At 55.8% G+C, this 56,918-nt stretch carries 58 protein-coding genes and 2 pseudogenes (1 of these 60 running past the window's edge); 12 read left to right on the forward strand and 48 right to left on the reverse strand.

Going from position 1 to position 56,918, the window contains the following annotated elements; all coding sequences use genetic code 11:
• The 3 genes and pseudogenes from GSQ82_RS00005 to GSQ82_RS00015 form a co-directional block, all read right to left on the reverse strand.
• Positions 1-557 (reverse strand): annotated as a pseudogene (locus tag GSQ82_RS00005) (group II intron reverse transcriptase/maturase); the annotation flags it as partial.
• A 1,091-nt stretch (positions 558-1,648) separates the two neighbouring features.
• On the reverse strand, positions 1,649-2,485 hold the full coding sequence (locus GSQ82_RS00010) for an SDR family NAD(P)-dependent oxidoreductase (protein ID WP_254061308.1): 837 nt from the start codon (positions 2,483-2,485) through the stop codon (positions 1,649-1,651).
• A 289-nt stretch (positions 2,486-2,774) separates the two neighbouring features.
• On the reverse strand, positions 2,775-3,668 hold the full coding sequence (locus tag GSQ82_RS00015; RefSeq protein WP_158789987.1) for a helix-turn-helix transcriptional regulator: 894 nt from the start codon (positions 3,666-3,668) through the stop codon (positions 2,775-2,777).
• 157 nt (positions 3,669-3,825) lie between these two features.
• On the opposite strand from GSQ82_RS00015, the gene GSQ82_RS00020 reads away from it, so the two are divergent.
• From GSQ82_RS00020 to GSQ82_RS00035, 4 genes are all read left to right on the forward strand, one after another.
• Complete coding sequence (locus tag GSQ82_RS00020; RefSeq protein WP_158789988.1) at positions 3,826-4,770, forward strand: cupin; 945 nt, start codon at positions 3,826-3,828, stop codon at positions 4,768-4,770.
• A 296-nt stretch (positions 4,771-5,066) separates the two neighbouring features.
• Complete coding sequence (locus GSQ82_RS00025; protein WP_254061309.1) at positions 5,067-7,835, forward strand: carboxypeptidase regulatory-like domain-containing protein; 2,769 nt, start codon at positions 5,067-5,069, stop codon at positions 7,833-7,835.
• A gap of 114 nt (positions 7,836-7,949) precedes the next feature.
• Positions 7,950-9,074 (forward strand): sensor histidine kinase, encoded by a 1,125-nt coding sequence (locus GSQ82_RS00030; RefSeq protein ID WP_158789990.1) that lies wholly within the window; start codon positions 7,950-7,952, stop codon positions 9,072-9,074.
• Entirely contained in the window at positions 9,071-9,844 is a 774-nt protein-coding gene (locus tag GSQ82_RS00035; RefSeq protein WP_158789991.1) for a LytTR family DNA-binding domain-containing protein, read from the forward strand. The genes GSQ82_RS00030 and GSQ82_RS00035 overlap by 4 nt, the downstream gene beginning before the upstream one ends.
• Here the strand turns inward: GSQ82_RS00035 and GSQ82_RS24620 are convergent.
• The 3 genes from GSQ82_RS24620 to GSQ82_RS00050 form a co-directional block, all read right to left on the reverse strand.
• Positions 9,841-10,089, reverse strand: coding sequence for a hypothetical protein (locus GSQ82_RS24620; protein ID WP_216846973.1), 249 nt, complete (start codon positions 10,087-10,089; stop codon positions 9,841-9,843). The two genes, GSQ82_RS00035 and GSQ82_RS24620, sit on opposite strands and share 4 nt — an antisense overlap.
• Positions 10,090-10,447: 358 nt before the next feature.
• Entirely contained in the window at positions 10,448-10,648 is a 201-nt protein-coding gene (locus tag GSQ82_RS00045; protein WP_158789992.1) for a cold-shock protein, read from the reverse strand.
• Positions 10,649-10,924: 276 nt separating this feature from the next.
• Complete coding sequence (locus GSQ82_RS00050) at positions 10,925-11,533, reverse strand: TetR/AcrR family transcriptional regulator (RefSeq protein WP_158789993.1); 609 nt, start codon at positions 11,531-11,533, stop codon at positions 10,925-10,927.
• 97 nt (positions 11,534-11,630) lie between these two features.
• Here GSQ82_RS00050 and GSQ82_RS00055 point away from each other — a divergent pair, with 97 nt between their 5' ends.
• The gene (locus GSQ82_RS00055; RefSeq protein ID WP_158789994.1) at positions 11,631-12,113 is read left to right on the forward strand and encodes an SDR family NAD(P)-dependent oxidoreductase; all 483 of its coding nucleotides are present in this window, start codon (positions 11,631-11,633) and stop codon (positions 12,111-12,113) included.
• Between the two features lie 132 nt (positions 12,114-12,245).
• Here GSQ82_RS00055 and GSQ82_RS00060 read toward each other — a convergent pair whose 3' ends face one another.
• From GSQ82_RS00060 to GSQ82_RS00075, 4 genes are all read right to left on the reverse strand, one after another.
• Complete coding sequence (locus tag GSQ82_RS00060; protein WP_158789995.1) at positions 12,246-13,325, reverse strand: alkene reductase; 1,080 nt, start codon at positions 13,323-13,325, stop codon at positions 12,246-12,248.
• Between the two features lie 141 nt (positions 13,326-13,466).
• A complete protein-coding gene (locus tag GSQ82_RS00065) occupies positions 13,467-14,213 on the reverse strand; it encodes an alpha/beta hydrolase (RefSeq protein WP_158789996.1) in 747 nt (248 codons plus the stop codon).
• Positions 14,214-14,344: 131 nt separating this feature from the next.
• Positions 14,345-14,644 (reverse strand): putative quinol monooxygenase, encoded by a 300-nt coding sequence (locus GSQ82_RS00070; RefSeq protein ID WP_158789997.1) that lies wholly within the window; start codon positions 14,642-14,644, stop codon positions 14,345-14,347.
• 56 nt (positions 14,645-14,700) lie between these two features.
• Positions 14,701-15,255, reverse strand: coding sequence for a carboxymuconolactone decarboxylase family protein (locus tag GSQ82_RS00075; protein WP_158789998.1), 555 nt, complete (start codon positions 15,253-15,255; stop codon positions 14,701-14,703).
• Between the two features lie 102 nt (positions 15,256-15,357).
• Here GSQ82_RS00075 and GSQ82_RS00080 point away from each other — a divergent pair, with 102 nt between their 5' ends.
• Positions 15,358-15,930, forward strand: coding sequence for a TetR/AcrR family transcriptional regulator (locus GSQ82_RS00080; protein WP_254061310.1), 573 nt, complete (start codon positions 15,358-15,360; stop codon positions 15,928-15,930).
• A gap of 312 nt (positions 15,931-16,242) precedes the next feature.
• Here the strand turns inward: GSQ82_RS00080 and GSQ82_RS00085 are convergent, their stop codons facing one another.
• A complete protein-coding gene (locus GSQ82_RS00085) occupies positions 16,243-16,473 on the reverse strand; it encodes a helix-turn-helix transcriptional regulator (protein ID WP_254061311.1) in 231 nt (76 codons plus the stop codon).
• Positions 16,474-16,582: 109 nt separating this feature from the next.
• Between GSQ82_RS00085 and GSQ82_RS00090 the strand changes: the two genes are divergently transcribed.
• On the forward strand, positions 16,583-19,012 hold the full coding sequence (locus GSQ82_RS00090) for a P-loop NTPase fold protein (protein ID WP_158789999.1): 2,430 nt from the start codon (positions 16,583-16,585) through the stop codon (positions 19,010-19,012).
• 424 nt (positions 19,013-19,436) lie between these two features.
• Here GSQ82_RS00090 and GSQ82_RS00095 read toward each other — a convergent pair whose 3' ends face one another.
• Both GSQ82_RS00095 and GSQ82_RS00100 read right to left on the reverse strand, forming a co-directional pair.
• Positions 19,437-20,597, reverse strand: coding sequence for an IS481 family transposase (locus GSQ82_RS00095; protein WP_158790000.1), 1,161 nt, complete (start codon positions 20,595-20,597; stop codon positions 19,437-19,439).
• A gap of 157 nt (positions 20,598-20,754) precedes the next feature.
• Positions 20,755-21,735, reverse strand: coding sequence for an SDR family NAD(P)-dependent oxidoreductase (locus GSQ82_RS00100; RefSeq protein ID WP_158790001.1), 981 nt, complete (start codon positions 21,733-21,735; stop codon positions 20,755-20,757).
• 117 nt (positions 21,736-21,852) lie between these two features.
• On the opposite strand from GSQ82_RS00100, the gene GSQ82_RS00105 reads away from it, so the two are divergent.
• The gene (locus tag GSQ82_RS00105) at positions 21,853-22,434 is read left to right on the forward strand and encodes a TetR/AcrR family transcriptional regulator (RefSeq protein WP_158790002.1); all 582 of its coding nucleotides are present in this window, start codon (positions 21,853-21,855) and stop codon (positions 22,432-22,434) included.
• Positions 22,435-22,814: 380 nt separating this feature from the next.
• Here GSQ82_RS00105 and GSQ82_RS00110 read toward each other — a convergent pair whose 3' ends face one another.
• Entirely contained in the window at positions 22,815-23,939 is a 1,125-nt protein-coding gene (locus tag GSQ82_RS00110) for a hypothetical protein (protein ID WP_158790003.1), read from the reverse strand.
• A 206-nt stretch (positions 23,940-24,145) separates the two neighbouring features.
• On the opposite strand from GSQ82_RS00110, the gene GSQ82_RS00115 reads away from it, so the two are divergent.
• Together GSQ82_RS00115 and GSQ82_RS00120 are read left to right on the forward strand one after the other, a co-directional pair.
• Entirely contained in the window at positions 24,146-24,790 is a 645-nt protein-coding gene (locus tag GSQ82_RS00115) for an SOS response-associated peptidase (RefSeq protein ID WP_158790004.1), read from the forward strand.
• A gap of 156 nt (positions 24,791-24,946) precedes the next feature.
• Complete coding sequence (locus GSQ82_RS00120; RefSeq protein WP_158790005.1) at positions 24,947-25,963, forward strand: hypothetical protein; 1,017 nt, start codon at positions 24,947-24,949, stop codon at positions 25,961-25,963.
• Positions 25,964-26,871: 908 nt separating this feature from the next.
• Here GSQ82_RS00120 and GSQ82_RS00125 read toward each other — a convergent pair.
• Together GSQ82_RS00125 and GSQ82_RS00130 are read right to left on the reverse strand one after the other, a co-directional pair.
• Complete coding sequence (locus tag GSQ82_RS00125) at positions 26,872-27,093, reverse strand: hypothetical protein (protein ID WP_158790006.1); 222 nt, start codon at positions 27,091-27,093, stop codon at positions 26,872-26,874.
• A 182-nt stretch (positions 27,094-27,275) separates the two neighbouring features.
• Complete coding sequence (locus GSQ82_RS00130; RefSeq protein ID WP_158790007.1) at positions 27,276-27,839, reverse strand: hypothetical protein; 564 nt, start codon at positions 27,837-27,839, stop codon at positions 27,276-27,278.
• 108 nt (positions 27,840-27,947) lie between these two features.
• Here GSQ82_RS00130 and GSQ82_RS00135 point away from each other — a divergent pair, with 108 nt between their 5' ends.
• Together GSQ82_RS00135 and GSQ82_RS00140 are read left to right on the forward strand one after the other, a co-directional pair.
• Positions 27,948-28,211 carry a hypothetical protein gene (locus tag GSQ82_RS00135; protein ID WP_158790008.1) on the forward strand — a complete coding sequence of 88 codons (264 nt, stop codon included), beginning with the start codon at positions 27,948-27,950 and terminating at the stop codon, positions 28,209-28,211.
• Between the two features lie 515 nt (positions 28,212-28,726).
• The gene (locus GSQ82_RS00140) at positions 28,727-32,557 is read left to right on the forward strand and encodes a hypothetical protein (protein ID WP_158790009.1); all 3,831 of its coding nucleotides are present in this window, start codon (positions 28,727-28,729) and stop codon (positions 32,555-32,557) included.
• Between the two features lie 203 nt (positions 32,558-32,760).
• On the opposite strand, the gene GSQ82_RS00145 is transcribed toward GSQ82_RS00140, so the two are convergent.
• The 32 genes and pseudogenes from GSQ82_RS00145 to GSQ82_RS00295 all read right to left on the reverse strand — a co-directional run.
• A complete protein-coding gene (locus GSQ82_RS00145) occupies positions 32,761-33,174 on the reverse strand; it encodes a putative toxin-antitoxin system toxin component, PIN family (RefSeq protein WP_158790010.1) in 414 nt (137 codons plus the stop codon).
• Positions 33,174-33,443, reverse strand: coding sequence for a type II toxin-antitoxin system Phd/YefM family antitoxin (locus GSQ82_RS00150; RefSeq protein WP_158790011.1), 270 nt, complete (start codon positions 33,441-33,443; stop codon positions 33,174-33,176). The genes GSQ82_RS00145 and GSQ82_RS00150 overlap by 1 nt, the downstream gene beginning before the upstream one ends.
• A 113-nt stretch (positions 33,444-33,556) precedes the next feature.
• Complete coding sequence (locus GSQ82_RS00155) at positions 33,557-34,036, reverse strand: energy transducer TonB (protein ID WP_158790012.1); 480 nt, start codon at positions 34,034-34,036, stop codon at positions 33,557-33,559.
• A gap of 162 nt (positions 34,037-34,198) precedes the next feature.
• Positions 34,199-34,606 carry a hypothetical protein gene (locus tag GSQ82_RS00160; RefSeq protein WP_158790013.1) on the reverse strand — a complete coding sequence of 136 codons (408 nt, stop codon included), beginning with the start codon at positions 34,604-34,606 and terminating at the stop codon, positions 34,199-34,201.
• A gap of 17 nt (positions 34,607-34,623) precedes the next feature.
• Positions 34,624-34,902, reverse strand: coding sequence for a hypothetical protein (locus GSQ82_RS00165; RefSeq protein WP_158790014.1), 279 nt, complete (start codon positions 34,900-34,902; stop codon positions 34,624-34,626).
• A 90-nt stretch (positions 34,903-34,992) separates the two neighbouring features.
• Complete coding sequence (locus tag GSQ82_RS00170) at positions 34,993-35,520, reverse strand: PRTRC system protein E (protein WP_158790015.1); 528 nt, start codon at positions 35,518-35,520, stop codon at positions 34,993-34,995.
• A gap of 18 nt (positions 35,521-35,538) precedes the next feature.
• Positions 35,539-35,859, reverse strand: a complete 321-nt coding sequence (locus tag GSQ82_RS00175) for a hypothetical protein (protein WP_158790016.1) — start codon at positions 35,857-35,859, stop codon at positions 35,539-35,541.
• A 66-nt stretch (positions 35,860-35,925) separates the two neighbouring features.
• On the reverse strand, positions 35,926-36,732 hold the full coding sequence (locus GSQ82_RS00180; RefSeq protein ID WP_158790017.1) for a PRTRC system ThiF family protein: 807 nt from the start codon (positions 36,730-36,732) through the stop codon (positions 35,926-35,928).
• 1 nt (position 36,733) lies between these two features.
• Positions 36,734-37,441, reverse strand: a complete 708-nt coding sequence (locus GSQ82_RS00185; RefSeq protein WP_158790018.1) for a PRTRC system protein B — start codon at positions 37,439-37,441, stop codon at positions 36,734-36,736.
• On the reverse strand, positions 37,416-38,549 hold the full coding sequence (locus GSQ82_RS00190) for a hypothetical protein (protein WP_158790019.1): 1,134 nt from the start codon (positions 38,547-38,549) through the stop codon (positions 37,416-37,418). Before GSQ82_RS00190 ends, GSQ82_RS00185 begins: the two co-directional genes overlap by 26 nt.
• Positions 38,550-38,656: 107 nt before the next feature.
• Positions 38,657-38,869, reverse strand: coding sequence for a PRTRC system protein C (locus GSQ82_RS00195; protein ID WP_158790020.1), 213 nt, complete (start codon positions 38,867-38,869; stop codon positions 38,657-38,659).
• 59 nt (positions 38,870-38,928) lie between these two features.
• Positions 38,929-39,273: a hypothetical protein gene (locus GSQ82_RS00200; RefSeq protein WP_158790021.1), complete on the reverse strand. Its 345-nt coding sequence runs from the start codon at positions 39,271-39,273 to the stop codon at positions 38,929-38,931.
• Positions 39,273-39,452, reverse strand: a complete 180-nt coding sequence (locus tag GSQ82_RS00205) for a hypothetical protein (RefSeq protein ID WP_158790022.1) — start codon at positions 39,450-39,452, stop codon at positions 39,273-39,275. Before GSQ82_RS00205 ends, GSQ82_RS00200 begins: the two co-directional genes overlap by 1 nt.
• Before the next feature lie 53 nt (positions 39,453-39,505).
• Positions 39,506-40,114: pseudogene (locus tag GSQ82_RS25475) on the reverse strand (DUF6094 domain-containing protein); the annotation flags it as partial.
• 1,042 nt (positions 40,115-41,156) lie between these two features.
• Entirely contained in the window at positions 41,157-42,035 is an 879-nt protein-coding gene (locus GSQ82_RS00210) for a Rad52/Rad22 family DNA repair protein (RefSeq protein ID WP_158790023.1), read from the reverse strand.
• Positions 42,036-42,081: 46 nt separating this feature from the next.
• Complete coding sequence (locus GSQ82_RS00215) at positions 42,082-42,522, reverse strand: single-stranded DNA-binding protein (protein WP_158790024.1); 441 nt, start codon at positions 42,520-42,522, stop codon at positions 42,082-42,084.
• A gap of 1,041 nt (positions 42,523-43,563) precedes the next feature.
• A complete protein-coding gene (locus GSQ82_RS00220; RefSeq protein WP_158790025.1) occupies positions 43,564-43,860 on the reverse strand; it encodes a hypothetical protein in 297 nt (98 codons plus the stop codon).
• Positions 43,861-43,882: 22 nt separating this feature from the next.
• Positions 43,883-44,548 (reverse strand): hypothetical protein, encoded by a 666-nt coding sequence (locus GSQ82_RS00225; protein ID WP_158790026.1) that lies wholly within the window; start codon positions 44,546-44,548, stop codon positions 43,883-43,885.
• A gap of 15 nt (positions 44,549-44,563) precedes the next feature.
• Complete coding sequence (locus tag GSQ82_RS00230; RefSeq protein ID WP_158790027.1) at positions 44,564-45,529, reverse strand: hypothetical protein; 966 nt, start codon at positions 45,527-45,529, stop codon at positions 44,564-44,566.
• A 376-nt stretch (positions 45,530-45,905) separates the two neighbouring features.
• Entirely contained in the window at positions 45,906-46,265 is a 360-nt protein-coding gene (locus tag GSQ82_RS00235) for a hypothetical protein (RefSeq protein ID WP_128915681.1), read from the reverse strand.
• Positions 46,266-46,279: 14 nt separating this feature from the next.
• Positions 46,280-46,570, reverse strand: a complete 291-nt coding sequence (locus GSQ82_RS00240; RefSeq protein ID WP_158790028.1) for a hypothetical protein — start codon at positions 46,568-46,570, stop codon at positions 46,280-46,282.
• 64 nt (positions 46,571-46,634) lie between these two features.
• On the reverse strand, positions 46,635-47,078 hold the full coding sequence (locus GSQ82_RS00245) for a hypothetical protein (protein ID WP_158790029.1): 444 nt from the start codon (positions 47,076-47,078) through the stop codon (positions 46,635-46,637).
• 211 nt (positions 47,079-47,289) lie between these two features.
• Positions 47,290-48,090: a phosphoadenosine phosphosulfate reductase family protein gene (locus tag GSQ82_RS00250; protein ID WP_158790030.1), complete on the reverse strand. Its 801-nt coding sequence runs from the start codon at positions 48,088-48,090 to the stop codon at positions 47,290-47,292.
• A gap of 264 nt (positions 48,091-48,354) precedes the next feature.
• Positions 48,355-49,173, reverse strand: a complete 819-nt coding sequence (locus tag GSQ82_RS00255) for a replication-relaxation family protein (protein ID WP_158790031.1) — start codon at positions 49,171-49,173, stop codon at positions 48,355-48,357.
• Positions 49,170-49,709: a hypothetical protein gene (locus GSQ82_RS00260; protein WP_158790032.1), complete on the reverse strand. Its 540-nt coding sequence runs from the start codon at positions 49,707-49,709 to the stop codon at positions 49,170-49,172. The genes GSQ82_RS00255 and GSQ82_RS00260 overlap by 4 nt, the downstream gene beginning before the upstream one ends.
• A complete protein-coding gene (locus GSQ82_RS00265; RefSeq protein WP_158790033.1) occupies positions 49,694-50,362 on the reverse strand; it encodes a hypothetical protein in 669 nt (222 codons plus the stop codon). Before GSQ82_RS00265 ends, GSQ82_RS00260 begins: the two co-directional genes overlap by 16 nt.
• A 9-nt stretch (positions 50,363-50,371) precedes the next feature.
• Complete coding sequence (locus tag GSQ82_RS00270; RefSeq protein WP_158790034.1) at positions 50,372-51,115, reverse strand: hypothetical protein; 744 nt, start codon at positions 51,113-51,115, stop codon at positions 50,372-50,374.
• Positions 51,112-52,908: a type IV secretory system conjugative DNA transfer family protein gene (locus GSQ82_RS00275; protein ID WP_158790035.1), complete on the reverse strand. Its 1,797-nt coding sequence runs from the start codon at positions 52,906-52,908 to the stop codon at positions 51,112-51,114. Before GSQ82_RS00275 ends, GSQ82_RS00270 begins: the two co-directional genes overlap by 4 nt.
• Complete coding sequence (locus tag GSQ82_RS00280) at positions 52,905-53,141, reverse strand: hypothetical protein (RefSeq protein WP_158790036.1); 237 nt, start codon at positions 53,139-53,141, stop codon at positions 52,905-52,907. The genes GSQ82_RS00275 and GSQ82_RS00280 overlap by 4 nt, the downstream gene beginning before the upstream one ends.
• A gap of 1 nt (position 53,142) precedes the next feature.
• Positions 53,143-53,979, reverse strand: coding sequence for a hypothetical protein (locus GSQ82_RS00285; RefSeq protein ID WP_158790037.1), 837 nt, complete (start codon positions 53,977-53,979; stop codon positions 53,143-53,145).
• Positions 53,980-54,062: 83 nt separating this feature from the next.
• Positions 54,063-56,627 carry a hypothetical protein gene (locus tag GSQ82_RS00290; protein ID WP_158790038.1) on the reverse strand — a complete coding sequence of 855 codons (2,565 nt, stop codon included), beginning with the start codon at positions 56,625-56,627 and terminating at the stop codon, positions 54,063-54,065.
• Between the two features lie 259 nt (positions 56,628-56,886).
• Positions 56,887-56,918 carry the 3' end of a hypothetical protein gene (locus tag GSQ82_RS00295; RefSeq protein WP_158790039.1) on the reverse strand. It continues 271 nt past the right edge of the window, so the window shows 32 of its 303 coding nt (coding positions 272-303); its start codon lies beyond the right edge, outside the window — the gene reads right to left on this strand; it ends in the stop codon at positions 56,887-56,889.

Raw genomic sequence — 56,918 nt, forward strand, 5'->3', positions numbered from 1 at the left:
TTTTTCACGAGCGCGTAAGACAACGCATCCAGCGCCTTATGCTGACTGCGCCCCGGACGAAAACCATATGAGAAGCCGAGGAAGTCCTCCTCATAGATGTTATTGAGGATGGTGACTACCGTGTGCTGGACGACCTTGTCTTCCAGTGCGGCGATCCCGAGCGGACGCTTCCGTCCGTCGCCTTTCTCGATGTAAACCCTTCTCGATGGAAGTGCCCGATACGCACCGCGATGCACCCGGCTGTGCAGATCGGCAAGCCGACCCTCCAGCCCGGCTTCATACTCCTGCCACGTCATCCCATCTACGCCAGGTGCAGCCTTGCGTTTCAGAGAACCGAAGCTGCTCCTTAGCAGATCGATTGTGACGTGGTGGAGCAGAGCGGTGAACTTCCTCTCCTTGTGTTCCCTTGCTGCTTTCCGCACACCCGCCAGCCCCTGTGACACGCAAGCCCCGCTCTGTGTCGGGCGCGTGCTGAACTGATGGGTGTTCTCCTTGATCAGCGGCCTTCCCTCCTCACTCTCCGCCATCGACTGCTCGATTTTGTTCAAATGATTCATAGGTACTATGCCGCTGTCCGACTCCTCGGGGACGTTCATGCGGATATTGCGGCCTAAGCCTTCACCCGCCGTCCTGCTGCTGGTTGGTAGCAGGCGTCTCCGAGGTCTCCCGGTTCTCGTGCATGAAGCTTCCAGGCGTGTCTGGGGTCTACGACTACGCAGGACCGGACAGGAACTCGCGATATCGCTCCCGCCCGTGTTGCCTTCCGCCAATGCAAAAGCGTCAGCGTCCTGATTGCATCTTTTCGAAGCTCAATACCCAGCCCACCTGTACCCCTGTTTACGCTTCGCTGATCACCTCGCGGTGCCCAACGCAAAACTCGGGGCCGAGCGGTTCGCTACTCCTTTCTCGTAGGACTCTTGCATTCCCTGCTTCATGCCGGTTTATCCCGGCGCACCGCATTGGCGATTTTGCGGCAACCCGCAATAGCCTCGACATGGAAACGCATTTGTCAGGACCGAAACCGCTTCTGCGGAGTAGACGACGGCGCGAAGATCCACGGGTGGGCTCCGACAGCTATACAAGCCTTGAGGTTCTATCTGGACTTCAGGTAAGCTGCAGAGCTTTCCAGACTAGGGAAGACAGTTCGAGCGTTTACATTGAGCTGGTCGAGTTCTCGCAGCATACGTTCCTTCGCATAGGCGGTGTCCCTGCTGAGAAGTAGACTCGGGAATCTTCACCAGGACGGGTAATCCTAAAGGAACGGGAGACCGGCCATGGTCACGCTGAGATGCCCGCAAACTCCGTCCGCCACTTTACCTCTTGGAGGACATTCCTGCTTGATCTCTGCGGACAGCTAATCAGGCATCCGAGGAGCATCAGTGCAAGCTCTCGGAGATCCTGCAACTGCCATGACGATTGAGGCACAAGTTCGACGTTGGGTTGTTACCGGCCTATTCCCCAATCATGCGCAGCTCAATCTCTCGTCTGTGAGAAATATCCCAACGGCAACACATGTCATTTCATTCTGAAGGGCTAGAGAGTGGCAAGCCCGATTGGTAGAAGATCATTTGCTACTTGCCCTTCGGACATACTTCTAAGCCCAGCCCCTCAGAGGTGACATATTGGACAGGGTGCCAAATGCGTAAGGCTAAACGTTGTTGGCACTATCGCCGCCCGTTACATCATACGTAGCGCCTGAAACCATTCGCGCGGCATCCGACGCCAGGAACACGACAACGGGCGCCATTTCTGCCGGGTCGATCCACGGCACGCCCAAAATTGATTTGCTTTGCAGTGCCTTGCGAGCCGCTTCTTCGTCCACGGCTTTGTCTCCACTCGGTGTGCGACCTGCGACCTGAAGAGCTTGCTCATACCGTTCCTCATGACGTGTAAGCGCTGTGTCAATGAGTCCTGGCACAAGACAATTCACCGTGATGCCATGACGGCCCAGTTCGATCGCAGCAGACTTCATTAAGCCGATGATGCCCCATTTCGAAGCTGAATAGGCCGAACCATTCAAGGTGCCATGGCGGCCCTGTGTTGACGTTGTCATGATGATTCGTCCATGTTCCTGCTTCACCATGTAGGGCGCGAAGGCTCGGAGTGCGTTCGCCGTGCCCGTTAAATTCACATCGATCTGAATGTGCCAGTCGGGATCCTCCATCTCGAGCAATGGACGAAACGCCTGAATACCGGCATTGGCGAAGAGAATGTCAATGCGGCCAAACTCCGTGTTGATATTCTCTGCGGCTCTACGCAATGAGGGGAGATCGCGCTGGTCAAGCACAAAGCTTCTCCACTGGACGCCCTCGCTCTTGACCATTTCGCCGGTCTGATCGAGTTCTGCGCGGGTGGCAGGTTCTACTCCCGAGCGCGGATCGACGACCGCGCAAATGTCGATCCCGATGACGTTAGCGCCACTATGAGCAAGCGCCACCGCTGTCGACCGGCCAATCCCGCGTGCAGCTCCGGTTACTATGGCCACCTTTCCGTTGAGAATCCGTCCCCAGGCCTCTGTTCTTGTTTGTGACATTTGCCCCTCCAAGTTTCTCGTGAGTGAAACCGCACCGAGCGCCGCTGAGCCAACCGCTAGGAACCCTCTGCGCGTAACGGATGATCCCGTCGTTAGCTGTTGCTTTCCATTTGATGGCATAAGCGCCTCCCCTGTCTGTTCTTAACAGTTTGGAAGAGCGAGGACTGTTCGGCTTTCTCGAAAGACGTATCATTCTGGATTCTTCCGATCTTCTTCTAGACGTGGATATGCGAGACAAGAATTAAGATTCGGAAATGCTGAGCGACGAGCGGAAGCGCCCTGGCGTCATCCCTACCAGCTTGCGAAAGGTTGTGATGAACTGACTTTGACTGGAGAAGCCACACTGCATCGAGATCTCGATGAATGGCATATCGGCTTTCTTCAAGAGTTCCTGAGCGCAGGCAATGCGGCGATGGTTGACGTATTGATGCGGAGTGAACCCGGTGGACTCCCGAAAGAGACCGGCGAAGTGCTGCGGGCTTAGCCCGACCACCTCCGCAAGGGATTGAATCGAGAGATCGCGTTCCAGATCAGCTTCGATGTACTCCCGCACGCGACGTTCGCGGGCGGGACCCAAGCCACCAGTGGCATAGGCTGGCTCGCCTTTCCGTACGCTATAGGCACGCAACAAGCGGACGCACAGCGTCGTAACCGCTGCCTTTGCTACCTCACTATTTAGCTGTCCACCCTCGGATTCCAGGTAAAGCGAACGGGCGAGTTCCTCGATGAGCAGATCTCGCACCAGATAGGTGGGCTGAAGTTCTAAGGAGTCCTGCTGTAAAACATCCAAGGCAAGCCGTCGGAGAAACTCTTCACGGATGTAGATGTGAATCAACGCTGCTCGCCGCTGCCAAAGGGTTTGGTGTGGAACTCCTGCAGGGATAGCGCTGACTGCGTTTCCAATAAATTCCTTGCTTTGGCGGAGCTTTCCCGTTGCACGCCACTCGGCATGCATATGAGCTGGCTCAAGCCCTACCGTGACTTGAACGCAATCATGTACATGCTCGTGCCAGGTACTGCGCGGCTGCTTGGCCGCATAGACGCTGAAGCCCTCTCCCTCGAACCAGAAGTGATCGTCGGGGAGCGGATCATTCGCACCCACTAAAATCATCCGCTCCTGCGGTCGCTCAATCACAGTCTAAGTCGCTCTCCAGTAGCTAAAGTGTTTCCAGTCTGAAGAATCCAAAAGCGCCGGAAGAACTAAAGATACAGGATCGTCTCTCGGCAGCGAGACTGTATCTGAGGTTGGCCGATGCAACCAACGACTTCACCTCGTGCTAAAGGAGAAATATATGAATACTGCCATTTCCGCAAAGGCGATCCCAACTACAGCTCTCACGCAGGAAGCCGAGATTTTTGAGTACAGCAAAGCTGCCGACCCAATCACTTCCGGCGCGACGCCTCGAATCCCTGTCAAGACGTTCTCTCCCGATCTGTATGCTGCTGGAGCTACGCGTGTGGTGCCGCTCGATCTAAGCAAAGAGTTGAAGACCGACTATCCTGTGACAGGTCCGAGCGTGTTGGCAAGCTTCGTTCGTATCCAGGCCGGTGAGTCGATTACTACTTCGACGGATGCCACGAGCGAGTTCTTCTACGTCATCAAGGGCGGGGGCCACACCGAGACCGAGGAGGGAACCATCGAGTGGAGCGAAGGAGACATCTTCGCGTTGCCCGGCATGGCCGCCGTCCATCATGCCGATGCCGATACCGCCTTTTACATGGTCAACGACTCTCCGTTGCTCGCATATCTTGGTGTAGAGAAATCGAAGAGCCGTTTCCAGCCGACGCTATACACACGCGCCAGGATCATGTCTGAACTGGAGATGGCGAAGAATGATCCCAACGCAGGCAAGCGCAGTCGCGTGAGCGTGCTCTTGGCGAATAAGAACTTCGATCAGACGCTCACGATCACGCATACGCTTTGGTCCATGTTTGGCATTGTGGCACCAGGTACGCGGCAACTCCCGCACCGTCATCAATCCGTTGCACTCGATTTCGCTGTCGAAGCAAAGCCTGGCGTATACACCTTGATCGGGCCAGAACTCAATGCAGACGGCTCCATCAAGGACACCATCCGAGTGGATTGGGTAAAAGGCGCTGCGTTCGTGACTCCCGCAGGTTACTGGCATGAGCATGTCAATGAGTCCGGTGAGGACGCCTATGTCATGCCCATTCAGGATGCTGGTCTGCATTCCTACCTGCGTACGCTGGACATACAGTTCTACCTCGAAGACTAACTCTGTTTCTATCTCACTGCTGTGGGCCTATATCCAGGCCCACAGCATTTTTACTTTGCGCTTCAACTGACTGACCCGTCGTCTTGCTTATTAAACACAAAATATAAATCAGGCAGGGAGGTCAAGCTATTGACCCGTTCCATCAGATGCGAAGAAGGAACGTTACCGGTATGTTCTCCGCTCGCTACCCGCCGCTCCCTGCATTGCCCGTTGATTGACTGCAAAGCAATGGATAACCTGCACAGCTTGGTCGAGATTGGTGCAGAGGATCCGAGCGCATGCGGGGCACAGGACCAATGGAGCGAAAATTAGGCAGACAATGGAAGATCGCGGCGATCCTGGGTGCCGCTCTTCTTCCTGTCTGCGGATTTGGACAGGAACCGTGCAGGGCCGGTGTTCGTATTGAAGGAGGGGTAACCGATCCTACTGGGTCGGCGATCGCTGGAGCCCAAGTGCAGGCAGCCAGTGGGGAAAAGACAACGACTGACGCGGCGGGACGCTTTGTTATTCCATGCGTTCCGACCAATTCAGGCACGATCACATCGCACGCTGACGGATTTACCCCAGCTACGGCTGCAGTCGGTAGCGCACCCGGAGGTGTGGCGCACGTCGATATCCAACTGGCGATCGCACCGGTAGAAACGGATGTGCAGGTGACTGCGGATCCGACCGCGATGGATACCGATAGCGGCGCAGGAACACGAACTCTCTCCACCGAAGATATACGACAGCTTCCCGACGATCCGGACGACCTCCTTTTGCAGCTTCAGTTGCTCGCCTCGACTGGGGGAGGTGGCTCTTCGGCAGCCACGGTTGTTGTTGACGGATTTCAGAATGGAAGCGCAATGCCACCGAAGAATTCCATTGCTTCGATTCGAGTGAATCCAGATCCTTTCTCGCCCGAGTACGAACGCTCTTCCTCCGATGGTGGCCGGATCGAGATCACGACAAAGCCGGGAGCGGATCTATTTCACGGAGCACTCTTCCTGACTGACAGTGACGGGAGCTTCAACGCAACCGATCCGTTTTCCGTCACCGCAACTCCGGCGGGAAAGCGGCGGTACGGATTTGAGCTAAGCGGTCCGGTCCTGCGAAAGAAGAGCGGGTTTGCTCTCGCACTAGAGAAACGGGACATCGATGAGTTCAACGTAGTTAACGCCACGACATTGGACGCGAACGGGAATATGGCTCCCTTGCAACAGACAGTCTCGGCTCCACAGAGGCTCTGGATCGCCTCCGCCCGCAACGACTGGCAGATATCGCCCAAAGATGTTGCAACCATCTCCTATTCAGCCAACGTCAACAATCTCGGCAATCAGGGTGTCGGCGGCCTTACGCTGGCTGAAGCCGGCTACTCCAGTCTGGTGAGCGAGTACGATCTTCGGCTGACCAACGTGACGACTCTGAACGCAAATCTATTGCATGAGACCCGTATCGGCTATTCGTGGAAGCGGACGGAGCAAACTCCACTTTCGACAGCTCCATCGCTGCAGGTAGCAGGATATTTTCTTGGAGGTGGCGCCACGAGCCAGAATCTGAACGACCGCGAGCGCGATCTCGAAGTGGATGACGATGTGATGCTGACACGAGGGAACCACTCCTTCAAAGTTGGTGCTCAGTCTCTGGGTTTCTTCGTGCACAACTATGACCCGGATACGTTCAACGGTGCCTATGTCTTCGGCGGCGGTAGCGCCCCATCGCTCGATGCAAACAATCACCCAACCGGCCAGACGACAACAATCACAGCGATCGAGCAATACAGACGCGCTCAGTTCAATCTTCCGGGAGGAAACCCCACCACCTACCAGTTAACCAGCGGCACACCGCTGGTTCCGTTTACACAACGGCGGCTGGCCCTATATGCGGAAGACATTATCAAACTGACTCCAGGTCTTACGATCGCAACAGGCTTGCGTTATTCGTTTCAGACCAGTCCCAGCAGTTTCGCCAACTTCGCGCCTCGTCTCGGACTTGCCTGGTCGCCTGACAAGAAGGCCACCTGGGTCCTCCACCTGAGGGCCGGGCTGTTCAGCTCCCCCGTGAGTCTCAGCTATCCCACTCAGGTATATCGCTTGAATGGTATTCGGCAGCAGGAGACGCTGGTCTACTCGCCAAACTATAGCAACCCGCTGACTCCAATCCCGGGATCAATCGCTGTGGGCACCAGGTGGCAATTTCAGCGGTCCTACGAGCAGACTCCGTCGGCGCAAGTGCAGATCGGAGCCGATCATGACCTTCCGCATCATTGGCATCCCTCTGTATGGTTCACCTGGGCAGATGGCTGGGCAGACTCCCGGGCGGTCAACATAAACTCTCCCTTGGTGACCAGCAGCGTTGGTGTTGCGCCCGACCCTACAGCGGCCCTCCTGGCTCCGCGTCCCATCACACCGAACGAGAATATTCTTGAGTCCCAGAACTCAGCTCATACCTGGGGAACCGTCTTCTGGGCTGGAATCGAACAAAAGGGCTACAAACGGTTCACTCTCAACCTGGGATATTGGGGCGTCAATTTCAAATCCAATGGAGGGTATGCTTCAGCTCAACCGCAGTCCACTTACACCAACAAGGGAGAGTCGTCCCGGCCAGACTGGCAGTCGAGCGGCGCTTTAGCAGAGAGCGATCTGAAACTTCCGGGCAAACTTGAACTGTCAGCGCAGTTTTACTTTCATACAGGTATTCCCTACAACATCACCACAGGCACGGACGCGAACGGAGATGGCAACTTCAATGATCGCCCTTCGTATGCTTCCGCTCCGGGAGCTGGTGTCTACAGCACACGGTTCGGATTGCTCACCTCGAACACTGTCAATGGCAACGTCCCACGTAATCTCGGATCGATGCCGGCCGTCCTGCATACCTATGCGAATATCAGCCGGATCTTCAAACTCAATCCGCAGGATGCGGATCATGCGAGGACTCTGACATTCAATGTCCGCAGTGCCAACGTCCTGAACCATACCAACGCGAGCGCGGTGGGTACGGTTGTCTCTTCACCGAACCTTGGACAATCGATTACCGCAGAGACCGCTCGGAGGGTGGAACTTGGGGTGCGCTTAGCCTTCTAGGGAAATTGCAACCTACCGTTCAAGATGGGCTTCGTCATCGCAACGGCGTATCCTGCGAGACAGGAAACCTGGTCCGCGGTTGAATTTCGCCGCAAGTCATGGTGAGGATAAGTTATGGCAGAACATGATCCCGGCTTAGGTCGTGTAGCGCCCTTCACCACGCTGCACGCGCGGGGTGTTCTGGCGGTACTGGCCGTGACAACAGTCTTTGCCGCCTTTACGGCGAGCGAATGTCACAACTATCTGACATCGAGACTGGCTGGTATTTCAGTCTTGCCTTCGCTCCTGTTTGGTCTCGTGATGTGGATCTGGTGGGGAGCAATCGCCGCAGGGTTGTGGATGTGGGCACGCTTTCGACCGGCAATCCTGCGTTTCTCGACGCGGAGCTTTTTGCTCCACCTCATCTCGGGTAGTGCTCTGGCAGTTCTTCATCTCTTTTTCTTACAACAGACGTTACGAATTGCTGGGGATTACTGGCCAGAGTGGGGTTCAGCTTATGCCGCGTTGAACTATCAGACGCTGCCCCGGTTCGGAATTGATCTGGCCCTTTATGGATTCGTGTACGCCATATCCGCGGTTCTCAATATGCAAACCGAGATCCAGCAAAATACAGTTCAAAAGCTGGAGCTGGAGAAGCGACTCTCTCTGGCACAGCTTAAGGCGCTGCAGATGCAGATGGAGCCTCATTTTCTTTTCAATACATTAAATGCAATCACAACGCTGGTAGACCTGAGACGAAACGAGGAAGCATCAGGCACTTTGGCGCACCTCAACACTATCCTGCGTACGACTTTGCAGAGACGCGCTCCGGAGAAGGTTCCCTTTATTGAAGAGTTGAAGGTCATTGAGAGCTATCTGGCGATCCAGCAGGTACGTTTTGCCGACCGGCTTCATGTCAGGATCGATATCGCGCCTGAGGCACTCGACGGACTTGTTCCATGTTTTCTTCTGCAGCCAATCGTGGAGAACGCGGTCCAGCATGGGATCGCGCCGATGAAGGCTGGGGGGCTGATTGAAACACAGGTGAAGCGAGTAGGCGATACGTTGTGGATGCAGGTGCGGGATAATGGCGCGGGGCCAGAAAGCCCTCTCAGTAAAGGACACGGGATAGGAATTCAGAACACACGCGAGCGACTGGCCTTCTTCTACCCCGGGACACATCAGTTCGTCGCGACATCGCCTGAGGGCGGAGGGTTCGAAGTCACAATTCAGATACCGTACGAGAGCGTTATTGCATGAGCCTGCGGACACTGATCGTCGATGATGAACCTTTGGCCCGGGAACGTCTCAAGTTCTTGTTATCGCCTCAGAAAGATATCGAGATTGTTGGGGAATGCGGCGATGGCGAGGAGGCAGTTACCTATCTCAAGGCGCAGCCTGTGGACCTGGTGTTCCTGGATGTTCAGATGCCCATGATGGATGGCTTTGAGGTGGCCGAGAAAGCGGGTTTGCAGCAGCTTCCCGCAATCATTTTCATAACGGCATACCAGCAATATGCAGTTCGTGCGTTCGACATTCACGCGATCGACTACCTTACCAAGCCGGTCGAGCCCGAACGCCTGTTGGTTGCGCTCGAACGGGTCCGCCAGAAGATAGCGTCGAACGCGGCGCTACTGACTCAAGCTCAGTTTATGGATATCTTGAATGCGCTTAGGGTTTCAACGAAAGAGTCGAAGCTCTATCTCTCTCGTTTGCTTGTGCGGGACGGTGCTAAGGATGTGCTGATCGCGGTGAAAAAAATTGAGTGGCTCGAATCCGCTGACTACTATTGCCGGATCCATAGCAACGGCAGAACCTATATGCTGCGAGAGACCTTATCGGATTTGAGCGATAAACTGGACCCGACTCAGTTCATTCGAGTTCATCGATCTGCGGTCGTGAATCTGGACTACGTACGAGAGATCTATCGGGAAGGGCGGGTTGACAGCTCTATAGTCCTTGCCAATGGTCAGCGAGTGAGAGTCAGCAGGACTGGACGTGAAAAATTGGCTGAAATTGGCCGATCCTAGAACCTTCGATTGGTTTGAGCAGGGAAGGGATTGCAGCGGGTGATCTTTTGCGTAGTGAAAGTCGTATCCTCTGTGTAGGGCCCCTCATCCGGTGTTCCAGCTCGTCCGGCCGCAGAAACTTCCAACATTCGTCCGTAGCCCTGACCGCGTGGCCCCTTCAGTTCGTCATTGGCGAGCGGTGTGATGATGATGCAGGGGCTGATCATGTTGACCCTTGTGCCACGTTTGCCCCAACGCACAGCCATTTCTTCACTCCTCTTTCGAAGATGCCGATCTTACGAATGGGCAGCCTAATCCGCCAGGATCACGGAGATGAAGCCGCGATCGATTCGCAGGTCGGGTTCGCTCACGAAACTTAGGACCGTTCCAAAAAGGAATGTCGTTGCTATGGACAGCCGAGTACCCTCGCACTTGACCTGCGATCAAGTTCGGTTCGTTCCCGCCCAACACTTTCAAAATAGGCGCTTGCGAGAAGGCCTGCGAAGCAAAGCACGGCAACCACACTACAGAGTGCGCCACTTCACCGAAGGGAAACACCGGCACAGGGCAGAAAGGGGACAGCCTAAGCTGTCCCCTTTCTGTGTCCGAATCCGTTATCAGATACTAGAGCGGCTGAATGTCTGCGGCCTGCCAGCCCTTGGGTCCCTTGACCACGTTGAACTGTACGGCCTGTCCTTCTTGAAGGCTCTTGAAGCCACTGGAGACGATCGCCGAGTAGTGAGCGAATACGTCCTCGCCATTCTGACGGCTGATAAAGCCAAACCCCTTAGCATCGTTGAACCACTTCACTGTTCCATAACCCATCCTTTGTACGTTCAAATTACCGTCGAGATCAAAAGTCGGGTGCCCAACCTTCTTTCACAGGGCCAACAGTTCTCTGCTTCGGTGTGGAAAGAATAGCATCAAGGTCAGCTTCGAGCGCAATAGTTCTAGCAGTCAACGTTTCACGAGCACGGTCGGGTCAAATGCGATCCTGGCTTGTATCGTACGATCCAACCGCGGAGTTGGTTGGCCTCAGTCTTCAACATGAGCGTTGGCACGGCACTGATCACCACCGCAACGCGCTTTTGTGAGGAGTAATCAGCGCCGAGCGCGGACTTTATCCAGGGCTTGCGCTGATGCTCCATGTCCTTCGAGGAACTGATCGTAGATGGTGTCAACGAAACGTTCGTCGAGCGCACCTGCCCCCAGGAGCAGGCGGTAGTAGAGAGAGCCGTACAAGAGATCGATTGCAGTGTCGATATCAATGTCGCTTCGGAGAGAGCCTTCCGCAACTGCCGCCCGCATGATCTGATGAACACCTTCACGGCGTGGATTGACCCAGCGCTCCCGAAATGCGATCGCAAGCTCGGGATCGGATTGAGCCTCAGCCACAAGAGAGCGGATGAGATTCCCTCGGGAGCTCCGAAAGAAGGCTGCCTGCAAGTCAAGCTGTTGCCGAAGGCTTTCGATCGCGCTGCCGGCTTCTGGGAAATCAGTCTCGCTTCCGATAAGGACAAGGAGCGCATCCATGACCAAGGCTGCCTTATTTGGCCAGTGCCGATAGAGAGTCATCTTTCCAACACCGGCTTCTGCAGCGATCTCGTTCACACTGACAGACCGAAAACCTCGCTTTGTCACAAGCCGCAGGGCTGCCTTGAGCACTGCATCATGTGCCGCCTGACTCCGCGGTCGCCCTATCTCGCTCAATTTAGCGTCTCCTCAAAAAGAAGTGCATCCTTAACGATACCGAGGGTATCATATCTTCAAATGGATTCGATACCTTCGGTATCGTTAGGGAGACTCAATGGAAAAAGTAGTCCTCGTCACTGGCGTTAGCAGCGGACTTGGCAAGGCATTTGCCACTGCCTTGCTTCAGGGAGGCTTCAAAGTAGTTGGTACCGTAAGAAAACAGGAGGCGGTGCGAGAGTTCGAGGAGCTCCGACCCGGGTCGGCATTCGCACGCGTTCTCGACGTGACGGACGCACCGGAACAGCTCGCTGTAGCAGTAGCAGAAATCGAGCAAAATGTCGGTCTGGTGTACGCGCTCATCAACAATGCTGGCTACGGTCATGAAGGAACGCTGGAGGAAAGCTCGATGGATGAGTTGCGCCAGCAGTTCGAGGTAAATGTCTTCGGCGCCGTCGCCATGATGAAGGCTGTTCTTCCTCACATGCGTGCACGGCGCGAAGGCCGAATCCTCAATGTGACCTCAATGGGTGGCCTACATGTCGAAGCCACGATCGACCTTGTGACTACTGTGAAAGCTCTTGCTGCAAAATCTAGCTGATCATTCTCGTCTGGCGGGCACCAATCCAGGAGCATCCTAACGAGATCGGCGTTTCTCGTTACATATGGCTGCGGACGGTATACAGCGGACAGATTCGAACAATCGCGCCCGCACATTCTGATGCCACACGGTTCAGGAAAGCGTGGGATAGCTCGTGTAACCAGCAGCGCCCCCGCCGTAGAAAGTCGTTGGATCGGGTTCATTCAGCGCGGCTCGGAGCTGCAGGCGCCTGGGTAGATCTGGGTTGGCGAGAAAGGCCCGACCGTATGCGACAGCGTCGGCACGCCCACTCCGCAGGGCTTCCTCTCCCTTAGGCCCGTCATATCCACCATTTACAACGTAGAGACCGTTCCAAATTGTTTTGAGGCGAGCCGATAATGCGACAGCCTCGTCGGCGCTCCCTTTGCTGTCCTGCGCTTGTTCCACGACGTGGAGGTAACCGAGCCCAAAGTCGTTGAGCTTTCCAACCGCGACGGAGAAGGTGTCGAGTGGATTGTCGTCGCGCATGTCGTTGAAGTCGACGGTCGGAGAGATTCGCACACCCACCTGCTTGCTGTCCCAAACTTCGAGCACCTGTTCGACTGCTTCTTTGAGAAAGCGTGCTCGATTTGACGCAACACCTCCATATTCATCTGTTCGCTGGTTCGTTCCTGTGCGGAGAAATTGATCGATCAAGTATCCATTCGCCGCATGAACCTCGACCCCGTCGAAACCTGCTTCTTTCGCGTTGATGGCGGCCCGCCGGTAGTCTGCCAAGGTTCTTTTGATTCCGCTAGCGCTCAAAGCGACTGGCTCCGAAACCTGTGCGGAACCCGTGGCGATGTGCGTCTGCGCGTTGCCACGGATTGCCGACGGAGCAACGGGCTGCGCGTTGTTTGGCAACAAGGACGAATGAGAGATTCGGCCGACATGCCACAACTGAAGGAAGATTCGGCCTCCGCTTTGGTGAACGGATTCGACGATTCGGCTCCACGCCCGCACCTGTTCTGTGGAATGAATCCCTGGAGTGTTGCTGTACCCTTTGCCCATCGGCGAGATCTGCGTCGCCTCGGTCACGATGAGTCCAGCCGAAGCTCGCTGCGAGTAATAGGTCGCCGCGAATTCGCTTGGCACGCCTTTGTCGTCTGCGCGGGTACGCGTAAGGGGGGCCATGAAGACACGGTTTGCCAGAAACAAAGAGCCTAGCTGAACGGGTTCGAAGAGGGTAGCCATGATTGTGCTCCAGTTGTTCGACAACGTAGTGGGTTGCTGTGATGGGCCGGAGATGAAGAACCATGGTCAGGTTCGAAACTGCCGCTCGGTTCCTGCGCCGTAGACAAAGCGGCGCAGGAACCTCTATTCAAAGGACCGCCTTTACTTCGTGACAGCGCGGGCAGCCTGTTCGATCACATCGACCACGACGTCCGGGTAAGTGACAGGGATGGCATGCGAAGAGTTCAGCTCAATGACGGTAGAGTGGGCTCGGTCAGCTTCAAACTTGAACTCTTCCTGGGGGATGACGGGATCGAGCAGGGGTCTAATTTGCCAACTCGGCTTGTTCGTCCATGCAGCCGATGTCAGTCGGTCGTTGAGGGCTTGCAAGGCGATGGGGCGTTGGGTGGCGATCATCAGTTCGAGCACGTTCTCAGGCACGTCGGCGGCGAGGAGATAGCTGTACTTCTCCGCTTTGACGAGGAGATTCGTGCCGCTGGTTCCGTCGGGCAAGGTGTACGGGATCAGATCGACGGAAGAGGCAAAGTCGCCGCCCGGGAACCGTTCGAGACAATCGTTTGTGGATTCTCCGATACCGGGCATAGGGGAGCCCGCGTAAATAAGGGCCTTGACCTTGGGGTCGTCCCCGGCCTGGGTGATGACAGCCCCGCCATACGCGTGGGATACGAGAATGACGGGCCCATCGATCGTGTCCAGTAAGCTGTGCAGGTAGGCTGCGTCGACGAACAAGCCCCGCAAGGGATTGGAGAAGACCTTGACCGGGAAACCGTCGCGCTGGAGCCGCTGGATCACGCCATGAGTCCAGAGCGATGAGTCTTCGACGGCGCCGTGCACCAGCACAATCGTCGGATTAGATGAGTTCTCTTCTTTTTGCGATTGAGTGTCCATGATGAGTTGTTCTCCTTGGTATAGTCCGTTGTGGTTTGCCTGCTAGCGATGAGTGCTAAGCGATATCAATCCCGCTCCTGGGTCGCGGTCCTACAGCGCTTCGTCTCACGACGAAGCGCCTTCCCAAGACCTCACTTCTGGGCAACCACTTGAAGTCGATAAACGTTAGGAGCCACAGAAAACAGTTCCTCCGCCTTCTCCACGAGTTCCTGCCCCGCCTCGCCATTCAAATGGGCTTCGCGGGCAGCTTCATCATCGAAAGTGTCGAAGACCCGATAGACTCCAGGCTCGCCTTCGACTTTCGTCGCGTGCCACGACAGCGTTCCAGGCTCTTTTCTCACCAGAGTGGCCTCCTTCTCCAGAAACGCCTCGACTTCCGATTCCTTTCCCGGTTTAGCCTTCAACTCAACAAGCAATGCGAACTTAGCCATTTCGATATCCTTTCTTGAACGGTGGTTTGATTAATGGTTTCCGTCAGTGCAAGGCTTTAGGCTTCAGACTGAAATGCCGGATCGAGTTCCGTATGGGAAATGTGATCCAGGTAATTGCTCATCGTCTTGAGGGCGACCCCGATCAGAACCTCAAGCACCTGATCCTTTCTGTACCCGGCTGCGAGAAAGTTATCGAGGACCTGCGCGCTTACGTGTCCGCGTTCCGTGACGATCTCCTTGGTGAGCGCGATAAGCGCCTGTAGCTTCGGATCGGACACGGGCTCGTTAGCCCTCACCCCCGAAACAACCTCGGACGGTACATGCAGGAAAGCCTTCAGCACCGTGCTGTGTGCCGCGATGCAATAACCACAGCGATTCTCAACGCTGGCGGAGAGCAGGATGATCTGGCGCTCGACCGCACTCAGGCTGCCCTTGTCAAAGACTTTCTCCAACCCCATATATCCTTCGAGCAAAGTAGGAGAGTTCGCAAAAACTCCAAAGAGGTTCGGGATGAACTTGAAGGACTTCTGGACATTTTCCAGGAGCGGACGAGACTTCTCGGGGGCGGTTTCAAGGTCAACCGGACTGAACAGGGCGACTTGCGTATTCATGTGCTGTATTCCTTTCATCAAGCCAATCTACAGACAGACATGTCTGTCTGTCTGTAGAAAGAGTATAGACAGACTGGTCTGTCTTCTGTCAAGATAAATCCGATGAATTCACAAAAACAATCCGATCCGCGCGAAAGAATCCTGGAGGCCGCCGACCGGCTCTTCTATACAGAGGGCGTACGAGCGACCGGAACTGAGAAAATCATGTCCGTCTCCGAAGTTGCGAAGGCGACCTTCTACCGGCATTTCCCGAGCAAAGATGATCTGGTGACCGCATATCTCGAATATCGCGACCGATCCTTCTTTGAGTATCTCGATAGCCCAGCGCCGCCGGAAGATATCCACGAAGCTTTGGTCAGAATCGAACGGGTGGTAAATCGAGCTGACATCATCGGATGCCCGTTCCTTCGGATCGCCTCCGAATACCCGGATTTTGCCCACCCCTTCCATCGCATAGCGGTCGAACACGAAAACAAGTTTCTTGCCTATCTCATCAATTTGCTGAAGCCCTTCGCCTTCGACAAGAGAACAGTGGCTGCGGCCTTACTCAGCGTCGTCGATGGTGGCCTCACCACCAGAATGCTCTATGGCACTTCGAGGGAGGTTGCTATTCTCGCGCCCGCCGAGGCGGTACTCAAAAGCTTTCAGAGCGTGCGAACTCAGCGCCGCAGTTGATGGCTGTCGTTATGGAACCGTAAGCGAGCCAGCAGGAGCGGTGTGGCTTCAGACCAATATCCGAGTCACAGACCAACGTGAGTTGGTACTGGAAATATCGGCTTCTCCTCAGCTAAGCTCAAATGGAGGAAACGGCGTTTACCGGGACTGATTGTGGTCTGCTTCGGTCGGTTTTGTGTCCGCGATCTCCCGTTCCCAATGCGAGGCGCCTGGGGCACCCATTTATACACTTCCATGGCACCCAGGCCCCGCCGCCAAAGTCAGAATCCTCCGCTTCAAAAATCTTCCGCGATTCCGGCATGACCCTGGCCTTCAAAAACCACGTTTGAGGTATTCACCAGGGTTAGCCCCGACAACTCGCTTGAAGGCCTTACTAAACGCAGCGTCGGACTCGTAACCGACCAACCGAGCAACGTCTATGAGCTTTTTGTCACGCTGTTCGAGTAACTGCATCGCCTTCTGCATCCTCCACTCGGTTACGTATTCCAGCGGTGTTTGTCCGAGTAGCTCTTTAAAACGCGCTGCGAATGCGGAGCGAGACATGGCCGCCGCCTTTTGAGGAAAATCGCCGCTCCAACGCAGCCTGATTTACTCTCATTGCATGCACATAGACTACGGCGGGGTAGTTCTGCAAAACGAAGCGGATGTGGAGATGCGAATCGTTATCCCACTTTTGCAGGGTTCGCCGTATCTTGATATTCCCGAGCCGTTCATCAAACCCAAGAAGTACCTTGCGCCGACCCCGTTTAATCGGAAAGCTGGTCTCACTTCCGGGGGATTTCCTGACTTCAGTGTATGGATACGGAGCTTCCCGGTCTTGATTGTGGAGGCGAAGCCCCCCGACGTTCCCGTCGAAGTCGGTTACCACGAGGCGCAGATGTATGCCGCCTACCTCAATCAGAACTACCCGACCGGGATCAATCCCGCACATTTCGTTTTTGCCACGAACGGCGTCGATTTCATGGCCGGTTGTTGGGACAGCAAACCAGCCATTTCCGGGAAAGTGATCGACCTTCTCCCGCAGAGCACGGTGACGGTAGAGTTCCAGAAGCTCTGCGGCCGCTTGATCCTCGAAGACCACGCTCATAAGTGCCTTCTGGCGGCAAAAGCGAAACGGTTCCTCTTACCCTACAACCTTGCGGGTGGTCAGGCGCTGCTCAGAGCAACTGTCAACCTGAACCAGTTTGCGGCTCCTTTAGCGCCCCTTCTTCAGCGTTACTTTTCGTCCTCCAAGCAATCCAGCATTAAGGAGATTGTCGAACGGGCATATGTCAGTTCCGACGAAGTGACTGAATACGACCGCATCCTAGAGTCACTCTTGAAGGAACGTGTGTCCGCACGACGCGGCAACACTGTTGAATACCTGCACCCGGAACGGGGTGGGGAGGAGAACTTCCAGCGATCTATCTCCATATTCGCAAACGACGAAAACCTGTCGCGGTTGGATCGGCGCGAAGGCCATTTGCAGCTGATACAGGGCGCAGTCGGTAGCGGCAAATCCCTGTTCATGGAGCGTTATAAACAGACGCTGCAGCCGAAGGCCGCGAAGGAAAAGACGAAGTGGGCGACCGTTGACTTCTTGGGTGCACCAGTGAGCCTCGTCGGAGCTGAAGACTGGCTCTGCAGGACATTTATTGATTCATTCCAAATCGACAACAGGGATATCGACTTTTCCGATATTTCTGTGCTTCGCGGAATCTATTCAAGGAAGCTTCAGCAGAAGAAGCCCATCTATGCTGAGTTGGAGAAGGCGTCAGCTGAGAAGGCAGCAATCCGGCGGGCGGAAGACATGTTGGAATGGCAGGATAACGCGGAGGACACTACTCGCGGCATAGCCGAATACATCATGGGCAGCAGGCAAGAGGCGTTAGTCGTAGTGATGGACAACGTTGACCGGCTCGACCGCGACAACCAGCTAGCAGCCTTCCAGCTCACGCTATGGTTCTTGAACCTGACCCGCGCTTTCGTAGTTCTGCAGATGCGCGATGAGACGTATGAACGTTACAAGGATAGGCCTCCTCTCGACACTTACAGGACGGGGGTTGTCTTCCACATCAGCCCGCCCCGTTTCATCGACGTCGTGAAGCGCAGACTCGAACTCAGCATAGAGTACCTTTCGAAGGAAGCAGGCAGAGACAAGACCTACGAGATCGAAAGCGGCATGCGTATCCGTTATTCGGTTGAAGAGCTTCAGAATTTCCTGACCCGGCTCTACAACGCGCTTTTTGACCGCAACCGCAACATCTCTCGCGTGCTTGAGGCCTTGGCTGGCAAGGATGTACGGCGCGCATTGGAAATCTTCGGTGCAATCATCACGTCTGGCTACCTGAGCACTACCACCATCGCTTCGAACACGCTCGGTAGCGGTGACGTGTGGCTCAAGGAGCACACGATTCTGCGCATACTGATGCGCACGAATCGACGGTTCTTCAGCAAAGATAGCGGCTTCGTTCAAAACATCTTCGCCTACGATGATGCTTGCGAAAAGCCCGACAATTTTCTGCTGATCGAGATCCTCTTCTACCTCTTCAAGAACAAGAAGACCGTTGGCCTGATCAATGTAGAGGGCTACTTCACATGCACGCAGATTGCAGATGCCATGCAGAAGATGGGGTACGTTCCAGATGATGTATTCCTAACGCTCAGACATCTTACGCGGACGGAACTCGTGGTCACAGACCGCATGAACACCACTGACCTAATCTGGCAGGATTCAATCCGCATTCTTGCAGCTGGATGGGTTCACCTACGTCTGTTGAGCGGTCGCTTCGAATATTTATTTGGCTGCATCCCGACGACCCCGATTCGCGATCAAAAGACTGCGCAGCAGTTGGCCGATCTTTTAAAGATCGAAGCCGAGCGAGGTGAACTTCTGTTTTACCAGAAGTTACGCGCAGTTGAGATCTTCTTTGAATATCTCTGGCACGAACGGCAGGCGGCAATAACGCCATTCAATGATGGACCTGAGTCAGGCGCGGAGTACGTTCTTGGCCACATTCAGGAATCCATCGAGGCCACGAAGAACCCCCTCAAAGCTCGCACCAAGAATAGGGTTGAAGACATTCTCGATTTCGAAAGGTGAACTTTGCCTATCTCGCTGCAGCATTGCTTGCCAAACTGGTGATAACAGTCAGTATGGAGTTGACACGGTCACTCCATATCAGGCCAATGCGCTCATTGACGGTTTATAGGAAGTGATCCGACGCCTCTCGCAGGTTTCGGTGGGAGGGAAGGCGGTTCTTCTGGCATGGCATCCTAACATGAGCGAAGCGGGACAGTGTTTACGTTTTAGACCGGGGAGATGGTTTACAAGCCCCTTGCGGAGGAAGTGGCTCTGGTTCAGGGTTATGGCTGGCTAGGCCCGGTCTTAATAAGATATCTCGTCGCCGTCGAAGCGTTGGGAATGTGGGAATCCCGCAGGGATTTCCAAGAGGAGTGGGAAGAGTGGAAAACCGGCTGTATGGTTTTCCATGCTTTCCACTCCTCGGCATTTCCAACGCTTGCTTTCAAGGGCGAAGCCCGGGCCGAAATCGCATGTCGTCGACATTGAACTCGCCGACTTCCAAAGAGCAGAAATACACTCGGTAGAAGTTCTCCTCTACTTTTTCAAGCGCAATATCTTCACCACGGAAGACCTCGCTGATAAAGACCCTGCTCTTATGCCAACTGATGTCTCCCGCATCGTTCACGCGCCGTGTCTGGAAGTGAGCTGGGTACTGATGAGCCTTCGTGTACCGTGGCAGGAGCCGAGAGCTCGGGACGTAAATGCTGCCTGGAGTCTCGTTCCCCAAAGCTTCATGAGGACGCTCATGGTTGTAGACGCGAACGAACTCATCGAAACGCTTCTGCTGCGCATGGAGTGTTTTCGCCGACGGGTTGGTCGTATCCTGCTTGAGCGTGCGGTGCATGCGCTCATGGCGGCCGTTCTGTTGCGGCTTGCCTGGCTGAATGCGCTCATGCACGATTCCAAGTCGCACCCAGCTCAGCGACAACCGCGAAAGCCCCATCACACCAAGTCCAGAGAACGGATTTCCGTTGTCCGTGCGAATCCGTTCGGGAACACCGTACTCGCGCATGGCGGCCTCGCAGATCGCAAGGACGTGCGCAGTATCCATGCGAGCCACTGCCTGACAACGGATCAGATAGCGACTGTAGGCATCGGTGATCGTGAAGGGATCGCATCGGTTCCCGTCGCCAGTGCGGAACCATCCCTTGAAGTCCATGCACCATAGCTGGTTCGGAGCGGTGACCTCGGCGAAGGGCTCTGAGTACGGGGTCGTTCTACGTCTCTTGCGAACAGGGTTGGTGAGTCCCGCCCGGCGCAGAATCTGACCGACGGTGCTTGCCGCCGGCCACACGACGTTCGGGTTCATCTTCTCCAGACGAGCCTTCAGCTTCCGCGCTCCCCAGGATGGAAAGCGCTTGCGCAATGCAAGGATCTCGTTCTCGACCTCCAACGACGTTGCGTGAGCACAGCCGTGGGGCTTGCGCGAAATATCCAGCAAGCCTTCCGGCCCGACTTCGTTATATCGCTTGATCCACTTATATGCGGTTGGGCGAGAGATGCCGTACTCGTGGCACAGGTCCGTAACAGACATCTCTTCCTTCTGATAACTCGATAAGAACTGCAAGCGCTGATCCACAATACGACTCTCTTTCCAAGGCATGAACGTATCTTCTTGCGTTCAACCAATGCTTAAGAGCCCTCAGACCTCCGTATCTGTAAACGATGTCTCCGGTCTTTCGTGTAAACCATGTCCTCGGTACCTACTAACAAAAGCCCCCTCGCATATGGCGAGGGGGGCTGTTGGTTCTCTCTGCTGTTTACGCGAAGCTTTCGCCGACCACTTCTTCACTCTTCTTCCAGAGTGCGGCAGCATTTTGTGGGTCGAGAGCGTAGCCTCGCACTCCCTCGTCAAGCATCCCCAGCGGGGCGTCATCTGCGACGACGTCACTTACGTGGCAGTTCTCGCAATATCGTCCTCCTACCGCTTCGGCAGGTGCAACGACCCCAGCCCATACCGAAGTGGCGGCTCCCTGGGGAATCGTTTTGAACTCAAACGGTCCTTTGCCTGCCGCCGCCGCCTGTTCATTGATCTGCTTGACCATGTGTTCCAGGCTGCCCGGATCCATGTGGCGGCCAAGCTCGGTCATGATGCCACCAGGATGCACGGCCGTAGCGCGTACGCCGCGATTACGATGACGGCGATCGAACTCCACTGCAAATAGGATGTTCGCGGTCTTCGAACGCCCGTAAGAGACGAACGGTTCGTACGGCGTCGTTTCAAAGTTAGGATCGTTCAGGTCCACATTGCTGAAACGGTGTCCTGAAGACGAGAGGTTGACCAGGCGTCCGCCGTCCTTGATCAGCTTCGCGATGCGGTTCACAAAGACGAAGTGGCCGAGGTGGTTCGTTCCGAATTGGGTTTCGAAACCATCCTCTGTCTTCCCGAGCGGAGTCGCCATGACGCCGGCGTTGGCGATGATGACATCGAACAAGCGGCCATCCTCAACCAGCTTGTCCGCTGAGGCGCGCACGCTCTTTAGGCTGGCCAGATCGAGTTCGATCAGCTCGAAACTCACGCCGGTCTCCGCCGCGGCCTTGCTAACCTCCGCTGTTGCCCGACGTGCTTTCTCCAGATCACGCGCCGCACCAACAACATCTGCGCCATGCGCCACCAGCGTACGTGCGGTCTCTACACCCAGCCCCGCAGATACACCGGTCACCAGGATCCGTTTGCCCTTCAGATCAACCCCTGCAAGGACCTCTTCTGTCGTTGACTCTGCTCCGAATTTCACTGCCATGCTGTACGCTCCGATCACAAATCTTTTGACACAGGCCTCAGCCCGGACTAAAACGGAGTTAATCTCCGTTATGCTCATGAGATTAGCGGAGAGCAACTCCGGTTTCAAAAATATGTGATGAAAACGTCTACCATCCCGAAAGACGCTCGCAAGCCGCGATCGGACGCGCAACGCAACCGTGTGCGAATTCTCGAAGTGGCGAAACAGGTCTTCACGCGTCGGGGCGCGGAGGCCAGCATGGACGAGATCGCCAGGCGCGCCAAAATCGGCCCGGGCACACTCTACCGTCACTTTCCGACACGCGATGACCTGCTGGCTGCTGTTTACATCAGTGAAGTCGAAAAGCTGGCTGAGGCGCAGCGGAAGCTTTCGACTGAACTGCCCCCGATCGAAGCTCTCCGAGCGTGGCTGCTGGTGTTCATTGACTACATTGCAGCGAAGAAGATCATCGCTCCGGCTTTGAACGCAATGGTCGGCGGTCCTTCGCAGGTATATCAGGAGAGCACCCGGGTCATGGAGGAAGCTGCGAACGCACTCGCAATCCGAGCCGTTGCCAGCGGAGATCTTCGGCCAGATGTCGATCCAATGGACATGTTGCGCGCGATCTACGGGGTGACGAGCGCGGGAACCACAGATGATTCGTCCGAAAAGGCGCGGCGGTTCATCGACGTCCTCATTCGGGGCTCTCGGCCTTTATGACGGTGCCATCTGCAGCCGATGTGAATGATTGGTGTGAGGCCGAAGCCGAGGATGGTTGCGCCTTAAAGAATGCAAGGTGGCACCCGTCGCAGTAGGCCATATGAGTCTGCAGTAGAGCCCACTCTTCGTCGGAAACTTCCTCCGAAAAGTAGAGTCGAAACAAGGCAATCAGTTCGGCATGTAATTGAGGTGTCGTGTGATGACCTCCTGAATCGCTACCTGAAGGACGGCGTCTCTTTCCCGATGATGTCGGTCAACCACGGGAAGGGCAATGAAATTGCGCTGCTTGGCCAAATTTACTCCTTGAGCCAAAGTCCGCAATGGCCACCGCACGGCATGACGAGGGAGAAGTGCAATCCCTCCCTCGCCTACGTTTTGAGTTATGCAGCCTTTGCAGATCGCTTGCTGCCATGACCCTCTACCTTGGGAAGCACGTCGCCTGCGATTTTCATCAACTCGAGCTTGCGCTCGGCGTCCTCCGTCTTTCCGGCTACCCAGGAGACGGCGTTGGACAATCGCCAAGTGGTGTTTCCCGCCGGCAGATTGTAGGTATCGGGAGAGTTATACGCTTCGATAACCTCGTCGGTCTCCGACTTCAGGAGCAGCTTCTTGAGCGATTCCTTCGCGATCGAGGGATCGACCCCTACGGCATTAGCGTGCTTGATGGTCTCCATTCGGTTGTGCAGCGCCTCCGCATTGAGGTGGGTTCCGATGACATCACGAAGCGCACTGACCGTGGTCTCGGCATCGAGTTCATAGGTTCTCTGCGAGTAGATCATTGAATCGTCGAGGCGTCTTCCAAGATGCACCTGGCGCATCTCTTCCTGTGTTATCGCCAGATTGGAGCACCAGATTCGCAGAAGATAGGCGCGGATCGAGAGGGCACCGTTGCCGAAGTCCGAGTTTTCGAGACTCAACCCGTATGCCATCATCTCGCCTGGAATGGGCTCGTATACCTCCGGCATGATCGCCTGAATGGCGACCTTCGTGTCGGTCACGTAACCGTTGTATGGAAGCGCTCCCTTGCGTTGTACCTCTGTGGCGAACGCCTCGATGATAGGTCTTGAATCCAGCCTCCGATAGCGATCGGACAGGAATCCACGGACCTCTCCAAGGACCGAGCGAAGAAGATAGCGGTTCTTCGCGAACCGATTTGCGAACATCGTACTCAGGTTGTGGGCGAGTAGCTCCGTGGCCCAACGCTCTCGGGTGTTTTGCAAGCCGTCAATAAACTTGATGGGCAGATCTGTCGTTTGCGCCATCTGCTGCATGGCGTGGCGATGGACACCTTGCCTGACCTCTCCCGACAACTGGTCGCGATAGGTGATCTGTACGCCTCGGTCTTCGTCAGGTTGGAACGAAAGCTCTGCCCCGGGCTGAAGCCTGTCCGTGGGTTGATTGTTCATAACATGATTGATGACCTCGCCTGCTTTGGCGCGGCCATTCGAGATGAGTTGTTCGAGTTTATGGGCGGCAGCGGTTTTGGACTCCATAGTGAGGAGCATGAGTGTGGTTCTCCTTTGTTTGTGGCTTGGTGAAAGAGGTGGATCGCTGGTAGGGATGATTTGGGATTGATGGGGTTCATGCCCGCGGTGCACTATATTGCGTGCTACCTGATCAGTGGCACCGTCGATCGATGGGCTGCGCGCGGAAGGGGGACAATCGCCCATAACTCCCATGCAATCGAACAAAGGTCCTCTAAAATATACCTATGTGCGGCCGTTACCGCAGAAGCTCGGATAAGCAAACGATCGCCACTGCCTTTCAGGTAGAAGCGGGCTTGGATGAGGTGTACCTTGGCCCCGAAGATGATATTGCCCCTGGCTCCGTTCAGCCCGTCATCCTGCTGAACGACCATGGCGAGCGGGTAGTGGAGCAGATGCGCTGGGGTTTTAAGCTTCCCGACCGTCTTCTCTTCGTCGCTCGTTCGGAAGAGATTCTTGAGAAGCCATTCTGGAAGGATCGATTCGCCCAGCGGCGCGTTATCGTGCCTGCCGACAGCTTCTTCGACTGGAAACAGGTGCAGAAGGGTGCGAAACCAAAGTATGAATTCACCGTCCCTGGACGCGAGCCATTCGGTATGGCGGGTGTCTGGTCACCCTGGAAGAATCCAAAGACTGGGCAATGGGAAAGGACCTTTGCCATCGTGACGACCGCACCGAACGAGGTGATGGTCCCAATCAAGGACAGGCAGCCCTCGGTGCTTGAGGTTCGCGAGTACGCCGAATATCTGGAGAGGACGGAAAGACCGCCAATTCATCTCTTCCGGGTTCTTCCTGCGGAAGAATTGAGGGCGAATCTCGTCGGGCCGATACCAGAACCTCCCTGCGAACCTGGCCTCTTCGATAATCTTTGAAGCAGGCTCGGGCACTGTGACACTATTCCGTAGACGCAAATAAATCATCGCTGTACTTATGCGATCGCAAAGTGGTGTGACGTGAGCGGCACAATTTTCTTTTCCTGGCAAAGTGACAGGCCTACCAGCATCTGTCGGAATTTCGTCGAACGAGCGTTGCTGATTGCGGCCGGTCGCCTCAAATCGGACATCGATGTCGAGGATGCCGTGCGCGAAAATCTCGAGGTCGATCGAGATACCCGGAACGTGCCCGGCTCGCCTCCTATCTTTGAGACGATCATGGCGAAGATCGCCTCCGCAAGCGTCTTTGTCCCCGACCTCACCTTTGTTGGAAAAAGAGATAATCAAAAGCCTGTCTCGAATCCAAATGTACTCATCGAGTACGGATTAGCGCTTCATAAACCGGGACACTTGCAGATCATCGCCGTCATGAATGATGTATTTGGAAAGCCGACAGAAGAAGATATGCCATTCAATCTGAGGCACCGCAGGTTTCCAATCACTTATAGCTTGCCTGAAGGCGCGACTGAGGAGGAGCGAAAGACCGCACAGAAGCTCTTAGTCGATAAGCTGGAGTTTGCACTCAGGGCGATATTTGACAGTCCCGACTACAAGGCCTCAGCGAAATCGGTGGCTCCATCGGCAGTTGAAGTGGCAGTTCTCTATCAGAAGGACAGGGACTACGGTTACGCGCTTTCATCGCTTAGTTCGCGCGAAGGCGTGAAGCAGATTCGGGAAACAGTTCGCGCACTCTTCGAGGCGATCGAAGCAAAGTGCAGGGAAGTGAATTCGGCGAGTGATGCGGAGATTGAGGTCGCATCACACATGCCTGTGCGCGACCTATCTCAGGTTTGTGTACTCAGGAAATGGCAGCATGGAATGGTTGTGCACTGGGAACAGCGCTATACCGAGTCGACAGAAGGAATCAAGCTCGGAGTCCGCGAGGTTCAGGGATCGGTGCGCCTTCCCGGGGAATCTCTTGCAGGAGTTCACGTTGGTGAATCCCGAAAACTCACTGAGACCTTCTATACGCCGACGCTCTCCCGCGAACATGAGATCGGATGGGCCAGGTCGACTCGCAGTAAGGAAGAGCCGAAATTTATCTCGACGGAAGAGCTTGCAGATGCCTGCGTAGTCCAATTTGTGAATTTGCTCCGAAAGGACCTTCGATAGTACTCAGGCGCTAATCATTCTCCGCGCGCTCACCTATCGGATTAGCTCGGTTTCCGAGTATCAGGATACGGAATGTGTTGAAGTCTGCTCCTGCTACCTGACCGCAACGTACTCCCCGCATCCTGGGCAGTACACTTTTGTCCAGTCTGCTAGGGGATCACGAAAGTGCATTTGAGCCCCGCAAAGGCCGCAACTTGTCTCGTAGAACGAGTGTGAGTCTGGGTCAATCCTGTGTTCTGCCGGGCGCGAGCAAAGATCTGCATCGGCAATGACGCTGGTATGCATTGAATTCCTTTCGTTAAGTTGTGCGGGTTTAGTGAGAGGTTATCGCGTGAGACCTGCATCCGTTCCGGCGAGCAGTATTCAGTCGGCCACGTACTTGGTGCGTCGGAACTTTCGCACGCATCGAACCAGGTCGTCGTCGTTGCATTCTGATTGTTCCCGATGGCCTGGTTTTCACTGTTTCATCGGCACCCTGTATAGCCGGTCCACCTTCGCTGCGTTGCGCGCAAGGATCCATTTCTTTCCCAACTGAAGTGAGGGGCTTTCGTAACCGAGCCTGCGGGCAAGTTGCGCTGGTGTGGAGCCCTCCGCGAGCATGCTCTTGATCTGGCGCCAAGTTGGGTAAGCTCGGACTCGTGCCGATTCACTCACGGCATCCTTTGAGATCGCGAGAAGTTTGCCCTCAGTGCGTTTCCGAATCTGCGTGCTCCGGCCGGATTCAATTCGGGAGATCACCCTGGGGCCACTTCCGAGCGGCGGCGACTGCCTCGCGTCCCAGCCCTTCTTTCGAGAGCTTTGCTATGTGGTCTCTTGCAACATCTGCTGACACGCGTCCGTTCCAGCCGTCGTCTTTGTTCCTGGGCGCGGATTTGGCATGGGCGAGCCGTTCCGATACGGCGGTACCATCAAAGGCTCGATGGCTGATTGGCGTCTGCTGCGACGGCTCCGCTCAACAGCGCGGCATCGAGTGCGGAGCACAGGAAGAGATGTCGAGATCCAACGTGATCGAACTTCTCTCGCGCGGCCTCCTCGGCGGTTGAGGGCGTGATCTCGATTCCGCTCTTCATCTGCTGTTCCGCCCAGCTTTTGCCTGCATCCATCGCAATTCTGATTCGATCTCGTCTCATCTGCGTTTCCTCCTGAGTGCCGATTTGGTCTTCTTATTCGTTTCGGGCAGCCCAGGGCAGGGTAGTGCGCACGAACGGATTCTTCCGTCGGGATGTCTGGCCTAGGCCGAAGCCATTCCGGAGCCGTCGCCGAAGCAGGCATCGAGACACGCTGATCCTTCAAGTAAGTAGGCGCGCCACCTTTATGCCGCGGTCTGGTTCGGTTGGGCAGCGACGAGTTCGACGTAAATCTTGTTATGTCTGCGCCGCTTCTTGAGCCGCCCTTCCGCGAAAGCCCGATACACGATCTGCCGCTCGGCATCTCTTGCGGCGCGATAGGCGTGAGCGACTTGGTTGCACAGGTTCCAGATCATCTCGGACGAGAAGTTCGCTGCGATGTGTTCCCAGGTTTCACCGGAGATGAGATTGTCGAAGGTGAAGCCCACCATTCCGCCGCCGTGGCACTCGAGCATCACGATGCCGTCCTTATAAAGGCCGGAAGGATTGCGGTAGATGCCATAGTCATGGCTGTCGCCTGTCCATCGGATCCGGGCCAATCGTGAGGGTCTGGCCTCGCCGAACTGGCAGAAGGTAAGAAACTCCAATCCGGCAACGGGGACGTGGCGGAACTCTCCTTGATTGAGATGGTCCTGCATGTTGTAGCACCGAACCGTCTCAGGCTTCTCCGGCCCTGCTTCATTGAAGGGGAGGTCGGCCGGGTCGTTCGTCTTCCAGTAGTAGCCTGGGCGTTCCTGTGTTGGATTCATGGGAGAAATTCCCTTTCGTGGTTTCACGCTTTGCGGGGAGGTGTTCTCGAAACGAGAGGTGAGAACAACCGGTTGGGGCATGGCCGGGCGAGACGGTAAACTTGGTCCATGAAGGCAGGGGCTACGCTTTACGCAGAGAAGATCAATAATGGTCAGTCAGAGATCTGGGTCGCGGCAGACGATGAGGTGCTCACCGAGAGTCGGAGACTCGCCACAAACGAGATCATCAATGTAACGCGCCGTCTGTGCACGGCCGAGGCATTCAAAGCGTTCTACCCGGATCAGCACCTTGCTGTGGGCCACATTCGGACGCTGACCGTGCCTAACCTCGATGAGATCGTCGCTGAATTGCGTTTAACGCCCCTCAAATAGATTTCGACAGGGCAGCTGCGGAGGATGGTGATTGCACCGAGGGCGAAACTGCGGATGAATTACTGTTTCTGGCCGCATTCCTGTTAGTAATCAGTGGGTTTGTTTGCTTCCAGCGTGCCGATAACAAGGCGTTTCGGAAGTGAGCGCGAGAACCGTACAAGCTATATCCGTCAATCCAAGGACCGGGTAAATGGGAAAGCACCACCTCCATACTCAGCCAGGCTCTCGAGCAGAATGCATCGGAGATCTCCGGTTGACGCTCTGAAGAACAGCGGACTCGCAACAGCGACTACCGGATTGATTCATAGGTAAGTAGATTTTTGTTACATCCGGAACGGATTAGTGGCACACTTGTAGCCACATTTCCACAGCATTCGGTAATCTACAGAGTTTACCGATCCAGATTTATTTCGCGCCGTGCTCCCCCGACTCTGTAACTCTTTATCCACTGGGAGTTGCGCCGCGCGAAACGGGTATCCCGGGCCCTGTATCTCATTTCCACCGAGGAGCTGTCCGTGAAAGAGAGAACGGGAGTTGGATTTGGCCTGGGCTTAACTGCCCTTTTGGCCGCAGGTGTTGCTTTCTACAGTAACTCCGGGTCTGCAAACAGGCCGGCCCATAGTGAAGTGCCCATGGGTGCCGCAAAACCGAAACGATCTCCCCAGGAGAGTGTCTCCCGCACGATCGCACCATACGTCGGAGGGTGTACCGCCTATCTTCCGCCTCTGACCAGTGCACAACAGTTGACGGAGCAAAAATCCGGGAAAGAGAACACCCCTGGAGATGACTCACGCTCCGATGCTTATAAAGTTATTCAGACCTTCGTAAACGAGGGCGAACCCATACCCGTGCCTCGAAATGAAGTTTCGGACCGCCTAAAGGACCAGCTGACCAAACCCGATCAGAATAACGAAACTGATTTTCATTTGCGCTACATCGTTGCCGTCGTTCCGGACCCGCGCCATACTCACCTCTCCCTAGAGTTCGATCGTTTCGTCGAAGCAATTGAAGGCGCTGCTCAGGATGAAGAGTATGTCTACGACAGTTCCTGGCTTCCCTGGTCGCGAGGAACCCCTCAATATCCATTGCGCGCTGACGAAGAACTCGAGGAACAATACACCGAGAAGGTCGAAGGCTGTCCTGGAGTCCTACTGTTTAGAAAAGCGCTCGACACCGGTGGATCTCCATTCCAGAACGGCCTTGTGGTCTTTCTCGTAGGTGAGCAGCCGACAGGCGGCCTTAGGCTTTCAGAGTGGGAGAACTCTATTCTGTGGCTGCAGCAATACGCTTGGCGCAAGGATCGCAAAGAAACGCTTCAGGTACTGGGCCCGACATACTCCGGCACACTTCCTTCACTAGAACAGCGTCTCCGTACACTTGTACCGACCACAGCTTCATTGAAGGCCAATTCCAATCCCCATGCCGCCCAAAAGGTTCCAGATCTCCCACGACCTGTCCAGGGCTACGTCTATAGCGGAAGCGTTCAAAGCTGCAGTTCCATCAAGTGGTTTAAGGACACACTCATGCCGATGCCGATCGAATTCGCAGCTTTCTCTGAAAACGAATCTGTGAAGACCTTCCGCTTGCTTCGTTATTTCAAGACAGAAGATATCGATCCTGAAAAGGTAGCAATTATTTCAGAAGATGAAACCGCTTATGGAAGTCTGCCAAAGTCTGCTCAAGTGACAACCGACACCTGCAAGAATCCCCTGGACTCAAACGTTATGAAACTTTATTACCCCAGGGATATCTCCGCTTTGCGGACCGCGTATCAGGAAAACTCACTCTTATCTCGCCCAGCCGGAGGCGGAGAGCACGAGGCCGTACAGACCGTTTTGCCGTCGGATCTCAGCGCGGGATCCTGGGAGCAAGGAGACAGCGTCCCCTCCTACAGCAAGCAGGAACCTCTCAACGAAGAGGCCCAGTTATATGGAATCGTAAGCCAGCTAAGGGAAAAGCACACTGAAGACATCATCCTGCGCTGCAGCAATCCCCTCGACTATCTCTTCCTTATAAGATTTCTGCATCGCACTTATCCTGAAGGCCGTGTGATCACCGTCGGCTCTGATTTACTCTTCCGTCGCGAAGTGGATACAACAGAATTCCGTGGAACCCTAACAGTCACCGACTACACATTGACTCCGCACTCGGCCGAAGTCACAGGAACCGCATCTTCTCTGAAGGACGGTATAAGAGAACCTCTGGGCAGTGACGTGGAATCGCTCGAGCTTGCCATGCGCGCCCTGCTTCGCCTCGTTTCTCCGGAGATTGATCCTAAAACACGATGCCCTCAAACCCAAGCAGATCCTCCGCCTAACTTACTGTGGAGCTCAAACTGCTGGCAACAGAAATCACTACCATACTTCGATCACGCACTCTGGATGAAAGCGAACCCAGAAAACAGCTTCGACTCTCCGGATGTCTGGTTAACCGTCATTGGGAGGGATGGCTACTGGCCTGTCGCAGCTCTTAACAAAGACGCAGTAGCGAGCATGATAACGGACAAGCAATCCAAGGAGCCGCTACAAACGATAGCTGCATTACAGCCACCTTGTCAGGGACCTCTAGGTTTATCCGGCAAGCTACCCGTCACATGGAACCTCTTCGCCTTTCTGTCCGTCGGGCCTTTGCTCTTACACCTCACAGGAGTATGGAATCCCAGCTTCCTTCGTTTTTTGCGGCTGGATAACGCATTTGAGACCCGCAATGACTGGCGCTGGGGCCTAGTCTTTTCCACATCGTGCACCCTGGCATTTTTTCCGCTCTGGAGCCTCCTGATACCCGTACTAGAACAGTCCAATGTTCCGGATCCAGTTCTGTCTTACGGATATGCAGCCGTGCTTATCATCTGGTGGGTGCTGATCATTTTACGAATGCGGCTCAGAGAACAGCCTCTGAACTGGAAAGTAGTCCTTGGTTTCACTCTCGTCTCCCTTTCCCTGGCATGCTGCCTAAGTGCCGCGCTCACACACGATTTGAGCAGCGTGGACAAATCGCCTTTTTCTTACAGGGCGATGCACCTCACGAATGGTGTCAGCCCCCTCCTGTCGCTCTGGATTCTTCTGGTCGGCCTCTATCTCTGGTCTCTTCAAAGCCTGAACGGAAATACGCTCGTATCAGAAGAGCGTCCGTTGCTTCCTCCGGCGGAGCCACTGAAGTCGCCCGATAGCGATTCAGGCACTTCGCAGAAACTTGCCTCTGTCCGAAGCCGCATCAGCGACGCAATGGCCCAACGGATCGAGATGCCGGCCCGCATGTTCGAGCATCATTGGGGAGTGATTCTTCCGCCAATCATATTCCTCGCGGCTTTCGCAGTCTTCCACAACGAAATGGCAATCTCCAGCTTCGAACGTCCCTGGCTCAGCCGGTTCTTCTGCCTGTCTCTGGGAGCAATGATCGCGCTTATTGTCCTTGAGGCATCGAGCGTAGTCATCACTTGGTCTCAATTGAACCGCCTGCTGCGAGCCCTGTCGCGCACACCTTTGCGGCGGACCTTTCGCGCGATTCGCGGATTCTCGGGTACTTCTCTCTGGCATATCAGCGGAGACGTTCCTCGCAGTCAGTATCAGATACTGGAGCGGCAGATTGAATCAGCGGAGACTGTCTGCCGACTCTATCCCGACTCGCGTTTTCTTCCCTCGCCGGAAGATCTTCTTCTCATCAGAAAAATGGTAATCGTCGGGAATTCCTTCCGTCTCCAATACAACACGGAGATGGATCGATCCGCCCAATGGAACGCCCCTTTGCGGGTACCTGATACCGACACCGTTTATCAGATGCGAGAGGTCATCAAGGACTCCGTGGCAGCACTCTTTCATGGATTTCTTGAGCAGGCATGGCACGCGGAATTGCCGGAAAGAACCAAGCAGAATCTCGAAGCCGTGGGTGAAGGAAAAAATCCGAAGGAGACAGACCTTTTCCTCCCTCTCAGCAATGACGAAACAGTGCGCGCGGCTGAAGAGTTCGTCTGCCTCTCTTATGTCTCCTATATTCAGAACATCCTCGCTCGAATCCGCAGTCTCATCGTATCCATCGTCCTTCTCTACGTAGCCGCCGGATTAGCCGTTGCGGTTTACCCGTTCTCCCCTCGCCCTCAGATCGCGTCATTCTTGCTGATCTTCCTTCTCGGGCTCTCCATCACCGTCTCCATTGTTTACTCCGGTATGGAAAGAGACTGCATCCTCAGTGACATCACCAATACCGAAAGCACCCTCGGCTGGGAGTTCTACCAGAAGCTGGCGCTCTTCCTCGTCCCCACCATATTTGCCCTCCTCACAGCACAGTTTCCTGAACTGACAGACTCTTTTCTTGGCTGGGTGCAACCTGGGCTCTCTGCTGTGAAATAGCGACAGCAAAATTCTGAAGGCCTATGGGGATTCCTTTCGCGAATGAGCGCGACTCGTAACGAGCGCGAACAACAGGCGGCGAAGGGCGTACTTCGTCTCTGGATGTCTCGCCGTAGAGAGTTCAGGGAAAGGGCACGACAGAGCATCGACAGGGCAGTGCGGAGCGTAGACGATGAACCGAGTCAGCAGGCGGCTAGGAGGCTCTAGTTGCCATGCCGTTCCCAGAACTCTGCCGGTGTGATGATGGGATACCGATCCGCCAGCGCAAGCAGATCTTTGTCGCCGGTGACGAGGTAGTCGGCCTTCGAGGCCTGCAACGTCGCCAGGACTGCCTGATCGGCCTGATCCCGTAAAGCTGCGTCCTCTTGAGTACCGGGCTCGACGATGTCGGCCAGAAACAGGAGGCTGTCAGCGAGGTCCCGGATCTCAGCGGGGCTCAGCGTGATCCGGGACAATCGTGGAAGTACTCTCACCATCTCGTCCAGGATGTATCGCGACAATATGACATCGAGGCCGCCCTGCCGCCAGATACCGACGATTCGTCCCGGTACGCTACCCGGATACGCTAGCCCCGAGACTAGGACATTGGTGTCCAAAACCACCCGTATGCCCGTCATCAGCGCTTCCGTGCGCGATCGACCGCAGCATCGATCTCCGCCAGACCTTCTTCCGCCGGTATTCCGGCATAGGCCTCTGAGATTCGGTCGCTTAACTCGTCGAATCGGCTACGCAGGCGGCGAATCCGGGCAAAAAGTTCGGCATCGACGAGGACAGCCACAGGCTTTCCATCCTTGTTGATGACAATGCTGTCATTGCGGTACTGCACTTGGTTGATCATTTCCCCGAGATTTTGGCGGAAATTGACTGCGTTGACTTCGGTGATCATGAGATCCTCCTGACCGTTATGGTCATTATGATCGATATGATTTATCTTGTCCACTGATAGCACATCGTTTTCACTCAAACAGCAGCCCTTGGCCCGGTCATCTCAAACCGGACTTACCGGGGAACAGAGTCGGGCCTGAGCGAGGGCTGTTCTCCGTTATAGAGAAAGACCATTCGCATCCTGACGCTCTGCAATGCCATGTCGGACGGAAACGCCGTACGCGGACTGCCCACGATCGCAGCCCAGGCAGCTCGATCCAGAGCAACGATGCCCGCGGAGCGCTCGATCTTCATCGCGGATACGGTTCCATCCGAATGAAGCGTGAACTGGATGCTGACGATGCCTCTGGCAAGGCGCGGAGCCTGCGCTTCTCCGGGAATCAGCGACAGCCACGTCGCCTTCGTTTGCCGAGCCAGCTGCGGAATCACTGCCTTCTCAAGAATGGAGCGATCCGGTTGCGGCACGTTCTCCACGATCTCGAGCGTATTGTGCTCCTGTTCCCCGGACTCAGGAGAGGCGTCGAGGCGCACAGCCGACAGGGGAAGCGATACGAACACCAGCGAGATTGCGGCACGACGGAAAATGGAGTGCATCGTCTGATCCTTTCGATCATTCGATCATTGAGCACGCCGCCACGCAACGTGTATCGCGACTGGCGGCCGAATGTTCCGTTGACTGGCGTATTGCGAAGTCCCAAGAGCTTGTCACACCGAACGGATCTTATGCTCGCGCCTACTGTTGGCGAAACTCGCCGCTCAGTACGCGGCCCTGGTGATCTTGTTCTCTTGAACGCGAAAGGTGCGAGCTGCCTTGCGGTAGACGTCGTCCAGCGAGACCACCAGCGCGCGGCCCTTGTGGTTGACCGCGATCGCAACGCCGGTCAGATATCGCAGCTTCTCGGCGCCAATCTCCATCAGGACGGCGACCTGTCCTTTCGGGAGATGGCGGGCCAGTTCCGTAACCAGGTCGATCTCCGTATCGGCTTCCGAATCGTAACTCGGCCACGATCCGCTGTCATTGTCTCCGCTGTGAATCGCGAAATGCCCTGGATTGTTCTCGCTCTTAAACACGCCGAGTCCACGGCTCTCCGCCCACCGGAGAAACGCCTCATCGTCTTTCACACAAAAGTAGTTGCTGCGCGAGCTTCCGTACCAGTTCGCCATAAACTCTCCTCCTTGCTTCAGCAATGCCGCATTTGCCGGATCACACGTTCATTCGTTTTCGTTTGATCTACATCACTCTCGTCGAGATCGTCCTGGTCTTCCTGATCCTCCGGTGTTTCCGGCAAAACAAAGAAAGGCACAAGGAGTTCCGTAACCCGGAGCTGGGTTTCATCGAACTTGGCGCGCTTCTGATCGCCCCGATATGCCGCAATGAAGGCCGTCTGCATGTTGTTGATGTGGGTCGCAGGAATTCCCACGATTTGCCGGCGCTGCTCTTCAGTGAATTCAATCGTCATGGGGAACCTCAACGAGTCCCGTTTGTTCTCGGTCGAAGCGGCCATGAGCGATTTCGAATCCTTCGCCATGGCCGCGCAAACGAGGCCGCTCTAAGTGGCCTCGTCCAATTCCTCATCCTGGTCAGCCTGCTCGTCTTCTGCGGCTTCGGCAAGAATCTCCTCTTCCTCATCCGCATCCTCGGCGACCGGAGTCTCTGTCGCAGCGGCATCGAAGAGGCTGAAGGTCGTCAGCGGTTGCGGCTTGGCAACCTCGACCGGCTTTACAGTGGCGACGGGTTTCGCAGGCTCGGCCTTCGGAGACTCCTTCTTCGCTGGCAGTTTCTTCGCGCGCGCTTCGGCCTGTGCGGCCTTCCCGGCAGCATCCATCTCGGCCTTCGCTCTTTCGAGCGTGCTCTTGAGTTGCAAGTGTGCGGCGACGAAGTCGACGATGGACGAAGGCAGGTCACGGTCAAGCTCTTCCGCCGTGCCGGTGAGCTTGAAGGGCGTGGTCAGGGCGGTGTTCTCTCCCTCACCGAGCTTCTTCGGGATGATATTGACACTGATCTGATCGTCTTCGAGGCGGGTTACGGTCAGCAGGACTGCACGTTGCCGCAGGTAGGGAGCAAGTTCTTTGAACATGGGTCTCTCCGGGGTAGGTCACTTTGGGCGTGACCCTCTCCTCGGCTTCTTGAGTTCAGGATCGTCCCAGTGGATGGTGTTGCGCCGTCCGAACGCCAGCGCTTCGTTGTAGGCAACAGGATCGTAGTCTCGCTGCCATAGGAGACGGTACATTGCGTCGACCGCCGACTTCATCACAACCTTCATCTCGTCGTCGGTAATATGGGAGATCTCCGGCATGCCGCCGCAAGCCGCGCAGGGCTTTCCAGCGTGCAGGTCTTCGATAGGGCCATTGCGAAAGGCCAGGACGACGAGAGCTTTGGCTTCCATCACCAAGTCGGGATCGAGCTTCATCTTCATGGAAAGTCTCCGGTACGTCTCCACCATACCGCCGCACCCGTCATGAAGTCCCACATTGTCTCGAAATCATGCAGCTATCTTTCGCGAGCACTTTCTCGTTTTCGCCCAAAGCGCAGGGTCGACCGGCAGCGCGCTCGTCTGGCCTGTCCTCGCATTGAAGAATGCCCCGTGATAACTCAACTTGCCATATCGAAAGAGCTGTCCCAGCATCGCCAGGGCATTCAACGCCAACGTCTGATTGATGAACGGTTCCTGCCGGTCCAGTGCTTCGACTGCGGAGCAACTCGGGAGAGGATCTTCTCCGGCATCGGTGTCCACGATCTCCGGATACAACTCGCTCACCGTGCGGAGACGTTCCGCTTTGCGACGGTTCCGATCATTCAACGGCTGGCCAAGGACGTACTGCCCACTGGCAGCATTGTTGCCGAGATCAAGCCAATAAGAGGTGCCGGTCAAGGCGTGAGTGAACGACTTCTCAATGGCCCTCCTGGCTTCACGCGAGTCCACACAGCCGATCAGGATGTCAGGGATCTCGTCACGATGACTCTCGAAGGAACGCGCATGGAATCGATGCGGGATGGCTCGCCACTTCGTACCCCAAAAGATGTTGATGCGGTTGATCAACACGGTAGCTTTGTTCTGGCCGATGTCGGAGGCTGAAAAGGGTTGACGCACACAGTTCGTTGCGGAGACTGTATCGGCATCCATCATGGCCACGTCAAGACCGCTCGCATGTCCCCACACGCGCAAGGCTTGATCGAGATAGGGCAGGCTCATCGCGATCGAACTGCCGGTGCCCCCTGCTCCAATGATCAGCACACGGATGGGACCGCGACGCACCAGATCGGAAGGCAATCTGTGCTCAATTCGCATATTAGTCCCTCTCTCCCCGGACGAACTCTGCCAGCGTCTGCGGCAGCTCAATCAGGGTCTCTCGCGGAAACGCTTTGCGCTTGCCCGCAAGTACCGTCCACAGCCCTTCGAAGCCGCCTGGGTGGCGCGTCAGACGGCCTACATTGGCATGCGTGAAGGCACTCTCGTAGAACCCTCGCTCCCAAGCGTGGATGGAGGAAACGGTCGCACCGTCTGGGCGGCGCATGGAACCGGTACACACACGGCCATTGTCCGAGACATTCCAGAATGGCGCGACGGCGAGTTTCGTCTCTGTCTGCGGACGCTTGTTCTCCGTGAGCGCACGAATCATGAGATCGCCATTCTTCACGCGCCAGACGATCGGTGGCTGCGGAAAGACGAGCCCACTCAGCTCCGCGGCCTTGTCCTCGGAGTTCTCATAGAACATCTGCCGCCGCCGCGCCGGGGTCCACCATGCGATCATTCGATCGCCTTTCGCGAGTACGTTTTCTAGCAGGATCTCGGCGTCAGAGCTTCCACTCAGGGAGCGCACGAGGGATTCCACAAAGGCCACAGTGAGCGGTTGTGCGGGACCAAGCGCAGGTGGGGCGTCCTTCTGAATGGTTACGTCGTGGCGGGTGACAAAGCTCTTCTGGCGGTCTCCATAGACAAGAAGCGCTTCACGCAGCTCGAAGCGATGATTCTCACCGATTGAGATGTGTATCTGCATGGCTGTTCTCCGACTTTTCCCACTCTTGTAGCTCTTCGACCAATTGAAAGAGCTCGTGGTTGAACAGGACGAAGCGCTCCACAATGCGAAGCGCCTGCCGTGCTTCCTCTGGATTCTGTGGATGGAAGGCCACGCCTACGGCGGGCTCTGAGGTTTCTTCGAGCATGTATTGGCCCTCTTCGTCAAAGCAAGCCGTAATGGCATCTCGCTCCTTGAAGGCCACCAGCAGGGAAGGCAACGGTGGGCTATCGTAGTTGCCCTGTTCGATGAAACTGTATGTTGGCCAAACGCGAATCTGGGAGAGCTGTTGGAGCTTCCGCAGACGCTTGATCCACGAACCATAACGGCCGTTGCCGTGTTTGAGCAGGAGCCTGCGAGCGCCGAGATTCCAACGATCATGGTTGTCTTTCTGCAAGCTCAGCCGGATACATTCGGGCAAAGCTTTCTCGACCTCTGGAAACTCATACTGGCCCTTATTCTCCTCGTGGTCCTGCTCGGCGTACTCCTGCATCCGTTCCTCGTATTGGAGTGCATCGTCGTGGTTGTAGACGCGCATGAGGCGATAGAGCGCATAGGTCAGGGTCCAGTAGAAAGCCGCTCCGAGCCCCGGCGATTCCGCCTCGAGCGCTTCGATGGCCGGGCCGATCTTGAGATAGCCGGAGCCACCGCAGACCACCGTGATGGCAAGTTGACCGTCTCCCATGACCTCATCGAAGCCTTCGCGGTCGGCGACATCGCTGATTTCGAGGTGGTACTCGACGTTGCGCTGCAACAGGTTCCAGCGGTCTTCACCGATGGCCCGCATGATAGCGTGTTTGGCGAAGACGAGGACGCTCTCGCCGCACTCCTTCCAGCTCTCACAGGTTCCGAGACCTTCCCGCACGAGTGCTGCGCACAGGTCATACACCAGCTCAGCCCGGAACTCGTGGCTGTATTCGGTTGGAAGTCCGGCGAGGGATGGAAGCGCCTGGGCAAACGCCGGCGCCAGAAGCGCTACGCCAGTGGCGTCAGTAACTCCGTTGGCGCCGGAAGCGTGTGGACCTGATCCGCGCTGTACTGGTTTATGGCTTCGGACACCATTCGGGCGAGTGCGATGGATTCTTTGCATTGAAGGTGCCTAGCGAGCGCGTGGCTCGTCTCCGGAGGCGGCGCTGCCGCTTTGGCGGCGAACAACGCGACCAGTTCCCCTGGGCTCGTGTTGGGCGCAGCCATCGGTCAGCCTTTCGTCCCGATGGCTCGGTTGAAGGTGTAGCGCAGGGCGGAGCCGGTGTCTTCCGGGCCGGTCACCGATGCCGTGGCGATCTCAGGGAATGCAGGCGTGAGAAGGTCGCGGACCTGATCGACCGTCAACTCGGGGCCGGGGTCGGGAATCCGCACACCGTTGTATTGGAACTCGCGCAGAAGCACTTCCGTCTTGAGGCTGCTCATCACTGTTCTCCTTCATAAACATCGTTGAAATAAAGATTGGAAGTCGCGTCGTCGCGGCATTAGAGATTTGTTGTCTTCGACAATCTCTGGCCGTACATCCACGGGCGAATAGGAAGTTCGGCAATCCAGTCCTGAAACGATGGAATCCTGCCGAGGTCTTCTCTTACGTGCTGCTCCCCGATGTAGCGGACGGGGATCGCCCGGTTCTCGGAGTTCATGAGCGTCTGACCGAAGAGACGCTGTGCCAGAAAGATGCCTTCCGCGTGGTGTCGTACCGCACGGTGACGAAAATCGGCAACGTAGGCCTTTGACTCATCGAACCAGTCATGGATGGCGAAATAGTCCTCCGGAGATCCTCCAAACCGCCGTGCGCTTGATTTCGCATGCTCGATTGGGTGTGCCATCAGAACTCCTGATACTCATCCGGGTTACGCTCGACGACGTGGTAGTACGAGCCATGCGTAATGGTGCCGGTGTCTACGACGAGTTGTATCTCTCCGCCCCCGCCATCGTTGTCCTGATAGCCGGGAGTTGCCAGCTCCTCGACGAGCTCCTCCAGGAGTGTCTCAATCTCTGATGGCACTCCGTAGTCCGTAGGAATTCCGGGCTCGCCTTGAGGCTGGACTCCATCCGCAGGACGCTCAATCTGCCAAAATGCGAGCCCAAAACGCCAACGCAGTCATAAAGACGCTCGAATGGAATGACCAGCACCAGAACGCCCTCGGGTACCAGCCATCGGTAGGTGTGGTCGAGGAAGAGCCGCTCCATACGTCTGTTGGCGACCGACCCGATCTCCGAGTCGTAGGGCGGATTCAGGTACAGCAGCGAGAAGGACTCGGGTTTCGCGATGGCATCAAAGGCATTGCCGTGAATCGTCTCGATACCCTTTGAAGTTGCGATCCGCGAGCGCTCAGCGTCAAGCTCCACACCGTAACGCTTTACCTCCGCATTGCCTGTGACAAGATGCAACGCAGTTCCTTGCCCGACACAGGGATCGATGACCGAAGCTGGTAGAGGGAATGACAGGAGAGCGCGGATTTTTATCCCTTCGCTCTCAGGCAATGGGTAGTAACCCATTTTGAGGCGTGCGACATTGCGCATCGGCTCACCTCGGATCTTTGGAGTTTGTTGTTGTGAAATAGAGCATATTTTGGACGGAAATAAAGCAGATCTTGTCCGCGCCAGAGGGACGCGTCGAATGGGCTTCCGGCAAGTTGGGGAGCGAGTGGCTCTTGCATAGCTCATACAGCGAGAACTCTAAGATGCCTTCTAACGTCCCTCGATCGTTCCGTGCTAGTAGCTCGAAAGCCGAGGATGGGGTGGCTGGCTAAAATAGGCCGAAGTGGGTAGTGACTCAATTTGGAGGATGATGGGTCGACGAGCACTCTGGGAGCTTTGTTCATCATTCGCCGGCATATGCTCGCCTAAAGCAGTCCGCGTGGAAGTCCAGCGACCACCACCGCCATGATGCTGCGAATCATGGCGGCTCCTACTGACCAACAAGCCGCGCAACGGCTGAGACGAGCGGCCTATAAAGCAGCTATTCCAATTGAGGTCGCTTCTGCCTTTGGCAGCAAAGCATAGAGGGCTGCGAGAATAGGGAATCACGATCTCAACAGCGGCGTTTGCATTGAACAACCGTTTAGCATCGCGGGCCAACTTCCGGTTTCCGGTCCAATGATCCTCAAGGGTTTCTCCAACCGTTCGGTTGCATTCCGAAGAAGCCGGTCGAGAAATGAAAATCCCTTTGCACTGAAGCCCTCCAAACGAGTTCCTCGTCAGACATCGAAGTGTCTATCGTGAACCGCGGTGTCTGAGTTTCAGCGAAGGTCTTTCGTTGAACCTAGTATTGTTGTGAAGCAGTAGCCAAAGTTTACGACTCCTGAACAACACCTGCCTTGATATTGCAGGTCGATTCACCCACTTCCAGGAATAGTGATGGCGCCATACTAGCCTCTTTGTGGTTAGGCAGCGGCGAGCCGCTCAAACGAAAGAATTGGGACTACGTGTGCGGGAGCGGCTGGACTAGGCTCCGGGTTATTGGGCGGTCCGTCGATCAGTCGAACTAGCCTCAGGATCGCCTCGCTGCCGCAGACTCCACAGCGGTCGTAACCAGAGCTGGACACCGTTTCACAATTCTCGCAGTAGACGGCCATCTCCACGGGAATACTGACAAAATCGGCTTCCCTCCGGAGCATGGATATGTTCCTTCCTCTGGGCATGATTCCTCCAAACAAAGAGGGCAGCTCAGAGCCGCCCCGATTGGGATAGGTGGTTGAAAATGTTATTACGCAGCGTTTTGCGGCAGGACAGATTCGAGCGTGTCTACCACGAAGCGGAGTGCATCAAGACTCGGCAGCTCCTGGACGGTTGCCAGTCTCAGGTGCTGAAGGAGCGCGTCCAGATGCTCCGCTCCCCCATCGGAGGAGAGGCGTCGCAGCCGTCCGTAGCCCCGTGCGGCGGCTTCCATCCACTTAAGCGCGTCCTTCTGGCGATTCGCGTTCGGGATGAGGTGAGCGTCATGAGAGAAGCCTGCACGGGAAAGGATCTCCGTGTATATGCCAACTCCGAGTTGCTTCCGAAAGACCTCGATCTTGCCTGTCAACTTCGGGTCAATCGGGCCTCTGGGTTCGGTGCCGTGTTCCATGACGACATCCGGGGGCAGCGCCCACAAGGGGAGTGCAGGCAGACGCTTTGGTGTACCGCGACGGTCGATATCTACCCAGCGTTCGGAGATGCGGTAGAGATAACGGCCGAGACCAAAACAGCTCGATGCTCGTTTGAAAGCCTGCGCTTCCGCCGAAGTGACAGCCATCGAACTGTCTGCCCACTCCTCACCGTTGCCGGTGTGGCTCCCAAGCCGATGGATGGTCAGGACACAATTCACGAGAACTTTCCCCGTGACTACCTCCCGCCCATCGATTCTCCTGACAACATTAGGGACCGCTGCGAGGTTGTAGGCGCGGGACCACCCGGAAGGAGTAAAGAGTTGATTCAGTCGATCCATGTAAGCCCGAGGGTCGGCGTAAGGCAGCACCTTGCCACGGCGGCCCTTCTGGCCTCTGAGGACAACACGCCATTTGACTTCGGAGGGTGAGAACGGAGTTTCGAGCAGAGCGAACAGTCTTCGTTGCTCCTCTGCGGAGAACTTCCTTGGGGTTGGCATTCGACCTCCTTCCAATTTCAGGCCTGACTTCTTCGGCCACATATGGTCAGAACGGAATTTCGTCCGCCCTGATTTGTGTATCGGGAATATACGCGTACGGAGACGCAGCATCGCCCATCTCTTCCTGGTACTTCTCGCGGGAAGAATGACGGTCGCCGCTCGAGAGCAGAACGATATTCAGGACGACGACCTTGGTCCAATACCGCTTCACCCCAGCGTTCGCGTCATCCCAGGATTCCGTGCGGAGTTTGCCTTCGATGAAGAGTGGGTTTCCGATGCGCACGTATTCGCCGATGATCTCGGCAGTACGCCCGAATGCAACGAGAGTGTGCCACTCGGTGTGGTCCTGCCAACCGCCATGGCCATCGGTACGCCTTTCATTGGTAGCAAGAGATAACTGGGCAACGATGCCGCTCCGAGTATTACTAATCTCGGGTGCTTTACCTGCGTTGCCGAGCAGAATGACCTTATTGACGCACTTTGCCATAGCACCTCCTTGGGTTGTCGAGTGCCAATTATTCTTGTCCTCGGACAATTAACACTTCCTTTCGACACTTTTACTTTCATTTAGAAGTTGTTAGACACACCTGTTCCTTTCCAAAAGCTCATGTCACTGATCACAATCTGTTGTCGCTTCCCCTAGCGTGTGCCTGTTGGCAGAGGCATACTGCAAACGCTTGTAGAAGAGGCAGCCTGCCCTTAGTTGATTCCTTGCGCCGTCCGGGGAGAAGCGCACAAGACAGATGAACTCATCGGGCTTGTCGAGGCGCTCGCTGGTCAGTATGAATGCTGAGTGTCTGCTCGGAGATGAGCAAGATTCGCGCAATAGAGCGGAATGGCAGCGACGAGTATGGCTAAGAGACTGCAATATCCGACGTAGAATCCGATCCGCCTCTTCGTCTGGTCTCGGGTGCCAGCGATGAGAAAGAGTGAGGCCAGCCCTCCGGCTGCTCCTATAAATCCGACAACACTTAGAGTCACGAAATGGTTGAAGGCCAGGGATACCAGTGATTGAATCATGCAGATTCTCCTAGTGCTTCTCTAAGTACATTGTAGCTTTCCGCAAAGCCCGTCTCTAACTTAGGAGTACGTTGCCCAGACCCACAATTCAATGGCGTGACGCTGGGACACGGCTCAGTCGAAGACTAGAAGTCCCTGCCCCCGGTCTACCTTGGAACAAAAGAAGGTAACGACCGGTGACGGTCGACGCGATGCAGACCTGATCAGATTGACGGGGAGGGCATAACGACCGGACGGGGGTCAGAGACACAAGCCTCGTCGAAAAATACAGTCTGTTTATTCTCGAAGCTGTCAGAGCCTGCATCAACCCGGAACGAAAGGAGCAGCGCACCTTTCATCACAGAGGAGATGGGACTTCCACCGTGGACGGTAGGACAATCAATTTGCAGGACTGAATGGTGAAATGGAAGTCGTTCCAGGATTGATCGAGAGCGGATTCGTTACGTGTGACGCACGGGTTCCAGTCCTTGGAAATCAAACCATAAGAGGTTCTTCGGATGTCACGCGGTTATCGCGAAACCGTGTGGTCGACGACCCGGTTGCCAACGACATTTGCTTGATCAGACTCGGCTTCGGTGAACATCGCTTCCGGAACCTCGATACCAAGTCGAGTGAGAATCGGCCGGTAGTAGCTTATGTCCTGCTGATGCGTTCCAGCATCATCGTCATCGAGATTGGTGTAAATCGGCTCATCGCGATGATCCATGACCGTGCAGAACACGAAGTCGAGTGGCCGGTCATAGCCGAGGGTGACGGTGACTGCGACGCGATTGCTGTCGATTGTGCGGAATAAGTGTCGAGACATGATGGCTCCTTTCGTATTGCATTCAAGCTTGCGCCAGAAGGTTACGCGGCATACTTCGTGCAACGGCTACATGGACGTGCTTGCAAGCCAGACAGTTCAAAGCTGCTGTCACGTTCTTCACTGCTGCCTCGAAGGAGTGGGGTATGTCACGAAGTTCGCCGGCCTCCGAATAGAAGGAAGGAGCAATCGTTCCGCGAAGCAAACGATTCTCTTGGGCCCAAAGGTCAAGCGAGATTGTTCCATCGCGTCCACGGAAGAGCAGAGTGGACGTGATCCTGGGTTTTGTGTGCCCGCTCTCTGATTTCAAAACGTGTCGCGTGATGGCGAGTTCGTATGTTCGCCCGATGCGGAACATTTCGATCCGCACAAGCTCCGGGGCCACAACCACTGCGTGTCGGCCGTTGCCCGAGATCGAATCGATCGGCTGTAGCCACGGCAGGGGAGTACCATCCCCATCGAGGTAGGCACAATAGCGGCCCATATCTGAGACGGCACCGCCGGATTCAACACCACGGATCACGTACCTCTTTGCGAGATGTTGGTGCTCTATGGAGATCGAAGTCTGGGAGTAGATCCCGCGCTTCTCCAGAGCTCGAAGAGCAGATCGTCCAAGTGGAATGCCGTACTGCACGTACGAAGAGGAAGATGCTTTGTGGTCGTACGAAGGGTTCTCTGTTTTCGTCTTCATCAGCCATCGACCTCCCTATGCCATCTGCTTCTTGCGAATCGGTTGACCGAGTGCGGCCCGGATATCGTCCGCGCTGCAGCCCGCCCAGCACTTGTAGAAACGTGGGTTGGCGACCTGGATGGCGAGGTTGTCCCCCGATTTGTCTCTGCCGGCCTGCCTGCAGGACGGGCATGGAGCCCACCAGTTACGACTATGCTTCGATTTCGGGCTCACATAGTCAAGGATTCGGAACTCCGTTTGACCCTCGCGTGCCGGCCCCGGAACGTAGGGCTCCCTCACAACAGGTCTATAGTTCTCTGGCAGTGACATTCCCTGAATGAAAGTATGGAGTTCGGCCTCCGTGAGCTTCTTCATGGCGTTCAGATACGCCAGTTGAGGCTCTGGTTCGGTCGGCGCATCATAGAACCAATATCGCCGGTTGGTCTTACGGTGAACACCGAGCGGAGCACGGATCGCGTTCCCGAATTCACCATCTTCTAGTCGATCCTGCTTGGGGAAGACTTCTATGCCCTGCTTGAGACCGCCGCCAACAATCGGCACTCCCAGCCGGAGGGCGAGGTTGTAAATATAGATGCGGCACTCGGAGGCCAGCAGAGGCGTTTCCGCGAAGATCCAGAGGTGACCTCCGCGGCGCGACTGCTCGATAGCTGCTTCAACTCCATCCTGCTTCAACTCCCATTGAAGTTTGAACAGCGCTTCCACCGCTCCGTCGAAGTCACCATCGATTGCAACCCACTTGCATCGCTGGGTCTCCGGGTTGATGGCGAAGAGATTAATGGTCACGTCGCCGTTCAGGTGCATGCGGACGACATCATTGTCCAAGGGCTTCGGTTGTTTGGTCGTCCAATCCTTCGCCAGAAAGTAGGGAACCTTGCCATTGGGAAGAGGTTTCTGTGCCTGCATCCCGAAGGCACGGCGGTTGACGAAGAGCCGGGTGAAGTTGTTTGCTGTGTCCCGGCTGACAGAGAATTTTGCGTACACGGCATAGCTCCTATCCTTCAATTGGGGAGTTTGTATCCCGGCTCCAAGACTCGGTCAAATCTCTGAAGGAAACGGCGAGCCCATTGCACAAGACTGCATTTGCTCGCCGATTCCGGTTGATGGTGGATGATTTAGGCGGCCTTTTGCTTCGGAACGGCCACGATCTTCAGCGTGGGTGATGGAGGTGCTGGGAGCTGGACAGGACGGCGGATGGGGAAATCGGACCCACTGCAGATAATGCTTCCGTGGTGGGCGAGGCAACGGTTGATGCTACGAATTCGGCTTGCGGACAGACGCATGGGGGCTTCTCCTTAGAAAGAAGTTGGGTTGGAGCTGGTGAGTTGTTGTGCGGGGATGGAACCGAAGGAGACGGTAGCTACGCCTGGCCAACCAGTGCAGGGTTCAGCAGGAGACCTGGCTGGTCGACATAGTGGAAGAGCTTGTATTCGCAGTAAGCGCGATCAAACTTCTCTTTGGTGAACTCACACTCGCAGGCTTCGAATGAAAGCATGTACCAAACCTGACGGATGCGATCGAGCACGTAGATGGCGCCCGAGGTGATGTCACCCGGAACCATCTGCAGAAGCATGACTCCCTTTTGTGTTTGGATCCACCGGGTGGCGATGGCTTCACCCAGTTGGAGGAAGGCTTGTACGTCCTGATCGACGGACTCTTTGGCTTGGTCGCGCCAATCCATAAGCGGGTGGGCGGACATCTTTCCGAGGCTGCGGGTCATGAGTTCTCTCCTTTCTAGAGGAACGGGTTGCGGGATTGGGGTTTGCTTGGCTGGCGATAGCGCAGCGTCTTGTACCAGACGTTGGCTAACGAAAGGGCGATGCCGACTACAGCTCCGACAATCAGCCAGTGGAATACGGGCATAGTCAGGCTGTTGCGGAAGCCTTTGACGGCAGACTTCAGGACGACGAAGACATCCATCCCCGTCAGCAGGACAGCGATGACGAGTCGGGTAAGAAAGTACGTGAACAGAGTGGAGGCACGATTTTGCGTTGCCTCTGCCGGAGACGACGGAAGAGAGGACATTGGAGCTCCTTGTTAGGGTGGGGGCTTAACTACAGTGCAACCTAGGCAGTCACTCCACTGAGGTTCATGCTGCCGCGGGAAGTTTGGCCGCGGGTGAACCTCTCCCGGAGAAGTGCGCGCTGTGGACGTACTGGTCGGTCATGAGCGGATAACTGTCATACCTCGACGGCGTGCGTTCCATCAACTCGTACATCTCAACTTCGCTTTTTAGTTGAGGAAGATGGCGCATGTGCTGCATACGCAGTTCTGTGCGTACGCGCGTTATGAGCCACACGCCATCTCTTGTCCCGATCGCCAACTCGAGCAGATTGATTTCCGCACAGGTCAACGATCGCGCTCCAACAAGGACCGAACGCTTCACGACGCTCCGGTTGTGCTGACCGACCTGGCGTTGGATCAATCGCCCGCGGTCTTCCCGTGTGTCGGCAATGACAGGGCATTCGGTCGAATAGGAGTAATTGAGGGTGAGATTGAACAACTCAAGCTTGAAGAGATAAAGCATCAACATCGGACGATCCTCCAGAAACGGGTTGAGGCCAGCCGGCGTGGAACAGGCCGTCGGCGGTTGACTCGAGTGGCGGGAGTGGGTGGAACCGAAAGTATGGGAATTGAATGAGGAGGCTCAATTTCCAAAAGCCAAGTGGCGGGACTGCCGCGAGGCAACGTTCAGGCGGGACACCAGGAGGGAAACCCTGGTGGGGGGTAGGAGGGACTGTTGCTCAGAACGGCAAGCAGACTTGTGTGCTCTGGGCTTCGATCACGGAATTTGCCTCGTCTACGATCTGGATGAGGCTGCCAGTCGAACGCATCGTGAAGCCAATCTTCTGCTCCAGTGCAGACACAGAAAGGAAGGCTTCTGGATCGTGTTGACGTATGGCGAGCAGATCTGAGTCCGTGGAGAAGATACACAGCCTGCACGAGAGACGGCGCAGGTAGCCACCCGTAGTGCCGTCTTTGTGAAACTTGGGAACGTAAACCGGGTGGAGAGGAATGCAGTGGTCCCAGTGCCAGGTCAGCACATCGGCAAGGGACTCTTCGAAGATCGGAAACCAGTTATAGACGATTCGTGTCTGCGTGGTCAGTGACGAGTTGAGTGAAAGTGGATGGAGCTTCGCGCGAGGTGGAGACTCTTCCGAACGAATCCCCATGCAATTGAAGATCAGTCGGTAGGGCAGAGTTCTGATGTATTTCTCAATCGGTCCGCGCTTCAGGTCGGAGGTACATTGCCGATATTGAGCGGATGGGAACATGCCACGCTGCTCGACCATCTCGAGGTAATTGCGGCGAGAGTTCCGCACTACCGTGAGAGGCACACCGAACTCTGCGCACCGATCCCGTGCGAAGTCCGTGGCTGAGATGGGACGCTGATGTTCGAAACCAGTGTCGGCCATCACCGCTAATGTGGTTGCTTCGGGAAGACGTTCGCGTACAAAGCCGAGCATGCGAGTCGAGTCTTTACCACCAGAGTGGTTAATTACAAGCGCTACCGATCCATCGAAGCGCTCGAATAAACGCTTCACTTCCTCGAGTGAATGGCACATCTTCATCCTCCGTTTCTGTGTGATTGATCGCGGGTAGAGTTACTGGAAAGGCTTCCATCAGCCAATCCGTTCACTTTTCACCACCCAGCCGAAAATCAACCCAACACAGGGGGATAGTCACATCGCAAACGATTGAAAGAAGGAGGAGTTACGAGGAGCAAATCTGCGCAATCGCACGGCAAAGGAAGCCGACTGGGAGGCAATGGGTCTTCAACCGGTAGCCTATGGGTGGGCAACTGGTAGTCAAACCGCAGGCATAAGCATTCTGAAGTCCGTATTGATGACGTGGGGAGCGTGCTGAAGGAACTCACGAAACGAGGTGACCGTAAGGCCTGCGCTGATGTTCATTACAGGAGTGATGAGAAGATCGCGACGAAAATCCTCGCTGAGCGCCACGCCAATCGTCTTCTTCACGCCACGCATCTCAACCGCAAGCACGTGCGAGACGTCATGACTGGATGTGAGATAGAGGATCGTCTCTGCCGTCTTGTCTTCGTTTAGCACGCCCCGGATTTCGCTGTATCGTGCCGAACCTTTGACCGTCCGCTCGTATTCCAGTGCCAGTTGGCGGGTCCCTTCCTCTGTTTGCAGTGTGGCTAATGCGTCGTAATCCTTTGCCTCTCCGCCGTAGAAAACGAGATTTCGGGACGCGAGTTCCAATTCGGTCTGCCACGATTGGAGGAGTCCACCTTCCCGCAATGCGAGCCGGATCTCTACCAATTCGAGTGCATGAAATAGCTGGGTTTCGTGCAGAACATGTCGTCCCGTCGACGGAAGGGAGACCAGCGTGTGTCCGCGCATCTCTAGGTAAGAGAGGCCAAGGGAGGTGATGCGGTAAATGGGCTGACGGAAGAAGTGGCTGGAGGTCATGCGCGAAACCAGCCCTGACTGTTCAAGCCTCGTCACTCTCCATTGCACACTGCGGCGGACGGTGGCGCTCTTTTCCGCAACCAGTAGACGGTAGAGCTGATTAAGTGTGAGGGCACGAGCGTTCCGAATATGAAGCAATACGGGCAGATCTTGCTCGTCCGAAATGGCGATGCATCCCTTCCGATATCTCATTGCTGACCTCCGGGAAGTGAGTTTGAAAGAACCAATAGTGTGCGATCCGGCGCGAGCATCCAGGGACCGACATTGCTTTCGATCCAGCCGGTTTCTTCCATGAGCGCCATCACCTCGTAGCGGTCACGGCGAACGCTAACGGAAATCAACTGCACCCCCGCGCTCTTCCAGTCGGGCCGGTTGAATCGAATCGGTCCGCAGAGTTGCTCTGAAAATGTGACGAGATAACGGTTTGGCATTGCAATCGGATCGGCTGCGCGAGTGATAAGAAGGTGCATGCGGCCGGACATGCGGTTCGGTCCATTGCATTCGAAGGTGCGTCCAAGAGCGCGATTCGGGTACTCCGGATTGAAGCCACTACTCTGATTGAAGCGGACCTGGCCGGGATAGACCCAGCAGAGGCGTAGCCGTCCCCCGTACTTAAGGCCGGCTGAGTTGAACCATGCGGCGTTCCGTCGGAAACAAAATGGGTCGGCGACATCCGAAGGATGTGCCGACCACCAGTTGGTTCCAAGGCTGACTATGCGGACGCGCACGGCTCCAATCCCTCCACAAGATCCTGCACAAGAGCTCGGGTCATCGTGTTTCTTTCCGGTCCATTGGTGCGGTAGAGAAACCAGATCTGAAAGTAAAAGCGCTTCGGAAGCGGCGTTTCATGCTGGTAGTAAATGTCCAGACAACGCCCCAACTCGGACATCAGGTGAGCGAACTCGATCTCACGGTCTTCGCCTACGCCCATCGTCCTGACCACATAGTCCCGCCACTCCGGCGCACCATCTTGTCCCGCGACGTTGTCCTTGTAGTGCGTCCACAGAGCGAAATAGGGATTCTTGGTGCGCAGGTGTTCCAGAAGCTGATCGATGACTTCGCGGGGGGTAACAGGATACGGGCAGTCCCTTTCGGTAGACGTTCCGGCCGCGGGGGTGAACAGGAAGTGGATCATGTCCCCCATGATGGTGTCGTTCAGGGTCTCCAGATCGTACGTCCTAGCCGGTTCCGCCAGAGCGGAGATACGCTCGATCTCCGTGGAGAATCGTTCAGGAAACGGCTGTGACCGCAGTTCATAGAACTGCCGGTACATCCCGGTACGCCCCATAGCGAGGGTAAACGGGACGTCTTCGGTGGCTACCGTTTCCTGCACGAATGCGAGCCATTCATCCTGGTTTCGAAAGTCGTTGGGTGTGTTCACGTTGTCCTCCTACGCACCCTTGAGCGTCTGGTTACGACGCCGTTCCTGCTCTAAATCCTGGGATACATGATTCAGGCGTTCTCTAAGGTTGCGTTCTGAATTGCGGAGTGCCTGGTTTTGACCTTCCAGAAGTTTCGTCTTCTGATCCGAATCACCGGAAGGTGCGCTACCGATCTCTCCTTGTTGCGCATGGGAGGACGGTTGTTTCGGCGCTGCCGCCTCTGATTGAACACGTGCTTTCTTCCCAAGTTGCTTCTGCAAGGACGATTCTGAAGCCAGAGATTCTGCGCGTTCTTCCTTCGTGGAAGAGGATGCAGGACTCAGAGCTGCGTTCTTCGCTTCGACTAGAGTGTTATATATTCCGGCGCGTCGAACGATCTCTCGGCGGTCGACGATCCGGCCATTCCAGAGCTGGCAGATCAGTTTAGAAGCAATGATCTCGCGCTTGTCTTGCGTGCGGAGGACGAGAACAAGTGCCGCGGAGACGGCCGCAAGGAGTGAAAGACAGACAACGTTCGACCAGAAATAGAGGTTCTGGATCGTGTAGCCAGCAAGTGCGCTCCGTGCATCCGCGGTGGAGCTTCCATAGTCTTTGTTGTCCGGATTGATCTTCCCCAGGGCATAGTCGAGGAAACCCTGAGAGCGTTTCGGCGCCGGCTGCGATGATGCAGCAGACGGCGCTGATTGCGCCGGGCAAAGGGGCGACGTGCTTAAGGTGAGACCAAGGATTGCGACGCGGTAGATGTTTTTCATGACTCCTCCCCGGTCCAGAAACTCGCCAGTGTCCCGGCGGTCCTGCGCCGACCGCGGCGCGGCTCGTCGCTACTGAAGCGCAAGTTGGCGCCCACTTCCGGGTTGATCACGTCGTGCATCCGCGGATAGAGCAACGACTTCATCTCTTCTGGGCGGTAGGTCATTGCTCTACGGGCGTGGAGATGGGAGTGGAGCGTACCCTCACGCGGGTCGACCATCAGGATCTCAAGTTGACCGACAGGCATGTTCTTTATGTGCTCTTCCCGTGAGCGTGTCTCCCGAAAGTCGCTCTCATTGCCGGTTCCAGTCTCCGTGTACTTCTGGCTGAAGACACCCGTCCGGCGGACGGCAAGGCTACGGCGCTTGCGAAGAACGCGGGATGAGGCTTTCAAGAACCACTGCGCCGTGGACTCGTCGGTGCCGTTCATGAGCATCTTGGTGCCGGGCGCGGAGCACACTTCTTCGGCAAAGGCCCGGCTCACGTTCTCGAGTTGCGGCACAGCCTGGAATGAGAAAAGAAAGGAGACGCGAGCACCGCGAGCGGTCTGCAGCACCTGCGGAAAGTCCGGGTCGGCGTAGCGCGCAATTTCGTCGCAGATGACACTGAGGACCGGCTCTTGCTCAAGATTCAAGGTGAGCATTTGCTGATAGCGCTTGCCTACCATGAGGCGAATGTTCTGCAGCAGAATCTTCCCGAGCGCTTCGCTGGCTCTCTTGTTCTTATTCGAGTTCAGAGAGATTACGAGGACAAGGCCCTTGTCGACGACTTCCTCGATCGTGAGCATGTTCTGGTAGGAACCAGTGACAATGGAGAGATCGTCCTCCAGGAAAGCTAACAATTCATTGAGTAGGCCCTGGATCTTGGTGATTCGCTCCCGGTCCGCCAGCGACTTGCGGATCATCTTGACGGACATCTCCAAGTTCAAGCGCATCGTCAGAGAGATCGAAGGCATGTTCTCAATCCGTCTTTGCGCGATGCCGATTTGCTCGCTGAGTATCTTTTCGTCTAAGGCCATGACGAGTACATCACGCATGTTGAACACCTTACCGGTGTAGTAAAGGATGCGGACGAGATCGGAGAGATACGCCTCCTGGTGTCCCGCGAAGAAGTCCTCGCGCATTCCGAAAGACGAGAAGATGAAGTTGACGTGCTCCTGATAGAGCGAGTCTGGGCTGTAGAGAGGGTTGTACGACCACGATTCGTGTGGATTGGAGGGATCAATCAACCGTAGATCCTCCATCCTCCCGGCGGCCTCGATGTGAGGGAGGAGTTCCTGCACGAAAGCCTGGTCGCCCTTGCCATCGAAGATGATGATGGGCATGCGCCTTCCGTGGAAGGTCCGGTTGAGGTCCTGAGCGATGATGCTCTGGAGCAGTGTTGTCTTACCAGCACCGCTTCCGCCCGCGATGACACCATGCTTGAGACGGACAGAGTCGGGCCAGAACCATGGCTCACCGTGAACGTTATAGCCGAGCAGGGTGCTTCCCTCGTCGCGGGCACGGGTGAGATTCCTCTCATCCATCTCACCGGGGACATGCAGTGCCGGATGCGGCCACGCGTCCTCGCGCTTCTGGCGCCTGCCAATAAGGTCCGAGAGGATGAGGCCAATTCCGAAGAGCACGATCGCCAGATCGAGGAATAGCTCGAGGCACTGAGAGTTACGGAGATGCAGGCGAGAGACACCGACATACCAGAACGCGGCGACGAGTGCGCAGCCTCCAAGGACGATGATTCCGGCGGCATCCTCAGCGGCCCTGGGCGCTGGCCTGCGGTCGTCATACATCGCGCTCATCCCCGTGCTCCAAAGCTGAAGTAGACGAAGGCAGCGATGAGCAACAAGGCCACGACAGCGCCGACGACAATGGACGTGTTCGGGCGCATCCTTCCGTTCTCCGTAACTGGTTTGATGGGATCGGATGTTCCTCTGCGAAGAACCTCTTCGAGGTTAATTTCGCCATCGGAGCGATAGACCCGGCGCAACATGTCCCGGGCCTCAACCGAGGTGATGAGACGGTCCGCAGCCATGTCAGATCACCAGGGTTTCAACAAGAGAGCCGGATGCAGAGTAGCCAAAGTTCAACTGGTAGATCTCTGGAGCGGTACCCGAATCCGCACGAACCAGGACATACCCGGTCGTCGAGGCGCCTGGCAAAACGTCCGTCTGTGCTGACTCTCCTGCAACCGTTGTTGCTGTCCCATCGGGCTTGGCCTTGAAGCCGCTGAGCGTCTGTGGGGAAAGCTCGTGGTTTCGAAGCGCAAGAAGCGAGACCGGAGTCTGCGATGGTGAGAGGCGGGTGATTGACGGCGTCGTCACACGGAAGGGTGTCGTCGAATGGTTGACGATCTGGTACTGGAGATATGTTCCCTCGCCCGTATGCAGGACGTGAAGAATAGACACCGATACTTCTGTCGTGGATAACTTGACCGGCTGCTCGGGGACGATATCCTGGGCACTAAGCATCGCCTGCGTCGTGGCCGCTGCTGCGATCTGTTGCCCCTCTTTCGCAGAAGGTGCATCCACTGCGGCACGAGCTGATGCAGGAAGATTCCGCACCAGCACATTCATCTTCGCGACGTCTCCCGGTGCATCGAGTTCGTAGGAGATTTGCCGGGAGGCGGTCCAGAGAATGAGGTTGGTCGTTGCGGTTTCTTTGAGCGGCTGCAGAAGAACCTTGTCCCCCGCGCGTTCAATCTGGAATGAGTCCGGATCCGCTGCAGCGATGAACTGGATCGGTTCGCCGAGATCGATCACCGTGAGGTGATGGAGTGCCGTGTGGATGTGGGGCAGATCCTGAAAGTTGATATTCTGCGCCTTCGCGGTGAACGCGAATAGCGCGATGGCAGGTAGCCAGAAACGGTTCATAGTATCCTCCGTGCGCCTGTTCGAGGCGACAGAATCTCCGGCGAGAGGAGGCGCAGACGAAAGCCGCACCTCCTCCAGCAGGGTTAAGAGCGATCTCCCCGAAACGGAGAGATCCTCGTGTCTTCGAAGACGAGTTCGCGTTTCCCCGTGTACTGAAAGAGGAAGATCGCTTTCTTGGTGTCTTCGGCCCCCGGATTGGGGATTATTTCGATGAGATACGCTCGCAGTTCTTCATCAAACTCGAGGTAGCCATCGATCGTCTTTGGCTTCCGGACCGGAACGCTTTCGCCTCCGGTCTGTTCTGCAAAAGTATCGACTATTTCCTGCGGGAAGGTATGGAAGAGAGCTGCACCGGTGCCTTTGCCGTTGGTGACGACATGTGCCATCGCCTGTGCCCAAGCTGCCCGGTTATCCTGCTTGCCCTCAGCCCAGAAGTGCATGAACAAGTTGAGCGAACGGAACTGCTTCTTCGCCTCCTGCTCAGACTCCCAGACCGCAGCTTGCGCTTTGTTGCGGGCAAGCACGGCCGACTTTCGTACTTCCTTATCCTGTCCCTGTCGTACCGCTTCCCAAAATGCCTGCGCGTTGTTCAACTCCAATCGGAGTTTCCCTTCGCGTTCGGCTATGCGAGAAGCAATATCGCCAAAGATGTTGTTGACCAGTTCACACTCCTTGAACATCTCTTTGCTGACCGAGTGGCCAGTAAAGAGACCGCGGAAGTCTTCCATGGCCATCTTTTCCTGTTCGAGATCGCCCAGTTCTTTCCGCACCACGTTGTACATCCGGCCCACCTTATCGGTGTCGGCGACTTCGAGGTGCATGGGCATATCAGTAACCCGGCGCTCGCGTTTATAGCGAAGCCAGGGAGCTGAATTGACCTCTTTACGGATTTCGCGCACCAGTTCCTCATCCACGGATACCTTGTGCTTGAGGGAGTCGAGCGCGTTTTGCAGTTGAATGACTAGCTGGTAGGCAAGATCAATCCTGCCGGCTGCCACACACGAGGTCTTCAGGTCGGTGATCGAACCGATCTTGTTTCCACGTGCTTTCATGGCGACCAGATGTACGTTCCACCATTGGGAGCGGGCCTTCGTCTTGGTCTTCTCCGGATTGGTGAAGTGTTCTCCATACGCAATCCGCCCCTGAACGAACTTCGGGAACTGATCGGATGGAATGGTGCAGATCGTGTCGTAGTCGAAGTCGCCACCGTTCTTCGCAGCCGTCTCCGAGTGCAGGATGTAGCTTCCATTCATCCGGAGTTGGGTGCGCAGAATGTGGTGGGTTACGCCTTCGGGTAGTTCCGACCTGCCGAGTGCCTGTAGCAGACGAGGAACCAACTCACCATCCAGGAGATGACGAGCAGGCAGCAGATCCTCCTGCATCCGTATGGGATACCGGACACAGAGGCTCTGCTCCGAGGTGAGAGAGGTGATCGCGCTGTCCTTCGGGATCCAGTCGGAGGCTGAGAGAATATTCCCTCCATGCTCAACCAGAACTCCGTCGTCGACCAGTGCGAACGCAGGGAGACGAAGTGTCCCTCCTGTCATTGCGCGAAAGGCCCAGCGTGCCAGTTTGCGATTCAACTGATTGGCAACGAACGGAATGCGAATCGCACTCCCGCTCTTGTCAGCCAGAAGGACCGCTTCTGACGGATCACATCCTTCCTGAGGAGCAGCTACGGCAGCATCGTCGAAGCTATCTGTATCAAAGCTTTCGTCGAAGCTGATCTCCTCTTCCTCGTATCGTCCCAACAGTTTGAGGAGTGCGGCATAATCTCCGTCCTCCCATGCTTTGCGTACCAGACGAACTTCCTCGATCGTCGGAGGAATGATCTCGGTACGAAGAGCCTCTTCCGAAGCATTTTCGACCAGCGTGTAGCTTGAACCATAGAAGGTCTTCCGGGAATATTGCTTAATTCCCAGAATGACCGGCCCCTGGATAAGCCTTCCGGTGGTCTTCGCTTGCGGGATGAACTTGCCAGATCCCTTAAGCTCGGGTTTGCAGGAGCTTTCCGGCAGAATGATATCAACACCTAGCTTTTCAGCTACGCGGTCGCTCATTGCCTTTAGAGCACCTTTGGCCTGCTTCGGTTCGCGTGCATCGAATGCCAGTCGAAACTGGGCAAATCGATCCTGGGGAAGCTGTAGCTTCCGGTACAGGGACTCCCGAAGCCATCCGCGGCAGTCGTTGGTACCAAGGATATGATCCTTGACGACAAGAACAGTCACGTCCGGCTCCTCGATTACGGTCTTGCAGTCTGAGATGAGGATGGAAAAGTACACCATCGCTGCCTCTGGCCAGTGCTGAAAGCGCTCAGCAATCTCCTTAGCGTGATTGGTGTCGACGAAGTAGAAACGTCCGTCCTTCGCCGCACCACTTGCACCCGCAAGTTTGTAATGAATTCCCTGATACACCAAGTTAGCCATCCGGCTTTCCACCAATGATTGCTCATAGGCATCGAGTTCGGTTGGCACACTCACGCGTGCGACCTTGATCCCTGGATAGATCTGCAGGAGGAGCGTGCCCTCGAGCGTGTCTTTCCGGTTGAGTTCCGATTCCTTGCGTGTCACAAGGCCAAACGCATCAATCGAAAGCTCCAGAATGAGCTTCGAGTGGTCCGTCACGGATTGGGTCATATTCGCTGTCATCGTTTCTCCTCACTGTCTGGCGCTCCAGATGAGTGATTGAGAGCTCGCTGTCCCGAGTTCGTCTCACTTGTGCCTGGCGCCCGTGTTAGGGGTGGTTTGAAAACCGAACCAAGCCTCAGTGATCGAGTCCGGGTCAGCATGGAATTCCTCATCGCCTCGCGATAAGGGTTCAAGAGAGGCTGACAGTGGCCTGTAAAGGGTTGTCTTCTCTTTGAATGTCTTGTGCTGACCGCTAAATTTCGTGTGCTGACCATTGCCGCTACTTCGTAATCGGCCGCTTCACCAATACGG

The organism is Granulicella sp. L60, from assembly GCF_009765825.1.
GTDB lineage: Bacteria > Acidobacteriota > Terriglobia > Terriglobales > Acidobacteriaceae > Edaphobacter.

Coding starts and splice junctions, on each gene's coding strand:
- GSQ82_RS00020 (WP_158789988.1), top strand. CDS start 3,826: ATGAATACTGCCATTTCCGCAAAGGCGATCCCAACTACAGCTCTCACG.
- GSQ82_RS00025 (WP_254061309.1), top strand. CDS start 5,067: ATGGAGCGAAAATTAGGCAGACAATGGAAGATCGCGGCGATCCTGGGT.
- GSQ82_RS00030 (WP_158789990.1), top strand. CDS start 7,950: ATGGCAGAACATGATCCCGGCTTAGGTCGTGTAGCGCCCTTCACCACG.
- GSQ82_RS00035 (WP_158789991.1), top strand. CDS start 9,071: ATGAGCCTGCGGACACTGATCGTCGATGATGAACCTTTGGCCCGGGAA.
- GSQ82_RS24620 (WP_216846973.1), bottom strand. CDS start 10,089: ATGGCTGTGCGTTGGGGCAAACGTGGCACAAGGGTCAACATGATCAGC.
- GSQ82_RS00045 (WP_158789992.1), bottom strand. CDS start 10,648: ATGGGTTATGGAACAGTGAAGTGGTTCAACGATGCTAAGGGGTTTGGC.
- GSQ82_RS00055 (WP_158789994.1), top strand. CDS start 11,631: ATGGAAAAAGTAGTCCTCGTCACTGGCGTTAGCAGCGGACTTGGCAAG.
- GSQ82_RS00060 (WP_158789995.1), bottom strand. CDS start 13,325: ATGGCTACCCTCTTCGAACCCGTTCAGCTAGGCTCTTTGTTTCTGGCA.
- GSQ82_RS00065 (WP_158789996.1), bottom strand. CDS start 14,213: ATGGACACTCAATCGCAAAAAGAAGAGAACTCATCTAATCCGACGATT.
- GSQ82_RS00070 (WP_158789997.1), bottom strand. CDS start 14,644: ATGGCTAAGTTCGCATTGCTTGTTGAGTTGAAGGCTAAACCGGGAAAG.
- GSQ82_RS00075 (WP_158789998.1), bottom strand. CDS start 15,255: ATGAATACGCAAGTCGCCCTGTTCAGTCCGGTTGACCTTGAAACCGCC.
- GSQ82_RS00080 (WP_254061310.1), top strand. CDS start 15,358: ATGAATTCACAAAAACAATCCGATCCGCGCGAAAGAATCCTGGAGGCC.
- GSQ82_RS00085 (WP_254061311.1), bottom strand. CDS start 16,473: ATGTCTCGCTCCGCATTCGCAGCGCGTTTTAAAGAGCTACTCGGACAA.
- GSQ82_RS00090 (WP_158789999.1), top strand. CDS start 16,583: ATGCGAATCGTTATCCCACTTTTGCAGGGTTCGCCGTATCTTGATATT.
- GSQ82_RS00095 (WP_158790000.1), bottom strand. CDS start 20,597: ATGCCTTGGAAAGAGAGTCGTATTGTGGATCAGCGCTTGCAGTTCTTA.
- GSQ82_RS00100 (WP_158790001.1), bottom strand. CDS start 21,735: ATGGCAGTGAAATTCGGAGCAGAGTCAACGACAGAAGAGGTCCTTGCA.
- GSQ82_RS00105 (WP_158790002.1), top strand. CDS start 21,853: ATGAAAACGTCTACCATCCCGAAAGACGCTCGCAAGCCGCGATCGGAC.
- GSQ82_RS00110 (WP_158790003.1), bottom strand. CDS start 23,939: ATGCTCCTCACTATGGAGTCCAAAACCGCTGCCGCCCATAAACTCGAA.
- GSQ82_RS00115 (WP_158790004.1), top strand. CDS start 24,146: ATGTGCGGCCGTTACCGCAGAAGCTCGGATAAGCAAACGATCGCCACT.
- GSQ82_RS00125 (WP_158790006.1), bottom strand. CDS start 27,093: ATGAGACGAGATCGAATCAGAATTGCGATGGATGCAGGCAAAAGCTGG.
- GSQ82_RS00130 (WP_158790007.1), bottom strand. CDS start 27,839: ATGAATCCAACACAGGAACGCCCAGGCTACTACTGGAAGACGAACGAC.
- GSQ82_RS00135 (WP_158790008.1), top strand. CDS start 27,948: ATGAAGGCAGGGGCTACGCTTTACGCAGAGAAGATCAATAATGGTCAG.
- GSQ82_RS00145 (WP_158790010.1), bottom strand. CDS start 33,174: ATGACGGGCATACGGGTGGTTTTGGACACCAATGTCCTAGTCTCGGGG.
- GSQ82_RS00150 (WP_158790011.1), bottom strand. CDS start 33,443: ATGATCACCGAAGTCAACGCAGTCAATTTCCGCCAAAATCTCGGGGAA.
- GSQ82_RS00155 (WP_158790012.1), bottom strand. CDS start 34,036: ATGCACTCCATTTTCCGTCGTGCCGCAATCTCGCTGGTGTTCGTATCG.
- GSQ82_RS00160 (WP_158790013.1), bottom strand. CDS start 34,606: ATGGCGAACTGGTACGGAAGCTCGCGCAGCAACTACTTTTGTGTGAAA.
- GSQ82_RS00165 (WP_158790014.1), bottom strand. CDS start 34,902: ATGACGATTGAATTCACTGAAGAGCAGCGCCGGCAAATCGTGGGAATT.
- GSQ82_RS00170 (WP_158790015.1), bottom strand. CDS start 35,520: ATGTTCAAAGAACTTGCTCCCTACCTGCGGCAACGTGCAGTCCTGCTG.
- GSQ82_RS00175 (WP_158790016.1), bottom strand. CDS start 35,859: ATGAAGATGAAGCTCGATCCCGACTTGGTGATGGAAGCCAAAGCTCTC.
- GSQ82_RS00180 (WP_158790017.1), bottom strand. CDS start 36,732: ATGCGAATTGAGCACAGATTGCCTTCCGATCTGGTGCGTCGCGGTCCC.
- GSQ82_RS00185 (WP_158790018.1), bottom strand. CDS start 37,441: ATGCAGATACACATCTCAATCGGTGAGAATCATCGCTTCGAGCTGCGT.
- GSQ82_RS00190 (WP_158790019.1), bottom strand. CDS start 38,549: ATGCAAAGAATCCATCGCACTCGCCCGAATGGTGTCCGAAGCCATAAA.
- GSQ82_RS00195 (WP_158790020.1), bottom strand. CDS start 38,869: ATGAGCAGCCTCAAGACGGAAGTGCTTCTGCGCGAGTTCCAATACAAC.
- GSQ82_RS00200 (WP_158790021.1), bottom strand. CDS start 39,273: ATGGCACACCCAATCGAGCATGCGAAATCAAGCGCACGGCGGTTTGGA.
- GSQ82_RS00210 (WP_158790023.1), bottom strand. CDS start 42,035: ATGCCAACCCCAAGGAAGTTCTCCGCAGAGGAGCAACGAAGACTGTTC.
- GSQ82_RS00215 (WP_158790024.1), bottom strand. CDS start 42,522: ATGGCAAAGTGCGTCAATAAGGTCATTCTGCTCGGCAACGCAGGTAAA.
- GSQ82_RS00220 (WP_158790025.1), bottom strand. CDS start 43,860: ATGTCTCGACACTTATTCCGCACAATCGACAGCAATCGCGTCGCAGTC.
- GSQ82_RS00225 (WP_158790026.1), bottom strand. CDS start 44,548: ATGAAGACGAAAACAGAGAACCCTTCGTACGACCACAAAGCATCTTCC.
- GSQ82_RS00235 (WP_128915681.1), bottom strand. CDS start 46,265: ATGACCCGCAGCCTCGGAAAGATGTCCGCCCACCCGCTTATGGATTGG.
- GSQ82_RS00240 (WP_158790028.1), bottom strand. CDS start 46,570: ATGTCCTCTCTTCCGTCGTCTCCGGCAGAGGCAACGCAAAATCGTGCC.
- GSQ82_RS00245 (WP_158790029.1), bottom strand. CDS start 47,078: ATGTTGATGCTTTATCTCTTCAAGCTTGAGTTGTTCAATCTCACCCTC.
- GSQ82_RS00255 (WP_158790031.1), bottom strand. CDS start 49,173: ATGAGATATCGGAAGGGATGCATCGCCATTTCGGACGAGCAAGATCTG.
- GSQ82_RS00270 (WP_158790034.1), bottom strand. CDS start 51,115: ATGAAAAACATCTACCGCGTCGCAATCCTTGGTCTCACCTTAAGCACG.
- GSQ82_RS00275 (WP_158790035.1), bottom strand. CDS start 52,908: ATGAGCGCGATGTATGACGACCGCAGGCCAGCGCCCAGGGCCGCTGAG.
- GSQ82_RS00280 (WP_158790036.1), bottom strand. CDS start 53,141: ATGGCTGCGGACCGTCTCATCACCTCGGTTGAGGCCCGGGACATGTTG.
- GSQ82_RS00285 (WP_158790037.1), bottom strand. CDS start 53,979: ATGAACCGTTTCTGGCTACCTGCCATCGCGCTATTCGCGTTCACCGCG.
- GSQ82_RS00290 (WP_158790038.1), bottom strand. CDS start 56,627: ATGACAGCGAATATGACCCAATCCGTGACGGACCACTCGAAGCTCATT.